General features: G+C 70.7%; 43 protein-coding genes and 1 pseudogene. 21 read left to right on the plus strand and 23 right to left on the minus strand.

Features of this window, described 5'->3' with window-relative positions; translation table 11 throughout:
• From treS to glgB, 3 genes are all read left to right on the plus strand, one after another.
• The coding region (gene treS / locus ABZT17_RS31810) for a maltose alpha-D-glucosyltransferase (RefSeq protein ID WP_356353883.1) at positions 1 to 1,428 on the plus strand (1,428 nt) is incomplete at its 5' end.
• A 96-nt stretch (positions 1,429 to 1,524) separates the two neighbouring features.
• Positions 1,525 to 2,913 carry a phosphotransferase gene (locus ABZT17_RS31815; protein ID WP_356353885.1) on the plus strand — a complete coding sequence of 463 codons (1,389 nt, stop codon included), beginning with the start codon at positions 1,525 to 1,527 and terminating at the stop codon, positions 2,911 to 2,913.
• Between the two features lie 45 nt (positions 2,914 to 2,958).
• Positions 2,959 to 5,850 carry a 1,4-alpha-glucan branching enzyme gene (gene glgB / locus ABZT17_RS31820; RefSeq protein WP_356353887.1) on the plus strand — a complete coding sequence of 964 codons (2,892 nt, stop codon included), beginning with the start codon at positions 2,959 to 2,961 and terminating at the stop codon, positions 5,848 to 5,850.
• Positions 5,851 to 5,853: 3 nt separating this feature from the next.
• Here the strand turns inward: glgB and ABZT17_RS31825 are convergent, their stop codons facing one another.
• Positions 5,854 to 6,690, minus strand: a complete 837-nt coding sequence (locus ABZT17_RS31825) for a helix-turn-helix transcriptional regulator (RefSeq protein WP_356353888.1) — start codon at positions 6,688 to 6,690, stop codon at positions 5,854 to 5,856.
• A 102-nt stretch (positions 6,691 to 6,792) separates the two neighbouring features.
• On the opposite strand from ABZT17_RS31825, the gene ABZT17_RS31830 reads away from it, so the two are divergent.
• The gene (locus ABZT17_RS31830; protein ID WP_356353890.1) at positions 6,793 to 7,392 is read left to right on the plus strand and encodes an NAD(P)H-dependent oxidoreductase; all 600 of its coding nucleotides are present in this window, start codon (positions 6,793 to 6,795) and stop codon (positions 7,390 to 7,392) included.
• 164 nt (positions 7,393 to 7,556) lie between these two features.
• Here the strand turns inward: ABZT17_RS31830 and ABZT17_RS31835 are convergent, their stop codons facing one another.
• From ABZT17_RS31835 to ABZT17_RS31865, 7 genes are all read right to left on the minus strand, one after another.
• Positions 7,557 to 8,690: an IS630 family transposase gene (locus ABZT17_RS31835; protein ID WP_356353892.1), complete on the minus strand. Its 1,134-nt coding sequence runs from the start codon at positions 8,688 to 8,690 to the stop codon at positions 7,557 to 7,559.
• 88 nt (positions 8,691 to 8,778) lie between these two features.
• The gene (locus ABZT17_RS31840) at positions 8,779 to 10,191 is read right to left on the minus strand and encodes a cytochrome (RefSeq protein WP_356353893.1); all 1,413 of its coding nucleotides are present in this window, start codon (positions 10,189 to 10,191) and stop codon (positions 8,779 to 8,781) included.
• Positions 10,192 to 10,270: 79 nt separating this feature from the next.
• On the minus strand, positions 10,271 to 12,487 hold the full coding sequence (locus tag ABZT17_RS31845; RefSeq protein WP_356353965.1) for a UvrD-helicase domain-containing protein: 2,217 nt from the start codon (positions 12,485 to 12,487) through the stop codon (positions 10,271 to 10,273).
• Between the two features lie 167 nt (positions 12,488 to 12,654).
• On the minus strand, positions 12,655 to 12,969 hold the full coding sequence (locus ABZT17_RS31850) for a thioredoxin domain-containing protein (RefSeq protein WP_356353895.1): 315 nt from the start codon (positions 12,967 to 12,969) through the stop codon (positions 12,655 to 12,657).
• Positions 12,970 to 12,971: 2 nt separating this feature from the next.
• Positions 12,972 to 13,355 (minus strand): MerR family transcriptional regulator, encoded by a 384-nt coding sequence (locus ABZT17_RS31855; RefSeq protein ID WP_356353897.1) that lies wholly within the window; start codon positions 13,353 to 13,355, stop codon positions 12,972 to 12,974.
• Between the two features lie 29 nt (positions 13,356 to 13,384).
• Positions 13,385 to 14,482, minus strand: coding sequence for a HAMP domain-containing sensor histidine kinase (locus tag ABZT17_RS31860; RefSeq protein ID WP_356353899.1), 1,098 nt, complete (start codon positions 14,480 to 14,482; stop codon positions 13,385 to 13,387).
• Positions 14,483 to 14,492: 10 nt separating this feature from the next.
• On the minus strand, positions 14,493 to 15,188 hold the full coding sequence (locus ABZT17_RS31865; RefSeq protein ID WP_356353900.1) for a response regulator transcription factor: 696 nt from the start codon (positions 15,186 to 15,188) through the stop codon (positions 14,493 to 14,495).
• An 88-nt stretch (positions 15,189 to 15,276) separates the two neighbouring features.
• Between ABZT17_RS31865 and ABZT17_RS31870 the strand changes: the two genes are divergently transcribed.
• Both ABZT17_RS31870 and ABZT17_RS31875 read left to right on the plus strand, forming a co-directional pair.
• Complete coding sequence (locus tag ABZT17_RS31870) at positions 15,277 to 15,882, plus strand: M15 family metallopeptidase (protein ID WP_356353902.1); 606 nt, start codon at positions 15,277 to 15,279, stop codon at positions 15,880 to 15,882.
• 26 nt (positions 15,883 to 15,908) lie between these two features.
• On the plus strand, positions 15,909 to 16,994 hold the full coding sequence (locus ABZT17_RS31875) for an endonuclease/exonuclease/phosphatase family protein (RefSeq protein ID WP_356353907.1): 1,086 nt from the start codon (positions 15,909 to 15,911) through the stop codon (positions 16,992 to 16,994).
• A 63-nt stretch (positions 16,995 to 17,057) separates the two neighbouring features.
• Here ABZT17_RS31875 and ABZT17_RS31880 read toward each other — a convergent pair whose 3' ends face one another.
• Together ABZT17_RS31880 and ABZT17_RS31885 are read right to left on the minus strand one after the other, a co-directional pair.
• Positions 17,058 to 17,822: a DUF2127 domain-containing protein gene (locus tag ABZT17_RS31880; RefSeq protein ID WP_356353909.1), complete on the minus strand. Its 765-nt coding sequence runs from the start codon at positions 17,820 to 17,822 to the stop codon at positions 17,058 to 17,060.
• Between the two features lie 250 nt (positions 17,823 to 18,072).
• On the minus strand, positions 18,073 to 19,452 hold the full coding sequence (locus ABZT17_RS31885) for a cation:dicarboxylase symporter family transporter (protein ID WP_356353912.1): 1,380 nt from the start codon (positions 19,450 to 19,452) through the stop codon (positions 18,073 to 18,075).
• A gap of 250 nt (positions 19,453 to 19,702) precedes the next feature.
• Here ABZT17_RS31885 and ABZT17_RS31890 point away from each other — a divergent pair, with 250 nt between their 5' ends.
• Complete coding sequence (locus ABZT17_RS31890; protein WP_356353914.1) at positions 19,703 to 21,379, plus strand: sensor histidine kinase; 1,677 nt, start codon at positions 19,703 to 19,705, stop codon at positions 21,377 to 21,379.
• Complete coding sequence (locus tag ABZT17_RS31895) at positions 21,376 to 22,062, plus strand: response regulator (protein WP_356353917.1); 687 nt, start codon at positions 21,376 to 21,378, stop codon at positions 22,060 to 22,062. Before ABZT17_RS31890 ends, ABZT17_RS31895 begins: the two co-directional genes overlap by 4 nt.
• 80 nt (positions 22,063 to 22,142) lie before the next feature.
• Here ABZT17_RS31895 and ABZT17_RS31900 read toward each other — a convergent pair whose 3' ends face one another.
• Positions 22,143 to 22,679: a hypothetical protein gene (locus tag ABZT17_RS31900; RefSeq protein WP_356353919.1), complete on the minus strand. Its 537-nt coding sequence runs from the start codon at positions 22,677 to 22,679 to the stop codon at positions 22,143 to 22,145.
• Positions 22,680 to 22,712: 33 nt separating this feature from the next.
• On the opposite strand from ABZT17_RS31900, the gene ABZT17_RS31905 reads away from it, so the two are divergent.
• From ABZT17_RS31905 to ABZT17_RS31915, 3 genes are all read left to right on the plus strand, one after another.
• Positions 22,713 to 23,570 carry a 5'-methylthioadenosine/S-adenosylhomocysteine nucleosidase gene (locus ABZT17_RS31905; protein WP_356353921.1) on the plus strand — a complete coding sequence of 286 codons (858 nt, stop codon included), beginning with the start codon at positions 22,713 to 22,715 and terminating at the stop codon, positions 23,568 to 23,570.
• Positions 23,571 to 23,588: 18 nt separating this feature from the next.
• Entirely contained in the window at positions 23,589 to 26,411 is a 2,823-nt protein-coding gene (locus ABZT17_RS31910) for a tetratricopeptide repeat protein (protein WP_356353923.1), read from the plus strand.
• Positions 26,412 to 26,799: 388 nt separating this feature from the next.
• On the plus strand, positions 26,800 to 27,582 hold the full coding sequence (locus ABZT17_RS31915; protein WP_356353926.1) for a helix-turn-helix transcriptional regulator: 783 nt from the start codon (positions 26,800 to 26,802) through the stop codon (positions 27,580 to 27,582).
• Between the two features lie 32 nt (positions 27,583 to 27,614).
• Here the strand turns inward: ABZT17_RS31915 and ABZT17_RS31920 are convergent, their stop codons facing one another.
• A complete protein-coding gene (locus ABZT17_RS31920; protein ID WP_356353928.1) occupies positions 27,615 to 28,640 on the minus strand; it encodes an ATP-dependent 6-phosphofructokinase in 1,026 nt (341 codons plus the stop codon).
• Between the two features lie 227 nt (positions 28,641 to 28,867).
• On the opposite strand from ABZT17_RS31920, the gene pta reads away from it, so the two are divergent.
• From pta to pyk, 3 genes are all read left to right on the plus strand, one after another.
• Positions 28,868 to 30,967, plus strand: a complete 2,100-nt coding sequence (gene pta, locus ABZT17_RS31925) for a phosphate acetyltransferase (protein WP_356353930.1) — start codon at positions 28,868 to 28,870, stop codon at positions 30,965 to 30,967.
• Positions 30,964 to 32,175, plus strand: coding sequence for an acetate kinase (locus ABZT17_RS31930; protein WP_356353932.1), 1,212 nt, complete (start codon positions 30,964 to 30,966; stop codon positions 32,173 to 32,175). The genes pta and ABZT17_RS31930 overlap by 4 nt, the downstream gene beginning before the upstream one ends.
• 73 nt (positions 32,176 to 32,248) lie before the next feature.
• Complete coding sequence (gene pyk / locus ABZT17_RS31935; protein WP_356353934.1) at positions 32,249 to 33,679, plus strand: pyruvate kinase; 1,431 nt, start codon at positions 32,249 to 32,251, stop codon at positions 33,677 to 33,679.
• A gap of 108 nt (positions 33,680 to 33,787) precedes the next feature.
• Here the strand turns inward: pyk and ABZT17_RS31940 are convergent, their stop codons facing one another.
• The 4 genes from ABZT17_RS31940 to ABZT17_RS31955 all read right to left on the minus strand — a co-directional run bounded on the left by ABZT17_RS31940 (position 33,788) and on the right by ABZT17_RS31955 (position 38,052).
• Positions 33,788 to 35,116: a hypothetical protein gene (locus ABZT17_RS31940; protein WP_356353936.1), complete on the minus strand. Its 1,329-nt coding sequence runs from the start codon at positions 35,114 to 35,116 to the stop codon at positions 33,788 to 33,790.
• The gene (locus tag ABZT17_RS31945; protein WP_356353938.1) at positions 35,106 to 35,669 is read right to left on the minus strand and encodes a DUF6114 domain-containing protein; all 564 of its coding nucleotides are present in this window, start codon (positions 35,667 to 35,669) and stop codon (positions 35,106 to 35,108) included. Before ABZT17_RS31945 ends, ABZT17_RS31940 begins: the two co-directional genes overlap by 11 nt.
• 143 nt (positions 35,670 to 35,812) lie before the next feature.
• Complete coding sequence (locus tag ABZT17_RS31950) at positions 35,813 to 36,445, minus strand: DUF6230 family protein (RefSeq protein ID WP_356353940.1); 633 nt, start codon at positions 36,443 to 36,445, stop codon at positions 35,813 to 35,815.
• A gap of 626 nt (positions 36,446 to 37,071) precedes the next feature.
• Complete coding sequence (locus ABZT17_RS31955) at positions 37,072 to 38,052, minus strand: tetratricopeptide repeat protein (protein ID WP_356353942.1); 981 nt, start codon at positions 38,050 to 38,052, stop codon at positions 37,072 to 37,074.
• Between the two features lie 210 nt (positions 38,053 to 38,262).
• On the opposite strand from ABZT17_RS31955, the gene ABZT17_RS31960 reads away from it, so the two are divergent.
• Positions 38,263 to 38,892 (plus strand): TetR/AcrR family transcriptional regulator, encoded by a 630-nt coding sequence (locus ABZT17_RS31960; RefSeq protein ID WP_356353944.1) that lies wholly within the window; start codon positions 38,263 to 38,265, stop codon positions 38,890 to 38,892.
• A 30-nt stretch (positions 38,893 to 38,922) separates the two neighbouring features.
• Here ABZT17_RS31960 and ABZT17_RS31965 read toward each other — a convergent pair whose 3' ends face one another.
• The 4 genes from ABZT17_RS31965 to ABZT17_RS31980 form a co-directional block, all read right to left on the minus strand.
• The gene (locus ABZT17_RS31965; RefSeq protein ID WP_356353946.1) at positions 38,923 to 39,927 is read right to left on the minus strand and encodes a hypothetical protein; all 1,005 of its coding nucleotides are present in this window, start codon (positions 39,925 to 39,927) and stop codon (positions 38,923 to 38,925) included.
• 108 nt (positions 39,928 to 40,035) lie between these two features.
• The gene (locus tag ABZT17_RS31970; RefSeq protein WP_356353948.1) at positions 40,036 to 41,736 is read right to left on the minus strand and encodes a methylmalonyl-CoA mutase family protein; all 1,701 of its coding nucleotides are present in this window, start codon (positions 41,734 to 41,736) and stop codon (positions 40,036 to 40,038) included.
• A gap of 74 nt (positions 41,737 to 41,810) precedes the next feature.
• Positions 41,811 to 42,149, minus strand: a complete 339-nt coding sequence (locus tag ABZT17_RS31975) for a DUF3817 domain-containing protein (protein ID WP_356353950.1) — start codon at positions 42,147 to 42,149, stop codon at positions 41,811 to 41,813.
• A gap of 67 nt (positions 42,150 to 42,216) precedes the next feature.
• Positions 42,217 to 42,726 carry a MarR family transcriptional regulator gene (locus ABZT17_RS31980; protein WP_356353952.1) on the minus strand — a complete coding sequence of 170 codons (510 nt, stop codon included), beginning with the start codon at positions 42,724 to 42,726 and terminating at the stop codon, positions 42,217 to 42,219.
• Between the two features lie 632 nt (positions 42,727 to 43,358).
• Between ABZT17_RS31980 and ABZT17_RS31985 the strand changes: the two genes are divergently transcribed.
• The gene (locus ABZT17_RS31985; protein WP_356353954.1) at positions 43,359 to 43,736 is read left to right on the plus strand and encodes a hypothetical protein; all 378 of its coding nucleotides are present in this window, start codon (positions 43,359 to 43,361) and stop codon (positions 43,734 to 43,736) included.
• Positions 43,737 to 43,793: 57 nt separating this feature from the next.
• On the opposite strand, the gene ABZT17_RS31990 is transcribed toward ABZT17_RS31985, so the two are convergent.
• A complete protein-coding gene (locus tag ABZT17_RS31990; protein WP_356353956.1) occupies positions 43,794 to 45,017 on the minus strand; it encodes an RNA-guided endonuclease TnpB family protein in 1,224 nt (407 codons plus the stop codon).
• A gap of 338 nt (positions 45,018 to 45,355) precedes the next feature.
• Here ABZT17_RS31990 and ABZT17_RS31995 point away from each other — a divergent pair, with 338 nt between their 5' ends.
• Complete coding sequence (locus tag ABZT17_RS31995; RefSeq protein WP_356353958.1) at positions 45,356 to 49,195, plus strand: helix-turn-helix domain-containing protein; 3,840 nt, start codon at positions 45,356 to 45,358, stop codon at positions 49,193 to 49,195.
• 8 nt (positions 49,196 to 49,203) lie between these two features.
• Here the strand turns inward: ABZT17_RS31995 and ABZT17_RS32000 are convergent, their stop codons facing one another.
• Both ABZT17_RS32000 and ABZT17_RS32005 read right to left on the minus strand, forming a co-directional pair.
• On the minus strand, positions 49,204 to 49,497 hold the full coding sequence (locus ABZT17_RS32000) for an MTH1187 family thiamine-binding protein (RefSeq protein WP_356353960.1): 294 nt from the start codon (positions 49,495 to 49,497) through the stop codon (positions 49,204 to 49,206).
• Entirely contained in the window at positions 49,494 to 49,838 is a 345-nt protein-coding gene (locus ABZT17_RS32005; protein WP_356353962.1) for a DUF3817 domain-containing protein, read from the minus strand. Before ABZT17_RS32005 ends, ABZT17_RS32000 begins: the two co-directional genes overlap by 4 nt.
• A 145-nt stretch (positions 49,839 to 49,983) precedes the next feature.
• On the opposite strand from ABZT17_RS32005, the gene ABZT17_RS32010 reads away from it, so the two are divergent.
• The 4 genes and pseudogenes from ABZT17_RS32010 to ABZT17_RS32025 form a co-directional block, all read left to right on the plus strand.
• Positions 49,984 to 50,616 (plus strand): AIM24 family protein, encoded by a 633-nt coding sequence (locus tag ABZT17_RS32010; RefSeq protein WP_356353966.1) that lies wholly within the window; start codon positions 49,984 to 49,986, stop codon positions 50,614 to 50,616.
• Position 50,617: 1 nt separating this feature from the next.
• Positions 50,618 to 51,268: an AIM24 family protein gene (locus tag ABZT17_RS32015; RefSeq protein WP_356353963.1), complete on the plus strand. Its 651-nt coding sequence runs from the start codon at positions 50,618 to 50,620 to the stop codon at positions 51,266 to 51,268.
• A 2-nt stretch (positions 51,269 to 51,270) separates the two neighbouring features.
• Positions 51,271 to 52,068 carry an AIM24 family protein gene (locus ABZT17_RS32020; RefSeq protein WP_356353967.1) on the plus strand — a complete coding sequence of 266 codons (798 nt, stop codon included), beginning with the start codon at positions 51,271 to 51,273 and terminating at the stop codon, positions 52,066 to 52,068.
• 95 nt (positions 52,069 to 52,163) lie between these two features.
• Positions 52,164 to 52,637, plus strand: a pseudogene (locus ABZT17_RS32025) (MarR family transcriptional regulator); the annotation flags it as partial.
• Positions 52,638 to 52,729: the final 92 nt, after the last annotated feature.

Below are 52,729 nucleotides of genomic sequence, written 5' to 3' on the forward strand. Positions count from 1 at the left end.
GAGTTCGGCGACCTCGCGGACTTCGTGGAGTTCGTGGACGCCGCCCACCAGCGCGGGATGCGCGTCATCATCGACTTCGTCATGAACCACACCAGTGACCAGCATCCGTGGTTCCAGGAGTCCCGGAAGAATCCCGACGGGCCCTACGGCGACTACTACATGTGGGCCGACGACGACAAACAGTACGCGGACGCCCGGATCATCTTCGTCGACACGGAGGTCTCCAACTGGACCTTCGACCCGGTGCGCAAGCAGTACTTCTTCCACCGGTTCTTCTCCCACCAGCCGGATCTCAACTACGAGAACCCGGCGGTGCAGGAGGAGATGATCTCCGCCCTCCGCTTCTGGCTGGACCTGGGCATCGACGGCTTCCGCCTCGACGCCGTGCCCTACCTCTACGCCGAGGAGGGCACCAACTGCGAAAACCTTCCGGCAACCCATGAGTTCCTCAAGCGGGTCCGCAAGGAGATCGACTTCCACTACCCGGACACGGTGATCCTCGCGGAGGCCAACCAGTGGCCGGAGGACGTGGTCGACTACTTCGGCGACTACCGGTCCGGCGGCGACGAGTGCCACATGGCCTTCCACTTCCCGGTCATGCCGCGCATCTTCATGGCCGTCCGCCGGGAGTCCCGCTACCCGGTCTCGGAGATCCTGGCGAAGACCCCGGCGATCCCCGCGGGCTGCCAGTGGGGGATCTTCCTCCGCAACCACGACGAGCTGACCCTCGAGATGGTGACGGACGAGGAACGCGACTACATGTACGCGGAGTACGCGAAGGACCCGCGGATGCGCGCCAACATCGGCATCCGCCGGCGCCTCGCCCCGCTCCTGGACAACGACCGCAACCAGATCGAGCTGTTCACGGCTCTCCTGCTGTCGCTGCCGGGCTCGCCGATCCTCTACTACGGCGACGAGATCGGCATGGGCGACAACATCTGGCTCGGCGACCGGGACGCCGTACGCACGCCGATGCAGTGGACACCGGATCGCAACGCAGGATTTTCGTCCAGTGACCCCGGCCGACTGTTCCTGCCGACCATCATGGACCCCGTCTACGGCTACCAGGTCACCAACGTCGAGGCGTCGATGTCGTCGCCCTCCTCGCTGCTGCACTGGACCCGCCGGATGATCGAGATCCGCAAGCAGAATCCCGCTTTCGGGCTCGGCTCCTACACGGAGCTCCAGTCCTCCAACCCGGCGGTGCTGGCCTTCCTGCGAGAGTACGAGGACGATCTCGTGCTGTGCGTGCACAACTTCTCGCGGTTCGCGCAGCCCACCGAGCTGGATCTGCGGATCTTCAACGGACGGCATCCGGTGGAGCTGTTCGGCGGGGTGCGCTTTCCGGCCATCGGTGAGCTGCCGTACTTGCTGACGCTGGCCGGCCACGGCTTCTACTGGTTCCGGCTGCGCAAGGACCCGGTGTAGCGCCTCGCACAACCCGGGGTGGGGCGGTTTCCCCTGTCCCACCCGGGGCACGCATACGTAACACCCCGACCCCCGCGGGGAAAGGAATGTGACATTATGGCGGAAACTGTCACAATTTCCGGTACGACCAGTCCTGGACTGCTGGCGTCGCTGGATCCTCTCCTGCGGGAATGGCTGCCACGGCAGCGCTGGTTCGCGGGCAAGGGGCGTCCGGTCACCGGGTTCACGCTGGTGGAGGGCACCGAGCTGCTGCCGGCCGACGGAAAGACGGGCCTGTACCACCTCCTCGTCCGCGCCCATCAGCCGATCGCGCTCGGCGCCGAGCCGCACCCCGGCGACTGCTACCAGCTGCTCATAGGCGTGCGCGAGGCGCTGCCGCCCCGGCTGGCGCCCGCGCTGATCGGACATGTGGAGCAGGGCCCGCTCGCCGGAAAGACGGTGTACGAGGCCCTGTACGACACCCGGCCCGCCGAGGTGCTCCTGGAGGCCCTGCGCACCGGGGCCCGGATCGGCGGCCTGCGCTTCGAGCGCGAGCCGGGACACAAGATCCGCTCGGGCCTGGTCCCCCGGATGGTGACCGCCGAGCAGTCGAACTCCTCCGTCGTCTACGGAGATACGTTCATCTTGAAGCTGTTGCGCCGGGTGGTGCCCGGCGTCAACCCCGACCTGGAGCTGCCGCTGGCCCTGGCTCGCGAGGGCTGCCCCCGGGTGCCGGCGCCGACGGCCTGGCTGCGGGCGGAGCTGGACGAGGAGCCGTACGTCCTGGGCGTGCTGCAGCCCTTTCTCCAGGGCACGACCGACGGCTGGGAGCTCGCGCTGCGCGAGCTGGCCAAGAGCGAGGACTTCGGCGCCGAGGCGCGGGCGCTCGGGCGGGCCACCGCCGAGGTGCACACCGCGCTGGCCCGCGCGCTGCCGACCGTCACCCTCGGCCACACCCAGATGCGGCGGCTGGCCGACGGCATGATCGAGCGCCTCGACCTGGCCGCGCAGGCGGTGCCCTCGCTGCGGCCGTACGCGCCCGCCCTGCGCACCGCGTTCAGCGCGCTCGCCGACCTGGCGGCCGAGGGCCGTACCTGGACCGCGCAGCGCATCCACGGGGATCTGCATCTCGGGCAGGTGCTGCGCTCGCCGGGGGGCGAGTGGTGGCTGATCGACTTCGAGGGCGAGCCGGCCAAGCCGCTGGCGGAACGGCGGATGCCGCAGCCGACGGTGCGGGACGTGGCGGGCATGCTGCGGTCCTTCGACTACGCGGCCCATTCCTCGGGGCCGCGTGCAGAGGGCTGGGCCGATGTGTGCCGGGCGGCCTACTGTTCCGGGTACGCGGAGGTCAGTGGCCGCGATCCGCGTACCGACCCGGTCCTGCTGCGCGCCTACGAAACGGACAAGGCGATCTACGAGGTCGTCTACGAGGCGCGTCACCGCCCCGACTGGCTCTCCGTGCCGATGACGGCGATAGAGCGCTACGCCACCACCGACCTGTTCTGACCCGACTTCCGACCCGACCTGACCCTCGCCGAGGAGGCGCCACCCGTGACCCCCCGCCCCACGCCCAGCGGTTCGGACCCGAAGAAGAAGGCCGAGGAAACGGCCAGGAAGGCCGCGAAGAGTGTGAAGAAGGCGGCGAGGAAGGCCACCCACCCCCCGACCCCCAAGCCGACGAGCGCCAAGGGTGCCCCCGGCGGCGAGACGACAGGCCCGGGGACACCGGAGAAGGACACGGCGGGCACGGGGACACCGAAGACCGCGCCCACGGACATCGCGGCCGGGGACGCACCGGTGGCGAAGAAGGCCACGGCCAAGAAGACCGCCGCCAAGAAGGCGGTGGCCAAGAAGGCGACCGCGAAGAAAGCCGTGACGGCGAAGGCCGCGGCCTCGAAGAAGGCCGTCGTCGAGAAAACCGCGCCCGCGAAGAAGGCGCCCGCTGAAAAGGCCCTGCCCGCGAAGAAGGCTGCCACCGGAAAGACCCCGTCCGCGACGAAGACCGCCGCCGAAGAGACCCCGCCCACGGACGCCTCGGCCAAGAAGGCAACGGCGACGAAGAAGGCCGCGGCCAAGAAGGCGACCGCGAAGAAGGCCGTGACGGCGAAGGCCGCGGCGCAGAAGGCGGTCACCGCGAAGAAGGTCCCGGCCAAGGCGGCGGCTTCGAAGGCGACCGCCTCGAAGGCGGCGGCTTCGACAACGCTTGCTTCCAAAGCCGCCGTCAAGAAGGTCACTGCCGAGAAGGCCGCCGGGCAGGCGGAGGTGGCTGGTGGGGATCGGGAGCGGCTGCTCGCCGGGACGCATCACGATCCGCACGGCGTGCTCGGCGCCCACCCCGTCCCCGGCGCCGGAGTGGCCTTCCGCGCCTTCCGGCCGTACGCCCTGTCGGTGACGGTCGTCGCCGGGGAGCTGCGGGCGGAGCTGCACGACGACGGGGACGGCTTCTTCTCCGGGCTGCTGCCGCTGGCCGAGGTCCCGCCGGCGTACCAGCTCGTCGTCGCCTACGAGGGTTCGGTCCGGGACACCGAGGACGCGTACCGCTTCCTGCCCACCCTGGGCGATCTGGACCTGCATCTGATCGGCGAGGGCCGGCACGAGCAGCTGTGGACGGTGCTCGGCGCGCACCCGATGACCCACCAGGGCGTCGACGGGACCCGGTTCGCGGTGTGGGCGCCGAACGCCCGCGGGGTGCATGTCGCCGGCACCTTCAACTTCTGGGACGGCACCGGTTATCCGATGCGCTCGCTGGGCTCCTCCGGGGTCTGGGAGCTGTTCGTGCCCGGGATAGGGGAGGGCGAGCTGTACAAGTTCGAGATCACCCGCGCCGACGGCTCGAAGACCCTGCGCGCCGACCCGCTGGCCCGCCGTACGGAGGCCCCGCCCAACACCTCCTCGATCATCACCGCCTCGCACCACGAGTGGCAGGACGAGGAGTGGCTGGCCCGCCGCGCGGAGCTGCCCGCGCACGAGGCGCCCTTCTCCGTCTACGAGGTCCATCTCCCGTCCTGGCGCCCGGGTCTGACGTACCGTCAACTCGCCGAGCAGCTCCCCGCGTACGTCCGGGACCTCGGCTTCACGCATGTGGAGCTGATGCCGATCTCCGAGCACCCCTTCGGCGGTTCCTGGGGCTACCAGGTCACCGGCTTCTACGCGCCGACGGCCCGCCTCGGCACCCCCGACGACTTCAAATACCTGGTCGACGCCCTGCACCGGGCCGGTATCGGTGTCCTGATGGACTGGGTGCCCGCGCACTTCCCGCGTGACGACTGGGCGTTGGCCGAGTTCGACGGGCGACCGCTGTACGAGCACGAGGACCCGCTCAGGTCCGCGCACCCCGACTGGGGCACGCTGGAGTTCGACTACGGCCGCCGCGAGGTGCGCAACTTCCTGGTGGCGAACGCCGTCTACTGGTGCGAGGAGTTCCACATCGACGGACTGCGGGTGGACGCCGTCGCCTCGATGCTCTACCTGGACTACTCGCGCGAGCCGGGGCAGTGGGTGCCGAACGAGCACGGCGGGCGGGAGAACCTGGACGCGGTGGCGTTCCTGCAGGAGATGAACGCGACCGTGTACCGGCGGGTCCCGGGTGTGGTGACCATCGCCGAGGAGTCCACGGCCTGGGACGGCGTCACCCGTGCCACCCACCACCGCGGGCCCGGCGGCTTCGGCGGCCTCGGCTTCGGCCTGAAGTGGAACATGGGCTGGATGCACGACTCGCTGGACTACATGAGCCATGAGCCGGTGCACCGCAAGTACCACCACAACGAGATGACCTTCTCGATGGTGTACGCGTACAGCGAGAACTACGTGCTGCCGATCTCGCACGACGAAGTGGTCCACGGCAAGGGCTCGCTGGTGGCGAAGATGCCCGGCGACTGGTGGCAGCAGCGCGCCAACCTGCGTGCCTACCTGGCCTTCATGTGGGCCCATCCCGGCAAGCAACTCCTGTTCATGGGGCAGGAGTTCGCCCAGGGCGCCGAGTGGTCGGAGGCGCACGGCCCGGACTGGTGGCTGCTCGATCCGGCGTACGGGGCGGAGGCCGACCACCGCGGGGTGCGGGACCTGGTCCGTGATCTCAACCTCGTCTACCGGCACACCCCGGCGCTGTGGCAACAGGACGTCGACCCGGCGGGCTTCGAGTGGATCGTGGGCGACGCGGCGGAGGACAACGTCTTCGCGTTCCTGCGCCTTGCCGCCGACGGCAGTCCGCTGCTGGCGGTCTCCAACCTCTCCCCCGTCGTCCGCCACGACTACCGCCTCGGCGTCCCGGACGACGTCCCGGCCTGGCACGAGACCCTCAACACGGACACCGCCAAGTACGGCGGCGGTGACGTCACCAACCCGGACGTGATCAAGCCGGAGCCGCAGGGCTGGCACGGCCGCCCGGCGAGCGTCCGGCTGAAGCTGCCACCGCTGGCGACGGTGTGGCTGCGACCCGCCTGACGCTCACGAGACGACCCGGAGCCGGCCGTCCGCCCGGCTCCGGAGTTCCTCGACGGCCGCGGCCGTAGTCTCTTCGGCCGGCAGGAAGACGATCAACTGCTGTGCGTCCTCGGGGAGTTCGAGCAGTTCGCGGACGAGGCTCAGTTCGTGTCCGGAGGGGTGGCGCAGCCGCAGGATCCCTCGCTGCGGGACCGTGTGCCGGTTGAGCCGACGGGTGAACTCGGGGCCGGCGACGGGCGCGAGTCCGGTCGTGAACCACTCGGCGTTCTCCACGGACGGTCCGAGCCACAGGTCGAACGCCCGCTCGTCCGCGACCTCGTCCCAGTCGGTGAAGAACGTACGGGCGCGCGGGTCGGTGAAGACGTAACGGGTGAGGTTCGGGTGGTCGGTGTCGAGCAGGCCGCTCCCGCTGGTGACCGCCGCGAAGGCGTCGGTGTGGGCGAGGACGTCACCCAGTCTGTTGGTGACGAGGGCTACCCCCGGCTCCAGCAGGCGGAGTGTCCGCCGGACGGACTCCCGTACCTCCCGGGCCGGCGCCGCGGGCCGGGTGTGGTTGACGCACTCGCCGCCGGTGATCTTCGCGAGGTAGCGCAGATGGCCGCGCTCCGCGGAGTCGAGGCTCAGGCCGTCCGCGAGGGCGTTGACCACGGCCACCGAGGGGTTGCGGTCCCGGCCCTGCTCGATGCGGGTCAGATACTCGACGCTGATCCCGGCCCGCGCCGCGAGGTCCGACCGCCGCAGCCCGGGTGACCGGCGTCGGCCCCGCTCCGGCAGGCCCAGCTCGGCCGGCTGGATGCTGTCCCGCCTGGCCCGGACGAAGTCCCCCAGTGGTGTCCCCATGCCGTCCAGCGTAGGGCGTCGGGCCGGACGCAGCCTGGCCCTGCGGGGGCCAGCCTGAGCCCGGTCTGGCTACCGCCGCGGCGCGCTCCGATCGTGGTGGGCATGGACATCAACAGCAAGCACAGGCTCGTCGTGGTCGTGGGAAGCGTGCGGGAGGGGCGGTTCGGCCCCGTCGTCGGCTCGTGGGTCGCCGAACAGGCCGAGGCGCACGGCGGCTTCGACGTGGAGGTCGTCGACCTGGCCGAGATCGACGTACCGCTGGCACTGCCCGCGGCCTCCCCGAAGTACGCCGGCGACGACTACCCCCGCCCGGCCGGGATGGCCGCCCTGACCTCGGCGCTGGAGAGCGCGGACGCGTTCGTCGTCGTCACCCCGGAGTACAACCACAGCTACCCTGCCTCCCTCAAGGCAGCCATCGACTGGCACTTCACCCAGTGGACCGCCAAGCCGGTCGCCTTCGTCAGCTACGGTGGCGCGGCGGGCGGGCGGCACGCGGTGCTGCACCTGGAGAACGTCCTCACCGAGCTGCACGCGGTGACCATCCGCGACGGCCTCGCCTTCCCGAACTACTTCACCACCTGGCAGGACGGCCGCCCGAACGACCCCGAGGCCGCCGGCTACGCCAAGACCCTGCTGGAGCAGCTCTCCTGGTGGGCAGGGGCCCTGCGCTCGGCCCGCGCGACCGTCCCCTACCCGGCCTGAGCGTCCGGAGGGCCGTCCGGAGGCTGCGCCAAGGGACGCCCACGGCCCGCCCTGGCCGGGCAGGGCTGTCCCAGGGCGTGTTGCGAAAGTCCCGCCTGCCGGGCGACGCCTGGCCCGACCTCCGGGCGGACGACGGGGCTTTCGCAACACGCCCTAGTGCCGCATCAGGCAACGTTCGCTCTGTTCACGACCTCGCGTAGGCGTTCGTCGGCGGCGTGCTTGTTCCGCCAGATGATGTAGCGGCGGATCATGCTGCCCTGCTCCTTGTGGCTGGCATGGTCGGTGCCGTCGAGCGCAAAGTAGCGCAGGGCCGTGAACTGGGCCTCGATGCGGTTGAGCCAGGAGCTGTTGGTCGGCGTGTAGGCGAACTCGACGTCATTGGCCGCCGCCCAGTCGCCGACCCGGGTGTCCTTCTTCGTGGTCAGATGCGGGGAGAAGTTGTCGAGCACGATCGCGATGCGGATCTCGGGCGGGTAGAGGCTGCGCAGGTAGCGGCAGAACTCCAAGAACCTCGTGCGGTGCTTTCTCGGCTTGATGTGGCCGTAGAGCTGGTCTTTGCCCAGGTCGTAGGCGGCGAACAGGTGGCGGACCCCGTGCGGGCGGGTGTAGGTCGCCCGGCGTCGGGGCCGGGGCTCTCGGCTGGGATCCTTGTGCTTCCCGCCGCGCTCGGCCCACTGCCGTCCGGGGTGGGGCTGGAGGTTGAGCGGGCCGAACTCGTCCAGGCACAAGACGACTTCGGGCTCGCCCTCCTCGGGTATGACCTCGCCGTCGGCGAGCGCGTAGAGGTGCTCGACGCGGGCCTTCTTGGCGGCGTAGTCCGGGTCACGTGAGGTCTTCCAGGTCTTTATGCGTTGAAACGAGACGCCCTCCTCGCGGAGCAGGACCCGCAGGCCCTCGTGGCTGATGTCGTCGACCACCCCCTCGGCGACCAGGAAGTCGGCCAGCTTGGCCAGACTCCAGGTCGAGAACGGCAGGCCATGCTCGGCCGGCTTCGACTTGGCGATCTTCTTGATCTCGCGGCGCTCGGGCAGCGTGAACTTCTTCGGCCTACCGCCCTTGTACTTCGGATAGAGCGAATCGAAGCCGTCGGTGTTGAAGTTGTGGATCACGTCCCGGACCCGGTCCGTGCTGGTGAACGTCACCTCGGCGATCTTCGCCACGGACATGCCCTGCGCGGACAGCAGCACCATCTGGGCCCGCCGCCAGGTCACCACCGACCCGCTGCCCCGGCGGACGATCCGCAGCAGGCGCTGCCCCTCGTCGTCATCGATCTCGCGGACGCGTACTCGTTCTGCCACCCGCACAGCCTGGCGACACCGCGCCGCCCGGACCAGCACCCGAACGGCGCGTCACATAACCAAGGGGCAAAGGTTCTCTGATGCGGCACTAGTCGGCTCGCTTGGCGCCGAACATCAACCTGCGCAGGGCCGAGAGCAGGCCCCGCGTCTGGGGGTCGGCGCCGCGGCCGGCCGCCGCGGCCGGGTCCGCGCGCGGTGCCGGCACCGGCGTACGGGGGTGGTTGCCGCTCAGTTCGTAGCGCACCGGGAGCAGTCGCAGCCCCCGCACCACGGGACCGGAGCGCCAGGGCAACTGGTCGGGCGGGAGGGTGAGTTCGGCCTTGGCGAAGTGGTCGAAGACGCGTCCCACCGCCGTCGTCACGATCATGCCGCCCAGCTCGCGCGCCGCGCTGGGGCAGCCGTGCGGTCCGGCGCCCCATCCCAGGTGCGCCCGGGTGCTGACCGTCGGCCCGACCATCGGCGAGGTCCCGATGGCGAGCAGGTCCTGGTGGGCGGCGGCCGCCGACGGCGAGACGATGTCTCCGGCCCGTACCCAGAAGTTGCCGAGCCGGGTGTCCCGGGCCGCGAACCGGAAGCACATGTTGGCGACCGGGGGGTTCACCAGCGCGGCCCGGTTGACCGTCTCGCCGAGCTGTCCGGCCGACAGGCTGCGCCGCACGGTGGCGTTGCCGCGCAGCACCTCGAGGAGGGTGTTGAGCACCATGTTGCCGGTGATGTCGTTCAGATAGACGGCGTTCATGAACAGCTCCCGGCCCAGCTGCTCGTCGCTCAGCCCCGGGTCGGTGAGCAGCATGTACGAGGTGAGGTCGTCGCCGGGGCGGGCCCTGCGATGGGCGGCCAGCCGGGTCATCGCCGCCAGCGCCCGGCCGGTGGCGGGCCCCGCGTCGGGTCCGCCGTCGAGCATCCGCCACAGATCCATGACCAGTTCGTCGCCGAGCTCCACCGGGCAGCCGAACAGCTTGGTCGTCACCATCAGCAGCAGCGGCCGGGTGTACTGCGCGCCCAGATCCGCGAACCCGGCCGACCCGGCCTCGGCGGCGAGTACGCCGACCAGTTCGTCCGCGTACCGCGCCACGGCGGCCCGCAGCTCCCAGCCCTGCGGGGTGCGCGGCTCCTGGAACGGGCTGAGCGCCGAGTGCAGGGTCCCGCGCGCCGCTCGGTGTTCCTCCTCGTCCATGAACATGGTCTGCCGGACCTCGTAGCCGGCGATCAGCGGCCAGTCGTGCGGCAGCCGCCCCTGGGCCCGTGCCCGCCAGTAGCGGATGTCCCGCCGCCACTGGTTCTCGTTCTTGAGGACGTCGAGCACCTCCCGGTAGTCGAGAACCAGCCACACGGGCACGCCCATCAGCCCTACCGGCGCCACCGGCCCGTAGGTGCGCCGCAGCCGGTCGTAGACCGCCCCGGGGTCGGCGTCGAACTCCGAGGTGAGCAACGGCTGGACCGGCAGCGTCTCGAGCCAGGGACTGCCGGCCGGCGCGCTCGTATACGGATGGGCTTCCATACCGCACACGCATACCGCACCGACCGTGCACGAGCAGTGACCGTGGCGTGAACTGTTACGGCTTGGTGATCCCAGTGACTCAGGGGGTGACCAGCGCCCTGGGCACCCGCCCGGTGTGCAGCACCCCCAGCCGCTGGGTGGCACGGGTCAGCGCCACGTACAGATCGCTCGTCCCGTACAGCCCCGGTTCCACCACCAGGACGGAGTCGAATTCCAGCCCCTTGGACTGCCGGGGGTCGAGGAGGACGACGCTCCGCGTCAGGTCGGGCTCGGCGCCCGCCGTCACCCCGTCGAGCTGTGCGGCGAGCCTGCGGTGCAGATGGCGCGGGGCGATGACCGCCAGCCGGCCCTCCTCGGGCGTCAGTTCCCAGACCGCCTTGGCGACCGCGCCGGGCAGGTCGTCGGTGGCGCGCACCCAGGGCCGTACCCCGGTGGACCGCACCGAGCTCGGCGGCTCGAAGTCCGGGTTCTCGGCGCGTACGACGGCTGCCGCCAGCTCCATGATCTCGGCGGGCGTGCGGTAGTTGACGCCCAGGCGGGTGTGGTCCCAGCGGTCCTCGACGTAGGGGGCGAGGATCTTCTGCCAGGAGCCGACACCGGCCGCCTCCGCGGTCTGCGCGGGGTCGCCGACGAGGGTCATCGAGCGGGTCGGGCTGCGCCGCATCAGCAGCCGCCAGGCCATCGGCGACAGCTCCTGCGCCTCGTCGACGATGATGTGCCCGAACGCCCAGGTGCGGTCGGCCGCGGCGCGTTCCGCGGCGCTGCGGTGGTCGTCCTCCTCCTGCCGCTCGGCGAACCGCTCGGCGTCGATGATGTCGTGCGCGGACAGGACCTCGGAGTCCTCCTCGTCCTTGTCCTCGAACTCGTAGGTCCGGGAGGCGTACGACACGTCCAGCACGCCCTGCGCGTAGGCGATCTGGGTCTCCCGCTCGCGGTCGGCGCGCGCCCGGGCCAACCGCTCGTCCACGCCGAGGAGTTCGGCGGCCTCGTCGAGGAGCGGCACGTCCGCCACGGTCCACTCCCTGGTGACGGGGCGGCGGATCGCGGCGGCGTCCTCGTCCGGGAGGTGGCCGACGGGGTCGGCGAGGAAGTCCGCGACCAGGCGCTGCGGGGTGATGCGGGGCCACAACTGGTCGATGGCGGCCCAGACCTCGGGGTTCTCGGCGATCTCGTCACGGATCTGGGTGACGTCGCTCGCGTCGAGCAGGCTGCTGCCGTCGTACGGGTCGGTGCCCACGCGCTCGGCGTACAGCTCGGTGAGCGTGTTGAGGATGTACCCCTCGAAGTGCTCACGGGCCACGTTGTGCGGCAGCCGGGCGGCCCGGGTGCGCTCACGGGCGACCCGCACCAGGTCGTCGTCGAGCATCAGGATCTCGCGGTCGTGCTCGATGGCGATCACCGGGTCGGGCAGCGACTGCCAGTCGCGTACGACCTCGGCGAGCACGTCCGCCATGTCGGCGCGGCCCTTGACGGCGGCCGCCTCCCGGCTGTCGGCGGCCGTGGCCCGGACGCCGGGGAACAGTTCCCCGACCGTCGCCAGCAGCACACCGGTCTCGCCCAGGGAGGGCAGCACCTCGCCGATGTAGCCGAGGAAGGCGGGGTTGGGGCCGACGATGAGCACGGCGCGCTTGGCGAGCAGTTCGCGGTGTTCGTAGAGGAGGTACGCGGCCCGGTGCAGGGCGACGGCCGTCTTGCCGGTCCCCGGGCCGCCCTCGACGACCAGCACACCTCGGTGCGGTGCGCGGATGATCTCGTCCTGCTCGGCCTGGATGGTCTGCACGATGTCGTTCATCCGGCCGGTGCGCGCCGAGTTCAGCGCGGCGAGCAGGACGGCGTCGCCGGTCGGGTCCTCGTGGCCGGTGCGCTCCTGGTCGCCGAGGTCGAGGATCTCGTCGTGCAGGGCGGTGACCGTACGGCCGCTGGTGGTGAGGTGGCGGCGCCGGCGCAGACCCATCGGGGTGTGGCCGGTGGCCAGGTAGAAGGGCCGGGCGACGTCCGCGCGCCAGTCGATCAGGATCGGGGTGCGCTCGGGGTCGTCGAGCCGCAGCCCGATCCGGCCGATGTGGTGCTTGTCGCCCGAGGTCAGGTCGATCCGGCCGAAGCAGAGCGAGCCGTCCACCGCGTTCAGCGCGGCGAGCAACCCGGACCGCTCGGCGACCAGGATGTCCCGCTCCAGCCGGGCCTGCATGGGCGTGTTGCCCTGGGCGAGCGCGTCCGTGACCCCGGCCTCGGTGGCGCCGCGCAGGACGTCCACACGGGCGTAGAGCCCGTCGATGAATTCTTGCTCACCACGAATTTCATCGCTGTTTGACAATTCCACTCCCGGCCAGATATACTGTGGTCACTGAACTTCTTTGCGACTCAATTTCCATGAAGTCGCGAACCATTGAATATACGCAGAAAAATCCCCCGAGCGCAATTGCTCGGGGGATTTTCTCTGTATTGCGCCGGGATTGCGCCGGGTCAGAGCACGTCCGCCAGCTCCTCCAGCAGCCGTCGCCTGGGCCGCGCCCCCACCATCGCCTTCACCGGCTCGCCGCCCCGGAACACCATGAAGGTCGGCATCGACAGCACCTTGTAGGCGTTCGTCGTCTCCGGGTTGGTGTCCACGTCCAGCTGGACGACCTTCAGCCGCTCTCCCTCCTCGGCCGCGAGGGCCGCGAGCACCGGGCCCATCTGCCGGCACGGCGGACACCAGTCGGCGGTGAATTCCACCAGCACCGGCAATTCCGAGCCGATCACCTGCGCCGCGAAGTCCGCGTCCGTCACCTCGGTCACACTCACAGTTCCCGCCCTCCCATTTCGCACAACGGTGGTTCGTCGGCCGACGCCAGCCGCACGGCGATCGTCGCCCGTACGGCCCGCAACTCGCCGATCAGCGCGTCGAGCTCGTCGAGCTTGCGCCGGTAGACCGCGAGCGAGGCCGGGCAGGTGTCGCCCTCCGGGTGCCCGGCGCGCAGACACTCCACGAACGGCCGGGTCTCCTCCAGGTCGAACCCGAAGTCCTGAAGGGTCCTGATCTGCCGCAGCAGCCTCAGATCGCTCTCGTCGTACGCCCGGTGCCCGAGCTCGTCGCGCCGCGCGGGCAGCAGCCCCCGCGACTCGTAGTACCGCAGCGTCCGCGTCGTGGTCCCGGCCCGTGCGGCCAGCTCGCCGATTCGCATACGTACGAACGTAGACGTTGACGCCTACGTCAGGGCAACAGCGGTCCCGGAAAGGACGCGGGCAGTTCGACGCCGATGCGGAGCCCGCCGCCGGTGCGCGGGGTGAGGGTGAGGGTGCCGTCGTGCGTCCGGGTGACGGTCTTGACGATGGCGAGGCCCAGGCCGACGCCCGCGTGGTCGCTGTGGACGCGCTCGGTGCCGCGCCGGAAGGGTTCGGTGAGGGTCGAGACCAGCTCCGGGGTGAGCCGCTCCCCGGTGTTCTCGACCGTGAGCACCGCCGTCCCGGAGCGGACGGCCGTGCTCACCCACACCGTGCCCTTCCCGGGCGTGTTGTGGACGATCGCGTTGTGCACCAGATTCATGGTGAGCTGCAGCAGCAGCGCCTGCGACCCGACCGTGAGGGCGATGTCCGTGCCGGTCTCGAGCGTGACACCGTGCTTCTCCGCGAGAGGGAGGAGTGTCTCGGTGGCCTCCTCCGCGAGGAGGGACAGGTCGACGGATTCCCGGGGCACGGGCATCCGGTCGGCGCGGCTGAGCAGGAGCAGCGCCTCGGTGAGGTCGATCGCCCGCGCGTTGACGGCGTGCAGACGGTCGATGAGTTCGCCGGTGTCGCGGTCCGGATCGGTGCGGGCCACGTCGAGCAGCGACTTCGAGATCGCCAGCGGGGTGCGCAACTCGTGCGAGGCGTTGGCCGCGAACCTCCGCTGTTCGTCGACATGGGCCTCGAGCCGTACGAGCATCGCGTCGAAGGCGTCGGCGAGTTCGCGGAACTCGTCCCGGCGGCCGGGCAGCCGGATCCGGTGCGACAGCGAGCCGCTCGTGGCCACGCGGGTGGCATGGGTGACGCGGGTCAGCGGGGCGAGCATCCGGCCGGCGAGGATCCACCCTCCGACGAGGCCGAACACCAGCAGGAACGCCAGCACCGCGGCCGCCCTCGGCGCGAAGACCTCCAGGAGGCCGGACCGGATGGGAAAGACACCGCCGTCGGCCTTGTCGTCGGGGGTGATGAGCGTCGCCCGGTCGGGGACGTAGCGCAGCAGGAACAGCCACACCGCCGCGAGCAGCAGGGCACCGGCGAGCATGAGGAACCCGGCGTAGCTCAGGGTGAGTTTGAGGCGGACGCTCATGCCCGGTGCCCTATCCACGGGCTCCTCCCCCGGGTCCGGCCGCCGGCCGCGCGTCGACGCGGTAGCCGACGCCCGGCACGGTGGCGATGATCCAGGGTTCCCCGAGCCGCTTGCGCAGCGCCGAGACCGTGATGCGTACGGCGTTGGTGAACGGGTCGGCGTTCTCGTCCCACGCGCGTTCCAGCAGGTCCTCCGCGCTGACGACTCCGCCCTCGGCGGCCAGGAGCACCTCCAGCACCGCGAACTGCTTCCTGGTCAGCGCGACATAGCGGCCGTCGCGGTAGACCTCGCGACGGAACGGATCGAGCCGCAGACCCGCGAGCTCCCGCACGGGCGGCCTGCTGTGGGCGCGTCTGCGGTCCAGGGCGCGGAGCCTGAGCGCGAGTTCCTGGAGCTCGAAGGGTTTCGTGAGGTAGTCGTCGGCGCCGAGTTCGAAGCCGGAGGCCTTGTCGTCGAGCCGGTCGGCCGCGGTGAGCATCAGGATCGGCATCCCGCTGCCGGAGGCGACGATGTGCGCGGCGATCTCGTCACCGGACGGTCCGGGGATGTCGCGGTCGAGGACGGCGATGTCGTAGGCGTTGACACCCAGCAGTTCCAGAGCGGTGTCGCCGTCACCCGCGATGTCGGCCGCGATCGCCGCCAGCCGCAGACCGTCGCGGATGGCCTCTGCCAGAAAGGGCTCGTCCTCGACAATCAGCACACGCATGCCATCGAGGCTACGAGCCGAGGCGTATCGCCGGCGTATCGAAAACCGCATACGTGCCGGCGACCCCCCGCCGCCTTGACTGGCGGCCATGAAGCGAATCCCACGACGGCTGATCGTCGTCGGCCCGGCGGCCGTCCTGGCGGTGATCACCGCGGCGCTCTGCTACGAGTTACCGAAGTCGTCGTCGTTCTCCGCCGCGTCACCGCTGAGCGTTCTGCGCCGTGGGGACCACGGCGGGCTCGGCGAGGCCGACGGTGCCGTCCCGGACGGTGCGACGGTCTTCGACGACTCGGTCCCCGGTGTGGCCAGGCTCGATCCGGGGCTTCTCAAAGCCCTGCGCGAGGCCGCGACGGCCGCCGCGGACGACGGGATCACCTTCTACGTCAACAGCGGCCGGCGCTCCGCGGCCTACCAGAACCGGTTGCTGCGCGAGGCGATCGCCAAGTACGGCTCCGCGGCCGAGGCCGCGCGCTGGGTGGCCACCGCGGCGACCTCCCCCCATGTGTCGGGGGACGCGGTCGACCTCGGGCACACCGACGCCACGAACTGGCTGTCCGGGCACGGTGCCGCGTACGGGCTGTGCCGGATCTACCGAAACGAACCATGGCACTACGAACTGCGCGCGCACGCGATCGACCACGGCTGCCCGCGCATGTACGCCGACCCCACCCAGGACCCGAGGATGCGGCAGTGACCGGCAGCGAGCGAGGACAACGGACGATGGCACGGACGGACACGGCAGCCACCACGGACCCGACGGACGGTGGTGAGAGCGGACAGGCCGGCCCCGGGGCCCGGTACGCGGGTCCGCGCCGGGCGGTCCGCGCGCTCCGCCGGCCGGAGCCCTGGAAACGCGGCCCGGTGCTCGCGGTATCGGCGCTGCTGCTCGGTGCGGTCATGCTGCTGCACGCGAGGATCCCGAACGGGACCGGGGGCATCGGCAGCCTGGTGGAGACCTTCCTGCCGTGGTTCGGCCTGTTCGTCCCCGTGCTGCTCGCCGGGGCGCTGTGGCGGCGCTCCGCGTCCGCGGTGGTGGCGCTGCTGCTGCCGGTCACCGTGTGGCTGGGCCTCTTCGGCGGGCTCCTCGGCGACAGGTCCCGTCCGGGCGGTGACCTCACCGTCGTCAGCCACAACGTCAGGGCCGGCAACCCCGACCCGGCCGGCACCGCCCGCGACCTGGCGGCCTCCGGGGCGGACCTGCTGGCGCTGGAGGAGATCAGCGAGCGGGCCCGGGGCACGTACGAGAAGGCTTTGGCGAAGGCGTACCCCTACCACACGGTCATGGGCACGGTCGGGCTGTGGAGCAGGCTGCCGCTGTCGGACGCCCGCCCGGTCGACATCGAGACGGACTTCGGGCCGCTGGCGGCCACCAAGCCGGCCGCCGCCAGGACGGCCGAGAACCGGGCCCTGCGCGCCACGGTGGCCACGGCCCACGGGCCTCTCGCCGTGTACGTGGCCCATCTGGGGTCGGTACGGGTGACGCCCAGGACGGGCTTCTGGACCGGCAGCCGGGACCGGAACGCGCAGGCGCTCGCCGAGGCGGTCGCCGCCGAGAAGAACGAGCGGCTGGTGCTGCTCGGCGACTTCAATGGCACCACCGACGACCGTGTCTTCGCCGGCCTCACCTCGCGGCTGCGTTCGGTCCAGGCCGCGGCCGGGGACGGCTTCGGCTTCACCTGGCCGGCGAGGTTCCCGGTGGCCAGGATCGACCAGATCCTGGTCCGGGGCGTGCAACCGCGCAGCTCGTGGGTGCTGCCGGCCACCGACAGCGACCATCTGCCGGTGGCGGCCAGGATCAGCTGGTGACGAGCACGGTCCGAAGCGGCGGCCCCATGCCGGACGGGTCCACCGACCCGTGGGCCCATGGCCCTAGACGCCCACCTTCGCGGCCTCCTGGACCTCGAGCAGGGAGGCGCTGTGGCGTTCCTCGTCGAAGGCCCTGCGTCCGCCGCGCAGGCCGAACAGGCGCTTGGCGAGGAGGATGTAGAGCACGGCGAGGATGTTGAGGACCAGGGTGGCGATCTTCAACCAGCTGATGTGCTCGGTGAGTTCGTAGACCTCCAGCGGGAGGAACGCGGCGGTGGCGACCACCGTCAGATACTCCGCCCAGCGCTTGGCGTACCAGAGGCCGACCGCCTCGACGAGCTCGATCAGCGCGTACGCGAGCAGCAGTACGGCGACCAGCAGCAGCGTGTTGTGCCGGTAACCGAAGGTCTTCTGAATGGTGCCGACGACCGGTGAGTGGTCGAGGTCGTAGTGGAAGTGCTTGAAGACGGGCCGGAACACGTCGAGGTACTCGTCGAAGAGCCGGCGCACCGAGTCCTGGCTGTTGCTGAACTTCCACACGGCCGCCGCGACCAGCACGATGAACACGCCCCGCACCAGCCGCTCGATCGCCAGGAAGCGCAGGATGAACAGGTCGCGCAGCACCTTGCCGCGCGGCACGAGCGGCGCGTCGGCGGCGGGCCCCGAGCCGTGCGGCTCACCGAGCACGAAGTCGCCGCAGCGCAGACAGCGCCAGACCTCGCCGAGCGCGGTGTCGGCGCGCAGCCGTACCCGCAGCCGGGGGTCGTCCGGCGCGTAGGTGACATGCCCCTTGCGTGAGCATGTCCGCCGGTCCCAGTCGATCTTCATCCCCCGTGCCTCCTCGTACATACGGCCGTGCCGCACCGGTGATCCGGCACGGCACGCTAGTGCATCGACGTAAGAGACGCTGTCCGAGGCTCGTCAGTTCGGCCCCGCGCGACCCCGTGCGCGGGGACGCGCCGAAGCCGAGCGGCCGGGTCCACGGGGGGAGAACCCGACCGCTCGGCGTCTGTGACCCGGGCGACTGATCGAAGGGGAGTGTTCAGTCGCCCGGTGGCTCTGCCGGAGCGCCGGCCGGTCAGGCCTTCGCCAGTTCCTTCTCGCCGCCCTGCTCGGGCACCTCGGCCTGGGGCCGGTCGTCCTCGTCGAGGAGGGTGGTCTCGTCGAAGGGGAGGTCGCCCGCGAGGACCTGCCGGACGCGCTCCTTGTCGATCTCCTTGGTCCAGGTGCCGACCAGGACCGTGGCGACGGCGTTGCCCGCGAAGTTGGTCAGGGCGCGGGCCTCGCTCATGAAGCGGTCGATGCCGACGATGAGGCCGACGCCGTCCACCAGGGCGGGCTTGTGGGACTGGAGGCCACCGGCCAGCGTGGCCAGACCGGCACCGCTGACGCCCGCCGCGCCCTTGGAGGCGAGGAGCAGGAAGAGCAGCAGCGGGATCTGCTCACCGATGGACATCGGCGTGCCGAGCGCGTCGGCGATGTAGAGGGACGCCATGGTCATGTAGATCATGGTGCCGTCGAGGTTGAAGGAGTAACCGGTCGGGACGGTGATGCCGACGACGGACTTGCCGACGCCCAGGTGCTCCATCTTCGCGATGAGCCGCGGCAGCGCGGACTCGGAGGAGGAGGTGGACAGGATCAGCAGGAACTCACGGGCCAGGTACTTGAAGAGGACGAAGATGTTCAGCCCCGCGACGGTCCGCAGCAGGATGCCGAGCACGACGAAGACGAACAGCACACAGGTGACGTAGAAGCCGAGCATCAGCACCGCGAGGCTCTTGAGCGCGTCGAGACCGGCGGAGCCGACCACCGCGGCGATGGCGCCGAAGGCACCGATCGGGGCGGCCCACATCACCATGCCGAGGATGCGGAAGACGAGCCGCTGAATGTGGTCGACACCGCGCAGGATCGGCTGCCCGGCCGAGCCCATGGCCTGCAGCGCGAAGCCGGCGAGCAGCGCGATGAGGAGGGTCTGCAGGATCTGGCCCTCGGTGAAGGCGGAGACGAAGGTCAGGGGGATGATCGACAGGACGAAGTCGACGGGCGGAAGCGCGTCGCTGGAGACCTGGTCGTGGCCGGAGGCCTTGATCGCGTTGGTGATGTGGAGTCCGTCGCCGGGGTGCAGGATGTTGCCGACGACAAGGCCGATGGTGAGCGCGACGAGCGACATCACCAGGAAGTAGCCGAGCGCGATACCGCCGACGGCACCGACCTTGGCGGCCTTCCGTACGGAGCCGATGCCGAGCACGATCGTGCAGAAGATGATCGGGGCGATCATCATCTTGATCAGGTTCACGAAGCCGGTACCGAGGGGCTTGAGCTCCACTCCGGCGTCCGGCCAGATGAGCCCCACGGCGATACCGAGCCCCACCGCGACGATCACGGCGATGTACAGGTAATGGGTGCGGTCCCGCTTGCGTGCGGGTGCGGCAGGTGCCACGGGGGTACTGGCGGCCACGGCTGCCCTCCTTGACGTCTTCGTCGGCATCACCGGCGTGCGGCTCACGTCCGGGGGATGGGAGATGGTTCTACGGGGATGGGAGTGCGGTTCCACGAGGAGGAGAGGCGGGCGGGGGAACCCTCGTCGGCCGGAACCGACTGCCCTGCTTCCGTTCGTTCCTCGTTGCGGTGACTATTCCGCGCCATGTGAGGGCGGTCACCCTTCCGTTCATTTAGTTCACACTCACCGTGCGAGGCAGACTGACGACATGCGCATTCCCGCCCCGAGACCCCGCAGCCTGGCCGGCCAGCTCTTCGCCATGCAGGCCGTGCTGATAGCGGTGCTCGTGGCCGGATACGCACTGTTCACCTACATCAGCGACCAGCACCAGGCCGAGGACGCGGCCGGACGGCAGGCGCTGGCGGTGGTCGGCTCGATCGCCGACGCCCCGTCCGTACGCGACGCGATCGGTACGCCGAACCCCACCGCGGAGCTCCAGCCGTACGCGCTGCGGGTGATGAAGGACGCCGACGTCGACTTCGTCACGATCATGAACCCGCGGGGCATCCGCTGGACCCACCCCGACAGGAACCAGATCGGCAGGCACTTCCTCGGCAACATCGCGCGGGCCCAGCACGGGGGGACGTACACCGAGACCTACAAGGGCACCCTCGGTCTGTCGGTCCGCGCGGTCACCCCGATCAGGGGCGACCACGACCGGATCATCGGCCTGGTCAGCGCCGGCATCAAGGTCAAGGCCATCAGCCGGCGGGTACGCGGCCAGCTCTCGGCCCTCCTCGGCGTCGCGGGCGGCGCCCTGGCGCTGGGCGCGATCGGCACGTACGTCATCAACGACCGTCTGCGCCGCCACACCCACGGCATGAACGCGGCCGAGCTCAGCCGGATGCACGACTATCACGAGGCGGCGCTGCACGCGGTGCGGGAGGGGTTGCTGATGCTGGACGGGCAGTTTCGGGTGGCGCTGATCAACGACGGGGGGCGGGAACTGCTGGGGCTGCCGAACGAGGCGGACGTCATCGGCAGATCGGTCGCCGACCTGGGCCTGCCCGCCCCCCTCACCGGCGCGCTGCTGGCGTCCGGACCACGGGTGGACGAGGTGCATCTGACGGCGGACCGGGTGCTGGTGGTGAACACCTCGCCGGTGTCGGGAGGCGAGCGTCGCGGCACGGTGGCGACCCTGCGGGACGTCACCGAACTCCAGTCCCTGATGGGCGAGTTGGACTCCGAGCGCGGCTTCACCCAGGCACTGCGCTCCCAGGCCCACGAGGCGGCGAACCGCCTGCACACCGTCGTCTCCCTCATCGAACTGGGCCGCGCGGAGGAGGCGGTGGACTTCGCGACGGCCGAACTGGAACTCGCCCAGGTCCTCACCGACCAGGTCGTGTCGGCGGTCGGCGAGCCCGTCCTGGCCGCCCTGCTGCTGGGCAAGACGGCACAGGCCAACGAGCGGGGCGTCGAGCTGGTGGTCTCGGACGACAGCCGGCTCGACGACGGCCTGCTGCCACCCACGCTCCCCGCGCGGGACCTGGTGACCATCCTGGGCAATCTGATCGACAACGCGGTCGACGCGGCCCAGGGGAGCCTGCGCTCACGGGTGACGGTCACCGCGTACGCGGAGGATTCCGAGCTGGTGCTGCGGGTGGCGGACACCGGGGCCGGGGTGGACCCGGCCCACGCGGAACAGGTCTTCCAGCGCGGCTTCTCGACGAAGCCGGCGGGGCCGGGCGGACGGGGCCTGGGGCTGGCGCTGGTCCGGCAGGCGGTGCATCGGCACGGCGGGGCGCTGTCGGTGGCCGAGGCGGCGGGCGGCGGGGCGGAGTTCGAGGTCCGGCTGCCCCTGCGCACACCGGAACCGACGACCTCGCCGGCCCAGGGCGGTCCGGTGCCGGGGTCGGCGCCGGTGGTGCGGGGTGGTGGGGCGTGAGCGGCGGGCAGCCCATTCGGGTGCTGGTCGTGGAGGACGACCCCGTGGCCGCCGACGCGCATGTCATGTACGTGGGGCGGGTGCCGGGGTTCGTCGCGGTGGGGAAGGCGCACAGCGGGGCTGAGGCCCGGCGGGTGCTCGACCGCACGGCCGTGGATCTGCTGTTGCTCGATCTGCATCTGCCGGATGTGCACGGACTGCAGTTCGCCCGGTCGTTGCGGGCGGCGGGGCATCAGGCGGACGTGATCGCGGTGACCTCGGCGCGGGATCTGACGGTGGTGCGGGAGGGGGTGTCGCTGGGGGTCGTGCAGTACGTGTTGAAACCGTTCACCTTCGCGACGCTGCGGGACCGGCTGGTGCGGTACGCGGAGTTCCGGGGAGCGGCGGGGGAGGCGAGCGGGCAGGACGAGGTGGACCGCGCCCTGGCCGCCTTGCGCGCGCCCGGCCCGGCGGCGCTGCCCAAGGGGTTGAGCGGCCCGACGCTCGAGCGCGTGACCGTGGCACTGCGGGACTGCGCCGAGGGGATGACCGCGGCGGGGGTGGCCGAGGCCGTGGGCATTTCCCGGATCACCGCACGCCGGTACCTGGAGCACCTGGTGGAGGCGGGCAGGGCGGCCCGGGCCCCGCAGTACGGGACCGTGGGGCGGCCCGAGCTGCAGTACCGGTGGGTCAAGGGGCGGTAGCGAGCGGCCGTACGTCGAGGGGCGGTAGCGAGCGTCCGTGCGTCAACGGCCGGGCGCCGGAAGGGACTTCATACGGGACGTCACGCCCCCTTCGCGTACCCCACCACCTGCCATCCCAGGCCGGCCACGGTGAGCGCCTCCAGTATCGACACGGCGACGAGCGCCCCATTCCCCCCGGCCACCCAGAACACCGACAGCGCGGCCAGCGGCACCACACAGAACGCCATCAGATCGACGCCCGTCTGCACGGCCTTGCGCGACCTGCGCCGCGCGTCGCCCCGATGCGCCGCCTCCCACCCGAACGCCTCGAACCCGCCCCCCGGCTCGGCCAACGTGGCGAGCTGGGGCGCGAGTCGCTCGCGCACATAGGCCCCGATCGCGGAGATCTTCTGGTCGTTGACGAGATAGGTCCACCCGAGCACGACACACACCGGCGGCAGCGCGAGCAGCATCGACGCCTGCTTGGCCTGGGCGGTGGCGGCGACGACGGCGGCGACCACGCCCAGGGTCACGTACAGCAGGTTGTCCCGGAACCCGATCCGCGCCTTCTGCTCGTCCTTGATCGACTGGTACTCGGCGAGCAGCAACTGCCCCACCGTCACGTCCCGTTCCGCCACTCGGACCCCTTCCCCCGGCAGTACCTTGTGAGTGTGCCGGAGACCCTATCCACTGCTCTCGTCCTGACCGCACTTCCCCTCGAATACGACGCCGTACGCGCGCACGTCGAGGACCGGCGGGAGCGCGTCCACCGCGACGGGACCCGCGTCGAGGTGGGCCGACTGCCCGGTACGGCCTGGCAGATCGCCATCGCCGAGCTCGGCGTCGGAGCCGGCCGGGCCGCCGCCCTCACCACCCAGCTGATCACCTGGCTGCGCCCCGAGGCCGTGCTCTTCGTCGGCGTGGCCGGCGGCCTGAAGGACGACGTCGAGATCGGGGACGTCGTCGTGGGCACGCAGGTCTACGAGATCCACGGCGGCAAGCAGACACCGGAAGGGTTCCTGGTCCGGCCGAAGGCCCTGCCGGGTTCGCACGCGTGGGAACAGGCGGCCCGCTCGGCGGTACGGGACATGCCCGAGGTGCGCTGCCACTTCGCGCCGATCGCCACGGGTGACGTGGTGGTGGCCGACGCCGGCTCCGCCGTCGTCCGATTCCTCCGCGAGCAGTACAACGACGCGGCGGCGATCGAGATGGAAGGCTACGGCGCCGCCCTGGCCGCCCACGTGAACGGCCGTGTGGACTCCCTCGTCGTCCGGGGCATCAGCGACCACGCCGACGCCGGCAAACACCTGGCCGACGCCTCGGGTGCACAGCGCCTCGCCGCCGGACAGGCCGCCGCGGTGACGATGGCGCTGCTGCAAAAGCACGGCCCGCGCGGCGGCTCCGCCGACTCCGAACAGGGCCCCCGACGACGCGGGAACGGCGGAACGTCGTACGGCGGAGACCACATCGACTTCAGGGGCGGCACCTTCCACGGCTCCGTCGTCGGAAAGCGGACCGACCACCGGTAGCCCCAGTACCGTGGGCGGGTGCCCGCCACTTCGCCCACCGTTGTCGCGCTGACCGCACTGCCTCTCGAATACCGGGCGTTGCGCGCCCATCTCACGGGCATCGAGAAACACGTGCACCCCGTGTACGGCACCCGGGCCGAGGTGGGCCACCTCCCCGGCAGCCGGTGGCGTGTCGCCCTGCTGGAGACGGGGGAGGGCACCCGGGGCGCGGCGGCGCTCACCGAGCGGGTGATGTCGTGGTTCGCCCCGGAGGCGGTGCTGTTCGTCGGCGTCGCGGGCGGTCTGAAGGCGGACATCGAACTCGGCGACGTCGTGATCGCCACCAAGGTGTACGCCATCCACGGCGGCAAGGAGTCCGCCGACGGCTTCCTCGACCGGCCGGAGACCTGGCACGCCCCGCATCACCTCGAACAGGCCGCCCGGCACGCCCTGCGGGACGAACAGCACATCCGCTTCAAGCCGATCGCCGCGGGTGAGGTGCTGCTCGCCGACGCGGACTCCCCGCTCGCCGACCGCCTCCGCCGGCGCTTCGACGACGCCGTCGCCATCGAGATGGAGGGCTCCGGTGTCGCCCACGCCGCCCATCTCGCGGGTGCGCCCGGCGCGTTGATCATCCGCGGGATCAGCGACAGGGCGGACGCCGGCAAGTCCCTGGCGGACGCGCACGGCTCGCAGCGCATGGCCGCGGCACGGGCCGCGGAGGCGGCGGTCGCGGTCCTGCGGGAACTGGAGCCCCGAGGGAGCACCGCGTTACCGCCGTCTGAGCCCTCCCCCTCGGCCGTCCCCGGCCACGGCCCGGTCCCCACCGCGTCCACGACCCTCCCGCCTCGCCCCTTCGGTTTCACGGGCCGGTCGAAGGACCTGCGCCGCCTCCGCACCCACCTCGTCCCCGTTCCGGACACCACGGCCGCACCGCCCGTCCTCGTCTGCGCCGTCACGGGCATGGGCGGCATCGGCAAGACGGCGCTGGTGACCGAGGCGGCCCACCAGGCATGCGCGAAGGGATGGTTCCCCGGCGGATCCCTCGTCGTCGACCTGCGCGGCTACGACACCGACCCGGTGAGCGCCGACCAGGCTCTCCTGGCCCTCCTGGACGCTCTCGGCGTACGCGGGCCGGATCTTCCGAACACGACGGCCCGCCAGTACGACACGTATCAGGAGCACCTCGCGGAGCACAGACCGCGCACTCTGCTGATCCTCGACAACATCTCGGCCCCGGACCAGTTCCTCCGTCTGCTCCCCGTCAGCGGCCCGCATCGGGTGATGGTCACCTCCCGCGACCGCCCGGACTCCCTCCCCCTGCACGTCGTCGATCTGGCGCCGCTGCCGCACGACGACTCGGCCGCCCTCGTGACCACGGCCCTGCACAACGCCGATGACCATGACGAGCGCCCCTCCCTGGAGCCGGGCCCGCTCCGTGAACTGACCGCGCTCTGCGGCCATCTGCCCCTCGCTCTCCAGATCGCCGCCGCGATGCTGCGCAGACGCCGGGAGCGCTCCATCGGGACCCTGGTCGAAGAGATCAAGAAGGCCGGCGATCCCACGGTGGTTCTCGACCACGGCGACCGGGGCACGGACCAGTACGGCCGTCCCCTCGCCCTGCGCCCCGTCCTGGAGACGTCGTACCGGCGTCTCTCGCCGGACCGGGCCCGGCTGCTGAGGCTGTTGGCCCTGGTCCCCGGGGCCGAGGCGGGTACGGAGGCGGTGGCCGCGCTGACCGACCTGGACAGCGCGGTCGCCGCGGGTCTGCTGGAGGATCTGTCCGCCGCCGGTCTCGTCACGGCCGTGGACGCGGGCGGAGGGGTGCGCTGGCGACTGCACGATCTGGTCCGGGCGTTCGGTACCGGTGTCGCCGCCGGGGACGCGGAGTCGCGGGCGGAGGGAAGGGCGGGGCGGGAGCGGCTGCTGGGGTACTACCTGCGGTGGGCGAACGCGGCCGATGTCCGGCTGCGGTGGCTGCCGGGCAAGGAGGAACCGCGGGGTTTCCCGGACCGGGCCCTGGCGCTGGCCTGGCTGGACGCGGAGCGGGCCGGGCTGGTGGCGGCCGTGCAGTGGGCGAGCGAGGCGTCCGACGGACGGACGGCGGTGAAGCTGGCCGCGTGCCTGGCGGAGTACCTGCGGTGGCGGCGGTACTTCGACGACGGGATCACCGTGGCCCTGGCCGCTCGGGAGGCGGCCGGTCGCACCGGGGACCGGGAGGGCGAGGCCGACGCGTCGACCGACCTCGGCCTCGCCCTGGCGGAGGCCGGCCGGGTCGAGGAGGCGATCGACGTCCACTCCAGGGCCCGCGGCCTGTACCGGGCCATCGGGGACCGCGCCGGGGAGGGCATGGCCTGGAACAACCTCGGCACCGCCCGGCGGGAGGCCGGCCGTGCCGACGAGGCCGTCGTCGACCACACGTGCGCCCGCAACCTGTTCCGCATCGCCGGAAGCCGGCACGGCGAGGGCATGGCGTGGAACAACCTCGGCAACGCCCTGCGGGAGGCCGGCCGGGTGCAGGAGGCCGTCAACGCCCACCTCCACGCCCTGGGCCTGTACCAGGCCGTGGAGGACCGTCACCGCGAGGGCACGGCGTGGCACAACCTCGGCAACGCCCTGGGCGAGATCGGCAGGGTGCAGGAGGCACTCGATGCGTACGGGAAGGCCCTGGAGATCTGCCACGAGTTCCAGGACTGGTACGGCGCGGGCCACGCCCTCTACAACCTGGCCCGTCTGTACGCGGCCACCGGCCGGCTCGCCGGGTCACGGGACCACTATCGTCGGGCGGCCGGCGCATACGAGCGGGCGAATGCCCCGACCGAGGCGTCCGAGGCCCTCGCCCAGGCCGCGTTCCTGAAGTGATGCGGTCGGATTGAGCCGCCGGTTCCGCCCCCTCACACGGCCGATCGGCGCGTCGGCCATGCGTACGCATCTTCGAGGCCCGCTCACACGGGCGCGGGCGGCAGGGGGCCGCCCGGGTCGGCCGTCGCCGGGTGCCCGAGGGTCCGGGGCCGGAAGCCGCCCGCGCATATGCCCCTCTACCTTGCCATTCGCCCGATGCACGAAGATCACGCATCCGTCCGGCCACCCCCGCGGGCGGTTCGGCGGTCTTCTCGCCGTCGGGTCGCTCCCGCCGCCGGATGATCTCCGGTCATGCGCGAAAGGCCCGTCACCCGTACCTTCCTACAATCCGTATTCCTGGCCGAACAGACCGTAGTCACCTCACCGTGACAGCCCTACGTTGTGCCCCGTGCGCGATCCGTCACCCCATACGAACCAGAACCGCCCGACTCAGCCCACCCGCTCCCCCCGTTCCTCCCGCTCCCCCCATTCCTCCCGCCCCGCCCAGTCCACCCCGCCCTTCAACGCCCCCGCAGCCCGCCGCCTCCGCACCGCGCTCAACATGGGGCCCGAACACGTCGCCTTCGGTCTGCGCGCATCGTACGGGCTCCCCTACGCCACGCCGGACCTCGTCATCGCCTGGGAGCGCGGACAGGTCAACCCCACCCACTCCGAACTCACCGCTCTCGCGGGTGTGTTGTGGTGCTCCCCCGCCGAACTCCTCGGCAGGCCCCGCACCTTGCGCGAGCACCGCATCGCCCGCGGCCTCGCCACCGAGGACGTCGCCCGTGCCGTCGGTCTCGAACTCCTCGCCTATCTCCCCATGGAGGAGCACAACGCCTGGCGCGGCAACGACCGTCAGTCGACGGCCCTCGCCGAACTGCTGGGCCTCTCGCTGCCCGACTTCGTCACCGTCACCGGGCGCGAGCCCAGGCTCGCCGACGCCCTGCGCGGCGCGGTGACCACGCGGTGGCAGGCGTACGTCCGTCCGGTCGCCAAGCTGGTGCCCCTGGACCGGCGGCTCCTGGTGGACACCCTCCAGGAGCTGCACCAGGACTACCAGGGGCAGATGGTCGCCTCACTGAGCTGGGGCGACGGGAACGCGGCGAGCGACGCGAGCGAGGCCGGCCGGGACTTCCTGGACCGGATCGTCGACCACTTCTGGGCGGCGCTGCAGGACAACACCCCATAGCCGCACGGCCGTGAGCACCTGCGGAGGGAGGTCTAGAAGACCGACTCCGCCTCGTCCATGCGGTCCTTCGGCACCGTCTTCAGCTCCGTGACCGCCTCCGCCAGGGGCACCATCACGATGTCCGTCCCCTTCAGCGCCGTCATCCGGCCGAACTCGCCCCGGTGCGCCGCCTCCACCGCGTGCCAGCCGAAGCGCGTCGCCAGCACCCTGTCGTACGCGGTCGGTACGCCGCCGCGCTGGACGTGGCCGAGGATGACCGGCTTGGCCTCCTTGCCGAGGCGCCGTTCGAGTTCGTACGCCAGTGCCGTGCCGATGCCCTGGAAGCGCTCGTGGCCGAACTTGTCGATCGCACCGTGACCGTAGTCCATGGTGCCCTCGGCGGGGTGGGCGCCCTCGGCCACACAGATGACCGCGAACTTCTTGCCGCGGGCGAAGCGCTCCTCGACCATCTTGACCAGATCGGCCGGGTCGAACGGGCGCTCCGGCAGACAGATGCCGTGCGCGCCCGCCGCCATGCCGGACTCGAGGGCGATCCAGCCCGCGTGCCGGCCCATGACCTCGACGACCATCACCCGCTGGTGGGACTCGGCGGTGGTCTTGAGGCGGTCCATGGCCTCCGTGGCGACGCCCACCGCGGTGTCGAAGCCGAAGGTGCGGTCGGTGGAGGAGATGTCGTTGTCGATGGTCTTCGGGACGCCGACGACCGGCAGGCCGGCGTCGGACAGCATCCGCGCCGCCGTCAGCGTGCCCTCGCCGCCGATCGGGATCAGCGCGTCGATGCCGAAGGCCTCGACCTTGTCCTCGGCCCGCTCGCAGGCCTCGCGCAGCCGGTCCCGCTCCAGCCGGGAGGAGCCGAGGATGGTGCCGCCGCGGGCCAGGATGCCGCTCACGGCGTTCAGGTCGAGGGTGCGGTAGTGACTGTTCAGCAGCCCCGCGTATCCGTCCTCGAACCCGATGACCTCGTCGCCGTAGTGGTCGACCGCTCGGTGCACGACCGACCGGATCACTGCGTTCAGACCTGGGCAGTCGCCGCCTGCGGTGAGAACTCCGATGCGCATCGTGCTGTGTCTCCTGCTCGCTGTTGGTACCGGTGAGCCGGTGCGATTGTTTCATGTCCCGCACAGAGGTGTCGCTGTCGAGCTGACGGGCGCCTTAACCGTGGGCGGAGGTACTGTCAAGAGGGTTCTGCTCACCTCGGGTGGGCGATTTTTGTGCACCCGAAAAGCAGGCACGAGACAGGCGCAGGACAGCACGAGACAGCACGAGAACGGAACGGAGAGCGCACGTGACGCGCAGCGTGTACGTCACCGGTATCGACCGCGGCGACGGCCGCCAGGTCGTCGAGCTGGGGGTCATGGAACTCCTGACCCGGCAGGTCGACCGGGTGGGGGTGTTCCGGCCGCTGGTCCACCACCAGCCCGACCGCCTCTTCGAGCTGCTGCGCGCCCGCTACCGGCTCTCCCAGGACCCGACCACCGTCTACGGCATGGACTACCACGAGGCGTCCGCCCTCCAGGCCGAGCGCGGCGCGGACGAGCTGGTGTCCACCCTCGTCGACCGGTTCCATGTCGTCGCCCGGGACTACGACGTCGTCCTCGTCCTGGGGACGGACTTCGCGGACACCCAGCTGCCGGACGAGCTCTCCTTCAACGCCCGTCTCGCCAACGAGTTCGGCGCCGCGGTGATCCCGGTGGTCGGCGGCCGGGGGCAGCCCTGCGAGTCGGTGCTCGCCGAGACCCGCAACGCCTACCGGGCCTACGACGGCCTCGGCTGTGACGTTCTCGCCATGGTGACCAACCGGGTCGCGCGGGAGGACCGCGACGAGATCGCGCGCAGCCTCGACGGCCGGCTCCCCGTGCCCTGCCACGTCGTCCCGGACGAGCCCGCGCTCGCCGCGCCGACCGTCTCGCAGATCGCCCAGGCCCTCGGCGCCAGGGTCGTCCTCGGCGACGACGCCGGGCTCGCGCGCGACGCCCTCGACTTCGTCTTCGGCGGGGCCATGCTGCCGAACTTCCTGTCCGCCCTGACCCCGGGCTGTCTGGTCGTCACCCCGGGCGACCGTGCCGACCTGGTCGTCGGCTCGCTCGCCGCGCACAGCGCCGGCACCCCGCCGATAGCCGGCGTGCTGCTGACCCTGAACGAGGTGCCCAGCGAGGAGATCCTCACCCTCGCCGGCCGTCTGGCCCCGGGCACCCCGGTCCTCTCGGTGCCCGGCAACAGCTTCCCCACCGCCGCCGAACTCTTCTCCCTGGAAGGGAAGTTGAACGCGGCCACGCCGAGGAAGGCGGAGACCGCCCTCGGCCTCTTCGAGCGGTACGTCGACACGGCCGACCTCAGCAAGCGGGTCTCCGCGCCGAGCAGCGACCGGCTCACCCCGATGATGTTCGAGCACAAGCTCCTCGAACAGGCCCGCTCCGACCGGCGCCGGGTGGTCCTCCCCGAGGGCACCGAGGAGCGCATCCTGCACGCCGCCGAGGTCCTGCTGCGCCGCGGCATCTGCGACCTCACCCTGCTCGGCCCCGTCGACCAGATCCGCAAGAAGGCCGCCGACCTCGGCATCGACCTCGCCGACGCCCGGCTGATCGACCCGGCCACCAGCGAACTGCGCGACGCCTTCGCCGAGCGGTACGCCGCCTTCCGCGCCCACAAGGGCGTCACGGTCGAGCTGGCGTACGACGTCGTCAGCGATGTGAACTACTTCGGGACCCTGATGGTCCAGGACGGGCACGCGGACGGCATGGTCTCGGGGTCCGTGCACTCGACGGCCGCCACCATCCGGCCCGCCTTCGAGATCATCAAGACCAAGCCGGACGCCGACATCGTCTCCTCGGTCTTCTTCATGTGCCTCGCCGACAAGGTCCTCGTCTACGGCGACTGCGCCGTGAACCCCGACCCGAACGCCGAGCAGCTCGCCGACATCGCCATCCAGTCCGCCGCCACCGCCGAGCAGTTCGGTGTGGAGCCGCGGATCGCGATGCTGTCGTACTCGACCGGCACGTCCGGCTCGGGGGCCGACGTCGACAAGGTGCGGGAGGCCACCGAGCTGGTGCGCTCGCGCCGGCCCGACCTGAAGATCGAGGGGCCGATCCAGTACGACGCGGCCGTGGAGCCGTCGGTCGCGGCCACCAAGCTGCCCGGGTCCGAAGTCGCGGGGCAGGCCAGCGTGTTGATCTTCCCGGACCTCAACACCGGCAACAACACCTACAAGGCCGTGCAGCGTTCGGCGGGCGCGATCGCGGTCGGACCGGTGCTGCAGGGTCTGCGCAAGCCGGTCAACGACCTCTCCCGGGGCGCTCTCGTCTCGGACATCGTCAACACGGTCGCCATCACGGCGATCCAGGCCCAGTCCCCTCAGTCGCCGAGCGAGAAGGCACCCCTCCTGTGACCGCGTCCCGCGTCCTCGTCCTCAACTCCGGCTCCTCGTCGGTGAAGTACCAGCTGCTCGACATGCGGGACAGCGGCCGGCTGGCGGTGGGCCTCGTCGAGCGGATCGGTGAGGAGACCTCGCGGCTCAGGCACACCCCGCTCGCGACGGGCGGGGCCCCGCGTGAGTGGAGCGCGCCGATCGCCGACCACGAGGCCGCCCTGAAGGCCGTTGCGCAGGAGCTGACGAAGGACGGGCTGGGGCTCGACTCGTCCGAGCTGGCCGCCATCGGGCACCGGGTCGTGCACGGCGGGAAGTCGTTCACCGAGCCGACCGTGATCGACGACACGGTGCTCGCCGAGATAGAGCGGCTGATCCCCGTCGCCCCGCTGCACAACCCGGCCAACCTCACCGGCATCAGGACCGCGCGGGCCCTGCGGCCCGACCTTCCCCAGGTCGCCGTCTTCGACACCGCCTTCCACACCACGATGCCGGAGGCCGCCGCCCGCTACGCGATCGACGTGCGGACCGCCGACGCGTACCGGATCAGACGGTACGGGTTCCACGGGACCTCGCACGCGTATGTGTCCCGGGCCACGGCCGAACTGCTGGGCAAGGCGCCTCAGGAGGTCAACGTCATCGTGCTGCACCTGGGCAACGGCGCCTCGGCGTCGGCCGTCCGCGCGGGCCGGTGTGTGGACACCTCCATGGGGCTGACGCCACTCGAAGGGCTCGTCATGGGGACGCGTTCGGGGGACCTGGACCCGGCCGTCATCTTCCATTTGGCGCGCGTTGGCGGAATGTCCACGGACGAGATCGACACTCTCCTCAACAAGAAGAGCGGGTTGATCGGCCTGTGCGGGGACAACGACATGCGGGAGATCCGCCGCCGGATCGACGAGGGCGACGAACAGGCGCGGCTCGCCTTCGACATCTACATTCACCGGCTGAAGAAGTACATCGGCGCCTATTACGCGGTGCTCGGCCGGGTGGACGCGGTCGCGTTCACGGCCGGGGTCGGGGAGAACGCGGCGCCGGTGCGCCAGGCGGCGGTGGCGGGCCTGGAGGAGCTGGGTCTGTCGGTCGACGCGGAGCTGAACGCGGTACGCGCGGACGGGCCCCGGCTGATCTCGGGACCGAACTCACGAGTAGCTGTCGCGGTGGTGCCGACGGACGAGGAATTGGAAATCGCGGCACAGACTTACGCACTGGTCGAAAAGAACAACTGAGCACCCCTTCCCTCATTTGTATCTTCCGCCAGACGGAATATTCCGTAGGGAAACAAACCGATAGGATCGTCCCATGCGCCGTTCGAAAATCGTCTGTACTCTCGGCCCCGCGGTCGACACCCACGAAATGCTGGTCTCGATGATCGAGGCCGGAATGAACGTGGCCCGGTTCAACTTCAGCCATGGCACCCACGCCGAGCACCAGGGGCGGTACGACCGCGTCCGTGCCGCCTCCAAGGAGACCGGCCGGGCCATCGGTGTCCTCGCCGACCTTCAGGGCCCGAAGATCCGTCTGGAGACCTTCGCCGAGGGTCCGGTGGAGCTGGAGCGGGGTGACGAGTTCGTCATCACGACCGAGGACGTCCCCGGCGACAAGCAGATCTGCGGGACGACGTACAAGGGACTGCCCGGTGACGTCTCCCGCGGCGACCAGATCCTGATCAACGACGGCAACGTAGAGCTGAAGGTCCTGGACGTCGAGGGCCCGCGGGTGCGGACGATCGTCATCGAGGGCGGTGTCGTCTCCGACCACAAGGGCATCAACCTGCCCGGCGCCGCCGTGAACGTGCCGGCGCTGTCCGAGAAGGACGTCGAGGACCTCCGCTTCGCGCTGCGCATGGGCTGTGACATGGTCGCCCTGTCCTTCGTCCGGGACGCCAAGGACGTGGCCGACGTCCACAAGGTGATGGACGAGGAGGGCCGCCGGGTCCCCGTCATCGCCAAGGTGGAGAAGCCGCAGGCGGTGGACAACATGGAGGGCGTCGTGATGGCGTTCGACGCCGTCATGGTGGCCCGTGGTGACCTGGCCGTCGAGTATCCGCTCGAGAAGGTCCCCATGGTGCAGAAGCGCCTCATCGAGCTGTGCCGCCGCAACGCCAAGCCGGTGATCGTGGCGACCCAGATGATGGAGTCGATGATCACCAACTCCCGCCCCACGCGCGCCGAGGCGTCCGACGTCGCCAACGCGATCCTGGACGGCGCGGACGCGGTCATGCTCTCGGCGGAGTCCTCCGTCGGCGCGTACCCGGTCGAGACCGTGAAGACGATGTCGAAGATCGTCACCGCGGCCGAGCAGGAGCTGCTGAGCAAGGGCCTGCAGCCCCTGGTCCCCGGCAAGAAGCCGCGTACGCAGGGCGGTTCGGTCGCGCGGGCCGCGTGCGAGATCGCCGACTTCCTCGGCGGCCGCGGCCTGGTCGCCTTCACGCAGTCCGGTGACACGGCCCGCCGGCTCTCGCGGTACCGCGCGCAGCAGCCGATCATCGCCTTCACCACCGACGAGAACACCCGCAACCAGCTCACCCTCAGCTGGGGCGTCGAGTCGCACGTGGTGCCCTTCGTGAACAGCACCGACGAAATGGTCGACATGGTCGACCAGGAGATCGCCAAGATCAACCGCTTCAACCCGGGCGACATCGTCATCATCACCGCCGGCTCGCCCCCCGGCGTCCCCGGCACCACCAACATGCTCCGCGTCCACCACATCGGCGGCACCGGCAGCAACTGACGAGCCCACCAAGGGCCTTGAAGGCTTCTGTACGGCGCTGAGGGCGCCCCCTGGATCAGGGGGCGCCCTCAGTTTGTGCGCGGCTCCCGGAAGGGCCTGTGGCGGCGGTCAGCCGGTTCCGTCGGTCGTGTAGACGTGCATGCCGGGCACATGCAGCGTGCCGCCGAACTGGGCGGCCTGGACGACCTTGACGTTGGTGAAGTAGATCAGCGGGATGTTCAGCGGCGGCGGGTTGTCGGGGCTGAACGTGATCGGGATCAGACCGAACAGGTTCCCGGAGATGGACTCCGTGTACATGGTGGTGTCACCGTTGCGGATCGTGGACGTCGACCCCTTGGCGGCCTGGACGTGGTACGTCTTGCCCTGCTGCTTGTCCTTGACCGTCTGGTGCAGGTCGCCGATGTCGGTGCCGCCGGAGATGACGTACTTGAGCACCTTCTTGGTGGTGCCGCTCGCCGTCTTCACCTCGACGATGCCCTGGTAGTCGGCGCTCTTGAGGAGCAGCGAGCTGGCGTTCAGGTACCAGGGGTCGTCCGCCACCGCCACCTTGTTGTCGACGCCGCTGACGTCGTCCGTGGCGGCCGGGCAGTCCTCCGCGGAGGTGCTGGAGCTCGCCGACGGGCTCGGGGAGGACGTGGCGTCCGCCGCGGCCTTCTCGGCGGCCGTCGTGGCGCTCTCGGCCGCCTTGGTCGCGGTGTCGGTCGTGTCCTTCACGGCCTTGGTCGCCGTGTCGGTGACCGTCTTCGTCGTGTCCTTGACGGTGTCGGACACGGCGGAGCCGGAGGAGTCGCCCGACGACGAGGCGGAGGCGGACGGCGTCGGGCTCGCGCTCGGCGTCGTGGCATCCGAGCTCGACTTGCCGCCGGTGAGGATGTCGGAGATCGCGTTGCCGATGTCGTCGAGCAGTCCGCCGCCGCTGCTGCTACTGCTGCTCGCGGACGCCGAGGGGGTCGGCGTGGCGGTGTCACCGCTCGACTTGCTCTCGGACGCGGACGGCGAGGGCGTCGCCTTGTCGCCGGAACCTGAATCCGACGATCCCGACGTGTCCGTCTTGCCGGAGTCCGAGCCGGTCGAGGAGTCCTTGGACGTGGATGTGCCCGTGGACGCCGAGGGCGAGGGCGTCGCCTTGTCGGCCGACGCCGAGGCGGACGGCGACGGCGAGGCCGAGGAGTCGTCCAGGGCCGTGACACAGTTCTTGTACTCGTCCGCGGTCAGGCTCTTCGCGGACGAGGAGCCACCGCTGTCGGCGAGCGCGAGCGACGACGTGAAGCCCATGCCCATGAGGACCGCCGTCGGCATCGCCACCGTGGCTATCGCCTTGCCGGCCGGCATGTGGAATCGGGTGAAGAGCGGCTTCTTGGGTGCCGCGTGGCGCGGCCCGGTTCTCACACGGGACGCGTCCACGTCAGTCCCGTGGGTCACCTCGTCAGCCGGCACTGTGCCTCCCGTTCGCCCCGTTGTTGGCCGGGCTCGTTCCTGACAGATCGTTCGGCTCGTCCACCACGGGCTTGAGGATCGCGGTGTCCGGGTCGGCGCCCGCCGGGGCGTCACCCGTTCCCGTGGTGTCCTGCTCGGCCGGCTCCTCGGCGGGCGGTACGCCCGGGGCCCAGGCAACGGCCATCGCGCCGCCCACGAGGGAGAACAGGAAGCCGATCAGGAAGCCGCCGAGGTTGGACACCGGGATGGACACGAGGCCCAGCAGGATCGCCGCGATACCGGCGAAGGTCCGCACATGCTTCTGGAACCAGAGACTGAAGCCCAGAACGACGAGCAGTACGCCGATGATCAGGGACCCGGCGCCCGCGGTCGTCGCCATCGCCAGCGTCAGATGACCCACCTGGAGGTGGGCGTACGGGAAGTACGCGATGGGAAGTCCGGCGATCATGACGAACAGACCGGCCCAGAACGGCCGTGTGCCCCGCCAGGCGCGGAACTGCGCCCTGCGGCGGCTGAACTGGCCGGCGGGGGCGGCAGAAGTCTCGGCGCTCATGGAAAACAGCTCCCTGGTGCGGCGTTGCTGTGGTGGTGATGCTGTATTGCTGCTGTGGTGGTGCGGTGTACTGGCTGTGAAGAGGGGGCGGGAAGGTGGACGGGCGGGGGCGCCGTCGGCTCCCCCGCCCGTTCACCGAGTGCCTAGTAGCACTCGTGCGTACCCGCCTGCACGGACATGTTCAGTCCGCTCAGCTTGAAGGTTCCGGCAGTGGTGGCCCACGCCGTCTGCTTCACGCCGGTCAGCGAGGCGTGGTCGGCCTGCTGCGCGAATCCGTACGGGTTCGCCGCGTCGCCGCTGTGGATGCCCGGACCCTTGCTGGCGTCCTTGGCGGCCACACCGATGTCGATGTTCGTGAACGTCGCGTCGGCGCTCAGGTCATCGAGGTCGATGTACAGGTTGCTGGCCTCGACCGGCTGGCTGCCGCCACCGGCCTTCAGGATCAGGCTGACGCTACCCAGAATCGGGATGTTCGGGGTGACGACCGACTGGCACAGGCCCTTGATGCTCGCGGACTTGAAAGCCGAAACCGCGACCGGGTGGACCGTCTTGCTGCCGTCGAGGTTGTACCCCGAGTCGAGGGCTCCGTACTGCGAGAAGCCGTCACCCTCGAGCGAGTCGGCCGACACCTTGAACTGCTGGCCGGACACGCTGAACGACGCGGCGAGAGCGCCCTGCGCGAGGGCGACACCTATCGCGGCCGTAGCGGCGACGCTGGGCACCATGACCACAGCGAACCGCTTCCATCTGGTCCCGCCACGCACCTGGGACTCCATATTTCCTCCTTCTCGGACGTACATCTCCTGACCCTGGCTGCCCCCAGTCGGCGGCTCAGCCGGGCAGGGATGGGAGAAGTGCTACGTCCTCGGGAAGGGGAGCGCCCGCACTCGGAGGCGCTGAGAACCGCGCACCGATCACCGGCGATCACCCCCGAGCGACAACCACTGGTCGCGCCTGACACGCATCACGCACAACCTTGCTGGACAGGCTTCGCCGAGTGGGCGAAGACCCCCCTGTCCAAGAGACGGCACCAGTGGCGCCGTCCCTGCTCGGTGGGGACCCAGGAACTCCCGCGTCCCGACCGGCTGTCGGGGTACGGGAATGGACCGAGCGTCGCCGATCGTGGTGCATTCTCGCCGCCGACACAAGGGGCTTCGTTACTGGGTAGTAACGGCCGGATAACCGAAGGACGACCCACAGGTCTCGGACGGCGACTCAGGGTGCGGAAACGGGGGTGGACAAAACTATTGATCGTTGGACAGAAACCGACAGATCAACGGCCGTAACTTACTCGCAGTAACAGCGGCCGCGATTACCAAGATTTGGTAAAGCGCGGCCGCAGTGGAGCTACGTCGGCAAATCCTTCACTCGGGCATCACATGCCGTGACGTTTAGCGACTGGTCAGAACAGGGCCCGCGCGAGCGCCCGTCGGGCCGCCGCCACACGCGGATCATCCGCCCCGACGACCTCGAAGAGCTCCAGCAGTCGCAGACGTACCGTGTCCCGGTCGTCACCCGCCGTGCGCCGGACGGTGTCGATGAGCCGCCCGAAGGCGTCCTCGACATGACCGCCGACCAGATCCAGGTCCGCCGCGACGATCTGCGCCTGCACATCGGCCGGCCGCTCGGCCGCGTCCACACGCACCTTCTGCGGGTCGAGCCCCTGCACCCGCTGCAACAACTCGGCCTGCGCGAGGCCGAGTCCGGCCTCCGGGTTGCCCGGGTCGTCACTCAGCACGTTCTTGTACGCCTGTACGGCACCGGCGAAGTCCCCCGAGTCCAGGGCCCGTACGGCCGCCTCCAGCAGGGCGTCGTACGGCCCGGCCGGCACCGCCTCGGCGTCCGCGGGGGCGCCGCCCGGCTCGGCGTCGGGGTCAACTGTCAGGCCGGTGAGGCCGAAACGCTGCTCGGCGACCTGCACCAGCTGGTCGAGGGTCTGCCGGATCTGCGCCTCACCGGCGGCCCCTTGGAAGAGCGGGAGCGCCTGCCCCGCGACGACCGCGAACACGGCCGGGATCCCCTGGATGCCGAACTGCTGCATCAGCATCTGGTTGGCGTCGACATCGATCTTGGCGAGCAGGAAGCGCCCGTCGTACTCGACGGCGAGCCGCTCCAGGACGGGGCTCAACTGCTTGCAGGGCTCGCACCACTCGGCCCAGAAGTCGATGACGACGGGTACCTCGGTGGACCGCTGCAGGACGTCGCGCTCGAAGGAGGCCTCGTCGACGTCGATCACCAGGTCGGCCGGGGAGACGGCTCCCGGGCCGCCGCCCTGCCGGGCCGCCTCGGCCCGTGCCTGCTCCGCCTTCGCCTTGGCCTCCTGGGCCGCCTTCACCGCGGCGAGGTCGACGACTCCGCTCATGGACATGTTCCGTGGCTGCATGCGTCTATCCTCCCCCGTGAGCGCGCGTGCGCGAAAAGCGTCGTGAAAGTCGGTCGTACAACCGGTCGTACTGTTCGGCGCCGGGTCCCCACCCCACGCCCCAGCGGTTTCGCTACGAGTCGTAGCGTAATGGCACCGAGTGCCTCCTGAATACCACCCCCCGGTGATCTCCCTCACTGCCTCACAGGAACCGCCGGTTATGGTCGGGGGATGCAGAGCCGCAGCCCCGTTCCCCGAGCCACCGGACGCCCTCGCAGCGCCGAGGCGGACGCCGCGATCCTGGCGGCCACCCGGGAGGCGCTGGTCGAGCTGGGCTGGTCCAAGCTCACCCTGGGGGACGTGGCGGCGCGGGCCGGGGTCGCGAAGACCACGCTCTACCGCCGCTGGTCCGGCAAGAACGAACTGGTCGTCGACGCGGTCGCCGAACTCTTCGACGAACTGACCCTCCCCGACCGGGGCAGCCTCTTCGCCGACATCGAGGGCGTGGTCCTCCAGTTCGCGGCGATCCTGGCCCGCCCCGAGGCCGCGTGCGGACTGATGGCGGTGATCGCGGAGTCCACCCGCGACGACGCCCTGCGCGAACGCATCCGCACCTCGATCGTGGAACGCCAGAAGCGCCTGGTCCTGGAGGGCCGCTGCCGGGCCGAGGAACGTGGTGAACTCCCCCCGCAGCCGGACCCGTTCGAGTCCGCCCGCACGGTCGACCTCATCTTCGACGTGGTCGCGGGCGCGGTGGTGCACCGCGCCCTGGTCTGCGGCCACCCCGCGGACGAGGGCTGGGTGCGCGACTTCACGGCGCTGCTCCTCGGCGGCCTCGGAGCCGGCACCCAGGAGCCGTAGCCGCGCCCGCCGCGACCGGCCCCCGAGCCGCTACGGCGTCGGGTTCGCGGGCCGAACCCCGGCGACCGCGTCGCCGTACAGGACCCGCACGTTCTTGCCGAAGTAGGCGCTGTAGGAGATCTGTGGGGTGTGGCCGCCGGTGTGGTAGCCGCCGATGATGCCGATCACCGCCCAGCCGCCCGGCCAGGGCACGAGCATCGGTCCGCCGCTGGTGCCGTCCACGAACGCGTCGCAGGCGATGCGCGGATAGCTGCCCGGCTCGGCGGGGTCGTCGCTGTCCCAGCGGGTGGTCCGGCTCCAGCACTCCACCGGCTTCTCGGCCCCGCCGGGGTAGCCGACCATCCGGACGGGAGCGTGCCAGTACCCGGTGCCGGTGAGCAGCTGCACGCCCCCGGTCGCGTCCTCCAGCCGCTTCCCGTCCTGGTTGGTCTCGGTGACGGCGAAGCCGTAGTCGTACTCGGCGCCCGCGTGCTCCCCGCGGTCGTAGTACTGCTGCGGGACGTAGACGCCGTTCACCCGGACCGGGAAGACCCCGAACGGCTTCTGTCCGTCGTGGTACTGCGGCACGAAGGCGAGGTTGCGGCGCGGGGAGGCGCCGGAGTAGCCCCGCAGACAGTGGCCGGCGCTCAGCACCAGGTCGTGCCCGGGGCTGCGCACCACGGAGCCGCTGCAGGTGCGCCCGGCACCGCTGCCGTCGGTCCAGAAGAACGTGCCGGCCTGGGGCATGCCCTCGAAGCTGTGGCTGGGCGGGATGAACTCACCCGGCCGGGGGCCGTCCACGTCGGCGGAGGCCGCGGAGACCGAGCCGGTCCCCTGGCCGGTGGACGCGGAGTCCGCCTCCGGGCCGGCGTCGACGGGCAGCGCGGCCGTCAGCCGGTCCGCGCTCCAGTAGGCGTCGAGCCGTACGGCGACCGGGTTCACCGGGGTCAGACCGCCATGGGCGGCCGCGACCGGGGCGAGCACGGCACACGGCAGGAGGGCCGCCGCGATGGCGGCGGCGGCCCGGGCCGCCCTGGGTCTGAAAAGGCTACGCACCGTCAGTTCCCCTAGGGATTCGGCGGAGTCGACGGGCCGATGGTATGCACGGGATCGATCGCGGAGAAGGGCGCAGGTCACATTTCTGTCACGCTCTTCCGCCGGGAGCTAAAATCCCGCCGGTTCGGTGTACACCCCCCACTCGTCCCGCAGCACCCCGCAGATCTCCCCGAGGGTCGCCTCGGCGCGTACGGCGTCCAGCATGGGCTCGATCATGTTCGCGCCCGAGCGGGCGGCGCCGAGCATGCCGTCCAGGGCGGCCCGGACGGCGGCCTCGTCCCGTGCGGCCTTACGGGTGCCGAGCGCCCGCACCTGCTCCCGCTCCACCTCGTGGCTGACCCGCAGGATCTCCAGGTCCCCGGTGACGGACCCGTGGTGGACGTTCACGCCCACGACCCTCTTTTCGCCCTTCTCCAGGGCCCGCTGGTACTGGAAGGCCGACTCGGCGATCTCGCCGGTGAACCAGCCGTCCTCGATCCCGCGCAGGATGCCGGAGGTGACGGGCCCGATGGGGTGCTTCCCGTCGGGGTGCGCCCGCAGCCCCCGCTCCTTGATCTGCTCGAAGACGCTCTCCGCGTCGGCCTCGATCCGGTCCGTCAGCTGCTCCACGAACCACGAGCCGCCCAGCGGATCGGCCACGTTGGCGACGCCCGTCTCCTCCATGAGCACCTGCTGGGTCCGCAGCGCGATCTCCGCGGCCTGCTCGGAGGGGAGGGCGAGGGTCTCGTCGAGGGCGTTGGTGTGCAGCGAGTTGGTCCCGCCGAGCACGGCCGCCAGCGCCTCCACGGCCGTCCGCACCACGTTGTTGTACGGCTGCTGGGCGGTCAGCGAGACCCCGGCGGTCTGGGTGTGGAAGCGCAGCCACTGCGCCTTCTCGGACCGCGCGCCGTAGACGTCCCGCATCCACCGCGCCCAGATGCGCCGGGCCGCGCGGAACTTGGCGATCTCCTCGAAGAAGTCGACGTGCGCGTCGAAGAAGAAGGAGAGACCGGGGGCGAACACGTCCACGTCGAGTCCGCGGCTGAGGCCCAGCTCCACGTAACCGAAGCCGTCGGCCAGCGTGTAGGCCAGCTCCTGCGCGGCCGTGGCTCCCGCCTCACGGATGTGGTACCCGGAGACGGACAGCGGCTTGTACGCGGGGATCCCGGCCGCGCAGTACTCCATCAGATCGCCGATCAGCCGCAGATGGGGCTCCGGCTCGAAGAGCCACTCCTTCTGCGCGATGTACTCCTTGAAGATGTCGGTCTGGAGCGTGCCGTTGAGCACCCGCGGATCGACGCCCTGCCGCTCGGCGGCGACGAGGTACATGCAGAAGACGGGGACGGCGGGCCCGCTGATGGTCATGGAGGTGGTGACGTCCCCGAGCGGGATGTCCTTGAACAGCACCTCCATGTCGGCGGCGGAGTCGATGGCGACACCGCAGTGCCCGACCTCGCCGAGCGAGCGCGGGTCGTCGGAGTCCCGCCCCATGAGGGTCGGCATGTCGAAGGCGACGGACAGCCCGCCGCCGCCGTTGCCGAGGATCATCTTGTAGCGCTCGTTGGTCTGCTCGGCGTTCCCGAACCCGGCGAACTGCCGGATGGTCCAGGTGCGGCCGCGGTAGCCGGTCGGATACAGGCCGCGTGTGAAGGGGTACTCCCCCGGCCACCCGATCCGCTCGAACCCGTCGTAGGCGTCCCCCGGCCGGGGCCCGTACACCGGCTCCACCGGGTCCCCGGAGAGCGTGGTGAAGTCGGCGTCGCGCTTGCGCGAACTGTCGTACCGGGCCTGCCAGCGTCGGCGGCCCTCCTCGATGGCGTCAGCGTCCATACTCTCGAATTTACTAGGACGTCCTAGTAAATGTCGATGGGAGACCGCCGCACACATGTCTGTGCGGCGGTGGGTTACGCCTTGACTACCGCCGGTGACTCCTCGGCGACCCTGGCCTCCAGCTCGTGGGTGATCTTGCGCTCGACGAAGAAGGCGGCCGTGGGGATGGTGCCGGCCAGCAGCACCCACAGCTGCTTGCCGACCGGCCACTTCGCCTTGGAGCCCAGGTCGAAGGCGACGACCAGGTAGACGACGTAGAGCCAGCCGTGGGCGATGGCGACGACGCGGGTGAAGTCCGCGGCGCCGTCGATGTCCAGGCCGTACTTGGCGATCATGCTCAGGCACAGCAGGACCAGCAGCACGCCGGTGGTGTAGGCCAGGACGCGGTAGCGGGTCAGCACGCTCTTCTTCATGGCGTCGAGCGTAACCGCCCGTTCCGGGAGATCTTGGGCCGGGTCGGCCGGGGTGGCCGCCGCCGGCTCACTCCTCGTCGAAGTCGCTCGCCGCCACCCGCAGCGGCCGCAGCATCGCGAAGATCTCGCCGCACTCCTCGGCGTCGTAGACCCCGAGGCCGAAGTCCATGGCCATCAGGTCCCTGGTCGCCGCCTCGACCACCTCGCGGCCCTTGTCGGTGATGGAGGCGAGGGTGCCGCGGCCGTCGTTGGGGTTGGGGCGCTTGGCCACCAGGCCCGACTTCACCAGGCGGTCGACGGTGTTGGTCACCGACGTGGGGTGGACCATCAGCCGCTCGCCGATCTTGGACATCGTCAGCTCGCCCTCCTTGGAGAAGGTGAGCAGCACCAGCGCCTCGTACCGCGCGAACGTGAGCTCGTACGGCCTGACGACCGCGTCGACCTCGGCGAGCAGGATCTGGTGCGCGCGCATGATCGAGGTGATGGCCGCCATGGACGGCACGTTTCCCCAGCGCTGCTTCCAGAGTTCGTCGGCGCGGGCGATGGGATCGAAGGGGAGACTGAGCGGCTTAGGCACGCCCTCGACCTTACCGGCCGGTCACATGCTGGTCAGCCCCGTCTCGTCTTTCGGCCCGGTTCGCCGGCGCGGGTTCGCTTCTTCGGGCTGCGGACCGCGCGGCGGTACAGCCATCAGGTGTTGTGCGAGCGGACGCCGCTCGGTATCGCGCTGGTCTCCGGCGGCCCGTGAGCAGGCCTGCGGCGCAGCTGCGGGTTGGGTGGGGGCGGGTGCAGCGCTGCGGTGTGTTCCGGGGCGGGGGGGTGTCCGTCCTCGGTCGGGCGGTACGGCCACTTGGCAGGGAACCGGTGATGGACGCCCGCCGCTGCGGGCGGACACCCCCCGCCCCGTCCCCTTCCCGCCGTACGCGGCTGCGACCGCCTACGGCCGTCCCACATGCTCGCCGCGGGCGGCTCAGGGCCCATTCGTGACGCCGCCCGCCTTACGTACCTCAGGGGCGCGGGGAACTGCGCGACCAGCCCCCACCGGGCCGCACTGTGACCATGGACCCAGTTGACCGTCGGCGGGAGAAACCCCAGTTCATACCGGGTTTCCCTGCTGCCGCCGGGACGGGCAACAGGAAACCCGTCGACCCCGGTGGCCCCCCGGGACAGGCTCGTCCCGTCAGCTCGAAGCACCCGCTAGGGGGAAACATGCGCAAGATCTTCAGCGCCGCCGCCGCGTTCGCGACCGCGGCCACGGCAGTGGTGGCGATGAGCGGCGCCGCACAGGCCGCGCCCGCCGGCAATTCGACGGTCTACGGATGTCAGTCCGGCAACGTCTGCATCTGGCCCGAGGGCGTCAACCCCGTCGACAACCCGCACCCGACCAACCAGTACTCCGCCTACGGCTACCACAACCTGAGCAACCAGTACGGGTACCACTGGGTCCTCAACAACCAGTACGGCGGGGCCGGCGCCGCCCTCTGCAACAACTACGGCGGCACGAACTGCAACGAGTACCTCGCGCAGGACCAGTGGACCTACACGGACCTCACGCCCATCAACTCCATCGTGCTCTACCGGCCTTGACATGCTCCTCGCCTTGAAAGGCGAGGATTCCGGCCTTCTCCACCGGTTGCTGTGCCGCTACGCGGCGCGGTTTCCGGTGGGGAATCCGTGGCTTCCTGTTTCTTCGCGCTGTGCCAGAACGGGTCCTGGTCTTACCGGCGCTCCGCAGGCTGTTACCGCCAGTCCGGCGGCCTGTTGGATGTTGAGTGCGGCATTGTGGTCCCGGTCGTGGAGGGTGCCGCAGGCGGTGCAGGTCCATTCGCGGACGTTCAGGGGTTTGGGACCGTCCACGGTGCCGCAGGTGGAGCAGGTCTGGGAGGTCGGCTCGAACCGGCCGATCTTCACCAGAGTGCGTCCATAACGCTGGGCCTTGTATTCCAGCATGTTCACGAATGCCGTCCAGCCCGCGTCGTGGACGGACTTGGCCAGCCTGGTACGCGCCAGTCCCGCCACCGGCAGGTCCTCCACGGCGATTCCTTGGTTCTCGGAGATCAGCCGGGTGGAAAGCTGGTGGTGGAACTCTTTGCGGGCGTCGGCGACCTGGGCGTGGGCGCGGGCGACCTTCAGGCGGGCCTTCTCGCGGTTCTTCGATCCCTTCTGTTTGCGGGACAGTTCCTTCTGGGCCTTCTTCAGCTTCTTCTCCGCCCGGCGTAAAAACCGGGGGGAGTCGATCTTCTCTCCGGTGGACAGCACGGCGAAATGTGTGAGGCCGAGGTCGATACCGACGCACTGGTCCGACTCGGGCATCCGGTCCGCGTCGGCGGCGGGGTCGGTGTCGATGACGAAGGATGCGAAAAATCTGCCCGCACTGTCCTTGATCACCGTGACCGAGGTGGGGGTGGTGGGCAGGGTGCGGGACCACTTGACCTTCACCGCGCCGATCTTGGGCAGGCTGAGCCGGCCGCTCTCGGTGAGGGACCAGCGGGCGTTGGCGGTGAACCGGATCGACTGCCGGGCAGCCTTGCGGGACTTGAAACGGGGCGCGCCCAGTTTCGGACCCTTGCGGGTGCCCTTCAGCGAGGCGAAGAAGTTCTTGTAGGCCCTCTCGGCGTCCCGCAGGGACTGCTGGAGAACGACCGCGGAGACCTCACCCAGCCAGCACCGCTCGACGGTCCGCTTCGCCTCGGTGATCAGACGGGTGGACAACTCACCGGCTGTGGGGAAGGGCCTGCCCTGCGTGCGGGCGTCCTCCCGGGCGCGCACGCAGTCGTTGAACACGACGCGGGCGCACCCGAACGCCCTCGCCAGCGCGATCCGCTGACCGGCATCCGGGTACAACCTGAAGGCGTACCGCAGCTGCATGACGATCACACTAGGCATAGCGAACAAGCACCGTCACCAGGAACATACGAGCGAACCATCACCGTCCCCGGCAGAGTCCGGTTCCACCGGAACGACAGACACCGCGACGCTCCGCCTCACAGCCGCCTGATTCGCTTCACCCCGGCGTGAACGCCGGAGCACTGCGAATGAATCCCGGTAGCGGACCTTCGCCACGGAGAACGACCGCCGGGGCCGGCCCCCACACCGGCCCCGGCGGTCCCGTTCTCGCCACTCCGAGTGAAAGCTTGGCTCCCCGTCAGACCCCCGCAGTAACCTGGGCATCCGCCGTCCGGGCAGGCCAGTGCCAGGGGGACGCCTTGGGGGACCAGGAACACGTACACGCGGGCGCCGACCGGACCGACCAACCGGAAGGCCCCGCACCCTCCTTTCCCGCGCAGCTGAGACGGCTGCGCCGGGAAAGGGGTCTGTCGCTGGCCGATCTCGCGCGCCAGACGCACTACAGCAAGGGCTATCTCAGCAAGATCGAGACCGGCGTCAAGCGGGCGTCCGTCGATGTCGCCCGGCAGTGCGACCACATCCTGCGCGCCGAGGGCGAGTTGCTGCGGCTGGTGCGGGAGGCCGCGGCTGCGGAGCGGGGCGATGCCGAGGACGCCGGGGTGCCTGCCTGTCCCTATCGTGGGCTGGCGGCGTTCGGGCCGCAGGACGCGGCCTGGTTCTTCGGGCGGGAGCGGGCCACCGCCGCGCTGGTCGAGCGGGTCTTCCAACGCGTCGGCGGCGGGCCGCTGTTGCTGGTCGCCCCGTCCGGCGCCGGCAAGTCCTCGCTGCTGAACGCGGGTCTCGTCCCGGCGCTGCGGCGCCCCGGCGGCTTCCCCATGCCGGGGGCCGAGCGCTGGCCCGTGGTCGTCCTGACGCCCACCGCGCATCCACTCGACGAGCTCCTCGAACAGCTCGCGAAGGTTCTCGGCAGCGATCTCGACCTCACCGCGGCGCAGTTGGCCGACCGTCCCCAGTCGCTGCTGGACGCCGTCCGCGCGCGTACCGACGAGGTGGTGGCGGGGTCCGACGGACGACGGCCGCCTCCGGTGCGGGCCGTGCTGCTCGTCGACCAGTTCGAGGAGTTGTTCACCCTCTGCCGTGACGAGGAGAGGAGACGGGAGTTCGTGCGCGTGCTGTGCGCGGTCGCCACCTGCTCCGATCCTGCGGTCGTGGTGCTCGGCGTACGTGCCGACTTCGCCGGGCGCTGCCTAGAACTTCCGGGACTGGCTCCGCTGTTCGGCGAGGGGCTGTTCGTCCTGCTCCCCATGTCCCTCGCGGAACTGCGGCAATCCATCACCCGCCCCGCCGAACTCGCCGGTGTCACCCTGGAGCCCGGCCTGGTCCCGCTGCTTCTGCGCGACGCGGGGCTGCGCGACGAGCCACCCGGTCCGAGCCACGGTGCCGACACCCCCTCCGGGGCGCTGCCCCTCGTCTCGCACGCCCTCCTCGCCACCTGGCAGCAGCGCGAGGGCACCACCCTCACGGTGGCCGGCTACGAGCGCACCGGCGGTATCCAGGGCGCCGTCGCCCGTACCGCCGAGACCGTGTTCGCCCAGCTGTACCCGGCCGAGCAGAAGGCGATCCGGCGCATCCTGTCCCGTCTCGTCCAGGTGTCCGACGACGGGAGCGTGGCGACCCGGCGCCGCACCGGCCGCGGCACCCTCCTGGAACAACTCGGCGACGCGGACGCCGCCTCGGCCGCGCTCGACGTGTTCGTCCGGGCCCGGTTGATCACCGTGGACCGGGACACCGTGGAGATCACCCATGAGGCCCTGCTGCACGCCTGGCCCCGGCTGCGGGAGTGGATCGACGCCGACCGGGCCGGGCTCCTCGTCCACCAGCAACTCGCCCACGCCGCCGCCGAGTGGGAGCGCGAGCACCGCGACCCGTCCGCCCTCTACCGCGGCACCCGCCTCGACACCGTCCGCTCCTGGGCCGACGAACTCGACGGCCGCGGCCGTCTCGGTCCCCGCGAGGAGGCGTTCCTGCGGGCCAGCCAGGCCGAGGAGGACGCCCGGCGGACTCTGGCGAGACGTCAGATCCGCGTCCGGCAGGGCCTGCTCGTCGTCCTCGCCGTGCTGCTCGGCCTCGCCGTGACCGCGGGTGGCCTCGCCTACCGGCAGCGCGCCGGCGCGCTGGAGCAGGAGCGCGTCGCCCGCTCCCAGGCCCTGGCCGCGCAGTCCACCTCCCTGGCCGGCGGCCAGCCCGAGGCCTCCATGCTGCTCGCCGCGGAGGCCTACCGTGCCGCCCGCACCCCCGAGGCGCGCGGGGCGCTGCTGAGCACCCAGGCCCAGGCGTTCTCCGCCCGTCTCGTCGGCCACCACGGGCCCGTCAACGCGGTCGCCTTCGCCCCGGGTGGCGGGCTGCTGGCGACGGCGGGCGAACACGGCACCGTACAACTGCGCAGGACCACCGACCACCGGACCACCGCCACCCTCACCGTTCCGGGGCTGGTCCGCTCGGTCGCCTTCAGTCCCGACGGGCGCGCGCTCGCGGCGACGTCCACGAACGGGCCGGTACGGATCTGGGACACCGCCGGCCACCGGCTGCGGACCCTGCTGCCCGAGGTCACCACCAAGGCCCGCGCGCTCGCCTTCGACCCCCGCGGCCGTACCCTCGCCGTCGCCGCCGACGACGGCTCGGTCCAGCTGTGGGACACCGGCGGCGGCCGCCCCGCACCGGTGCGGCTCGTCGGGCACACCGGCCGCGTCAACGCGCTCGCCTACGCCCCGGACGGACGCACCCTGGCCTCGGGCGGCTCCGACCGGACCGTACGGCTGTGGGACACCGACCGGGGCCGCCCCCTGGCCGTGCTCGGGGGACACACCGACGAAGTGCTCGGGGTCGCCTTCGCGCCGGACGGGCGGAGCGTGGCCTCCGGGGGCGTCGACCGGACCGTACGGCTGTGGGACGTGGCCCGGCGCACCGCCGTGAAGACGCTCACCGGGCACAGCGACGACGTCAACGCGGTCGCCTACACCCCGGACGGCACCACGGTCGTCAGCGCGGGCGGCGACGGCACGACCCGGCTGTGGGACGTGCGCACCGGCCGGCCCGCCGCGGTCCTCTCGGGCCACACCGACTACGTGATGTCCGTCGCCGTGGACCCCTCCGGGACGACGCTGGCCACCGGCGGGTTCGACCAGTCCGTGGTGCTGTGGGACCTGCGCGGCCCGGTGCTGACGGCGCGCCCGTTCACCGAGGTCTCGCAGGCCGCGTACAGCCCGGACGGCACTCTCCTGGCCACCGCCGACGCGGACCACACCGTACGGCTGTGGGACGTGGCCCGGCACCGGGTGGTCGGCACGTTCACCGGCCACCACGAGAGCGTGTTCTCGGTGGCGTTCGCGCCGGACGGCCGCACCCTCGCGTCGGCGGGCTCGGACGGCACGGTCCGGCTGTGGGACGTCCCGTCGCGGCGCGCGCTCGCGACCCTCACCGGCCACACCGGGGACGTGTTCTCAGTGGCGTTCGCACCCGACGGCCGCACGCTCGCCTCCGCGGGCGCCGACCGCACGGTCCGGCTGTGGGACGTCGCGACCCGCCGTCAGCTCACCGTCCTGGCCGGTCACACGGACTCCGCCAACGATGTCACGTTCAGCCCGGACGGCCGCACCCTGGCCAGCGCGGGCGACGATCTGACGGTACGGCTGTGGGACACGACCGGTCACCGTCTGCTCGCCACCCTCACCGGTCACACCGGCGCCGTACGGGGCGTGGCCTTCAGCCCCGACGGATCGACCCTCGCGAGCGGCGGCAACGACGGCACGGTCCGGCTGTGGGACGTCCGCCACCGCCGCCTGGCGGCCTCCCTGACCGGCCACACCGGATCGGTGCGCGGTATCGCCTTCTCCCCGGACGGCCGACTCCTCGCGAGCAGCGGCAGCGACCGTACGGTACGGCTCTGGGACGTGCCCGGACGGCGGCCCTGGGCCACCCTCACCGGGCACACCAACGCCGTGTGGGGCGTCGTCTTCGCCCCTGGTGGGCGGACGGTGGCCAGCAGCAGCAACGACGGGACCGTACGCCTGTGGGACCTGGATCTCGGCGCCCGGCTCAGCCGGATCTGCCTGCTGAGCCGGGCGACCGGTCCGCGGGAGCGCAAGGCGCTGATGCCGGGGCTGCCCGTGTCCCTCCCGTCCGGCTGCCCTCGGACCTGACCGGCGCGTCAGTGGGCCAGGTGCCGTTCGATCGTCTCCACCTTCGAGGTGAGGCCGTCGGTCACTCCGGGGCGGATGTCCGCCTTGAGGACCAGGGAGACACGGGGGGCTCTCGCCTCCACGGCGGCCACCGCTCGTCGGACGACCTCCATCACCTGGTCCCACTCGCCCTCGACGGAGGTGAACATCGCGTCGGTGCGGTGGGGCAGGCCGGACTCGCGGACCACGCGGACCGCGTCGGCGACGTACTCCCCCACGTCCTCGCCGACCCCGAGCGGGGTCACGGAGAAGGCGACGATCATGCGTTGACCACGCCTTCCTGGCGGGCGCGGGACGCGATGACCTCGTCCTCGGCGGCCCGCTTGAGCTTGCGCTCGGCGAAGAAGCCGCCGGTGGGCAGGACGGAGAGGACGAAGTAGAGGGCCGCGGTCCGCAGGGGCCACTTGGTGCGGTTCCAGGCGTCGGCCCAGAAGACGACGTACAGGATGAACAGGACGCCGTGGACCATGCCCATCACCGGCACCGCGTTGAAGTCCGTGGTCCGCTTCAGGACCGAGCAGACCAACAGGAGCAGGAACGAGACGGCCTCGGGGGCCGAGACGAGGCGGAGGCGTCGGAGGGCGGTGGCGGTCTTGAGGTCCACGGGTCACCTTCGGTGGGAGACAGGTCGCTCTTTGTGAACGGAAGCACAAGCGTTCGCCCATTGTGACAAACGGCGGCGGGGAGACGCGCGAGGGGGTGGACCCCTGTCGGCGACGTCACCCTGCCGCTACCGTCCCAGCGTGGCGATGTTCCGACTTCAAGGCAGCAAGGTGCTCGCCGTCGACATGACCGGGGACGCCGTGAAGGCGAAGAACGGCTCGATGGTCGCGTACGACGGGCAGATGGCGTTCAAGAAGCTGAGCGGGGGTGGGGAAGGGCTGAGGGGGATGGTGACGCGGCGCCTCACCGGTGAGCAGATGACCGTGATGGAGGTGCGGGGGCAGGGGACGTGCTGGTTCGCCGACCGGGCGTCCGAGATCAACCTCGTCCGGCTCCAGGGGGACAAGCTGTACGTCGAGTCGAGCAATCTGCTGGCGACCGACGCCGGGCTGCGGACCGGGACGACCTTCACCGGGCTGCGCGGGGCCTCGCAGGGCAACGGGCTGTTCACCACGACCGTCGAGGGGCACGGGCAGGCGGCGATCATGTCGGACGGGCCGGCGGTGGTGCTGCGGGTGAGCGCGCAGTACCCGCTGATCGTCGATCCGGGGGCCTACATCGCCCATCAGGGGAATCTGCGGCAGTCGTTCCAGTCCGGTGTGACGTTCCGCACCTTCTTCGGGGAGGGCGGGGGCGAGGCCTTCCAGATCCGGTTCGAGGGGGACGGGCTGGTGTACGTGCAGCCGAGTGAGCGCAACACCATCGCGGGGGATGTGTGACATGGCCTTCCGTGAGATCAACTCCAAGATGGTCGAGGCGACGGTCCTGCCCGGGCAGCGGCTGTTCAGTCAGCGGGGCGCCATGCTCGCCTACAAGGGCGAGGTCTCGTTCACGCCCAACATCCAGGGTGGGCAGGGCGGGATCATGTCGATGATCGGGCGGCGCGTCGCCAATGAGGCGACCCCCCTGATGAGCGTCGAGGGCAGCGGAACCGTGCTGTTCGGGCACGGCGGGCACCATGTGCAGATCATCAACCTCACCGGCGACACCCTGTACGTGGAGGCGGACCGGCTGCTGGCCTTCGAGGGCACGCTCCAGCAGGGGACGATGTTCATGGGCTCCCAGGGCGGCGTCATGGGCATGGTGCGGGGACAGGTCACCGGACAGGGGCTGTTCACCACCACCCTGAAGGGGCACGGGTCGGTCGCCGTGATGGCGCACGGCGGGGTGTTCGAGGTGCCGATCACCCCCGGGCGGGCCGTCCATGTGGATCCGCAGGCCTATGTCGCCCACCACGGGGACGTCCGCAACAAGCTGTCGACGGCGCTGGGATGGCGGGACATGGTGGGGCGCGGCTCCGGCGAGGCGTTCCAGCTGGAGCTCAGCGGGAGCGGCACGGTGTACGTCCAGGCCTCGGAGGAGAAGCTGTGAGCATGTACGGGGCCGCGGGTGGCGGGCCGACGGTCCACGACCCCATGACGCTGCCGGTCGACGACAACGTGAACAAGTACACCTTCTGCGTGGAGCTCAAGGGGAGCCAGTGGTTCCTGCAGAAGGGGAAGATGATCGCCTACTACGGGTCGATGGAGTTCAACGGGATCGGACACGGCCGACTCGACCGACTTGTCCGTACGTCCTTTCATTCGCCACTGCACGCGAGCGACTGGGTCGTGGCGGAGGGCTCGGGCAAGATGCTCCTGGCCGACCGGGCCTTCGATGTGAACTCCTACGACCTCGAAGACGGCAATCTGACCATTCGCTCCGGCAATCTGCTCGCTTTTCAGCCAAGTCTCGCTCTCAAGCAGTCGATCGTGCCGGGCTTTCTGACACTGATCGGAACCGGAAAGTTCGTGGCCGCGTCCAACGGTCCGGTGGTGTTCATGGAACCCCCGATCCGGGTGGACCCGCAGGCGCTCGTCGGATGGGCCGACTGCCCCTCGCCGTGCCACCACTACGACCATGGCTACCTGACGGGCGTCATGGGCGGTCTACGTGCGATGACGGGCCTCGGAGGGGCCTCCGGGGAGGAGCACCAGTTCGAGTTCGTGGGGGCCGGTACGGTCCTGCTCCAGTCCTCCGAGACCCTCATGGCCGAGCAGGCCACGGGGGCGGTTCCGCACGAGCCCGGTGTGCCCGGTGGCGGAGGGGTGCCCACAGGCCCTTCACAGCAAGCGGGCGCACCGCGCCTTCCCGGACAGCTGGGAGACCTCCAGCGTCGCTTCGGGCTGTGAGCGGTAGTCTGCGGAGTGTGACGTCGAACGTGTGCGCGCCGTCACGCGAAAACCCTCACTAGTTCGCTTTTCAACATCTTAGGTAGACTTCATTCATGGAGACCGAGACGGCCACGCCCTGGCTGACCGATGCGGAGCAGTGCGCCTGGCGCACCCACCTGGAGGTCAACAGGTTGTTGACATACCAGCTCGAGAAGGATCTGCAGCCGTTCGGCCTGACAATGAACGACTACGAGATCCTGGTGAACCTCTCGGAGTCGGAGGACGTGCGGATGCGGATGAGCGACCTCGCGTCCGCCACCCTCCAGTCCAAGAGCCGCCTCTCCCACCAGATCACCCGCATGGAGAACGCGAACCTGGTCCGCCGTGAGAACTGCGAGTCCGACCGGCGCGGACTGTACGCGGTGCTGACCGAGCACGGCATGGAGACGATGAAGAAGGTCGCGCCCCATCATGTGGCGTCTGTGCGGAGGCACTTCATCGATCTGCTGGCCCCCGAGTCCCTGTCGGAACTCGACAAGGCGCTCAAGCCCGTCGCACAGCACCTGCGGGGGCAACGGGGGCGACCCTATCGCGGCTCTGGGGGCGGGTGGCGTAGCTCCAGCTCAATTTGGGTGCCGATCCTGACAGAGCAAAGGCACTCCTACAAGTGATTCCGTTG

Source organism: Streptomyces sp. NPDC005648, assembly GCF_040605395.1.
Taxonomy (GTDB): Bacteria; Actinomycetota; Actinomycetes; order Streptomycetales; family Streptomycetaceae; genus Streptomyces.

Coding starts and splice junctions, on each gene's coding strand:
- ABZT17_RS31815 (WP_356353885.1), top strand. CDS start 1,525: ATGGCGGAAACTGTCACAATTTCCGGTACGACCAGTCCTGGACTGCTG.
- ABZT17_RS31825 (WP_356353888.1), bottom strand. CDS start 6,690: ATGGGGACACCACTGGGGGACTTCGTCCGGGCCAGGCGGGACAGCATC.
- ABZT17_RS31830 (WP_356353890.1), top strand. CDS start 6,793: ATGGACATCAACAGCAAGCACAGGCTCGTCGTGGTCGTGGGAAGCGTG.
- ABZT17_RS31840 (WP_356353893.1), bottom strand. CDS start 10,191: ATGGAAGCCCATCCGTATACGAGCGCGCCGGCCGGCAGTCCCTGGCTC.
- ABZT17_RS31855 (WP_356353897.1), bottom strand. CDS start 13,355: ATGCGAATCGGCGAGCTGGCCGCACGGGCCGGGACCACGACGCGGACG.
- ABZT17_RS31860 (WP_356353899.1), bottom strand. CDS start 14,482: ATGAGCGTCCGCCTCAAACTCACCCTGAGCTACGCCGGGTTCCTCATG.
- ABZT17_RS31865 (WP_356353900.1), bottom strand. CDS start 15,188: ATGCGTGTGCTGATTGTCGAGGACGAGCCCTTTCTGGCAGAGGCCATC.
- ABZT17_RS31870 (WP_356353902.1), top strand. CDS start 15,277: ATGAAGCGAATCCCACGACGGCTGATCGTCGTCGGCCCGGCGGCCGTC.
- ABZT17_RS31875 (WP_356353907.1), top strand. CDS start 15,909: ATGGCACGGACGGACACGGCAGCCACCACGGACCCGACGGACGGTGGT.
- ABZT17_RS31880 (WP_356353909.1), bottom strand. CDS start 17,822: ATGAAGATCGACTGGGACCGGCGGACATGCTCACGCAAGGGGCATGTC.
- ABZT17_RS31890 (WP_356353914.1), top strand. CDS start 19,703: ATGCGCATTCCCGCCCCGAGACCCCGCAGCCTGGCCGGCCAGCTCTTC.
- ABZT17_RS31920 (WP_356353928.1), bottom strand. CDS start 28,640: ATGCGCATCGGAGTTCTCACCGCAGGCGGCGACTGCCCAGGTCTGAAC.
- pyk (WP_356353934.1), top strand. CDS start 32,249: ATGCGCCGTTCGAAAATCGTCTGTACTCTCGGCCCCGCGGTCGACACC.
- ABZT17_RS31945 (WP_356353938.1), bottom strand. CDS start 35,669: ATGAGCGCCGAGACTTCTGCCGCCCCCGCCGGCCAGTTCAGCCGCCGC.
- ABZT17_RS31950 (WP_356353940.1), bottom strand. CDS start 36,445: ATGGAGTCCCAGGTGCGTGGCGGGACCAGATGGAAGCGGTTCGCTGTG.
- ABZT17_RS31955 (WP_356353942.1), bottom strand. CDS start 38,052: ATGCAGCCACGGAACATGTCCATGAGCGGAGTCGTCGACCTCGCCGCG.
- ABZT17_RS31960 (WP_356353944.1), top strand. CDS start 38,263: ATGCAGAGCCGCAGCCCCGTTCCCCGAGCCACCGGACGCCCTCGCAGC.
- ABZT17_RS31970 (WP_356353948.1), bottom strand. CDS start 41,736: ATGGACGCTGACGCCATCGAGGAGGGCCGCCGACGCTGGCAGGCCCGG.
- ABZT17_RS31975 (WP_356353950.1), bottom strand. CDS start 42,149: ATGAAGAAGAGCGTGCTGACCCGCTACCGCGTCCTGGCCTACACCACC.
- ABZT17_RS31985 (WP_356353954.1), top strand. CDS start 43,359: ATGCGCAAGATCTTCAGCGCCGCCGCCGCGTTCGCGACCGCGGCCACG.
- ABZT17_RS31990 (WP_356353956.1), bottom strand. CDS start 45,017: ATGCAGCTGCGGTACGCCTTCAGGTTGTACCCGGATGCCGGTCAGCGG.
- ABZT17_RS32000 (WP_356353960.1), bottom strand. CDS start 49,497: ATGATCGTCGCCTTCTCCGTGACCCCGCTCGGGGTCGGCGAGGACGTG.
- ABZT17_RS32010 (WP_356353966.1), top strand. CDS start 49,984: ATGTTCCGACTTCAAGGCAGCAAGGTGCTCGCCGTCGACATGACCGGG.
- ABZT17_RS32015 (WP_356353963.1), top strand. CDS start 50,618: ATGGCCTTCCGTGAGATCAACTCCAAGATGGTCGAGGCGACGGTCCTG.
- ABZT17_RS32020 (WP_356353967.1), top strand. CDS start 51,271: ATGTACGGGGCCGCGGGTGGCGGGCCGACGGTCCACGACCCCATGACG.